Annotated in this window: 42 protein-coding genes and 1 pseudogene (2 of these 43 only partly in view); 16 read left to right on the top strand and 27 right to left on the bottom strand. The window is 72.9% G+C overall.

Annotated features, from left to right (window positions below; genetic code table 11):
• The 3 genes from OCT49_RS10510 to OCT49_RS10500 all read right to left on the bottom strand — a co-directional run.
• Positions 1-923: the beginning of an FtsX-like permease family protein gene (locus tag OCT49_RS10510; protein WP_283851618.1), read on the bottom strand. Its footprint begins 1879 nt before the window's first position; the window shows 923 of its 2802 coding nt (coding positions 1-923); it begins with the start codon at positions 921-923; its stop codon lies beyond the left edge, outside the window.
• A gap of 1 nt (position 924) precedes the next feature.
• Positions 925-4218, bottom strand: a complete 3294-nt coding sequence (locus OCT49_RS10505; protein ID WP_283851617.1) for an FtsX-like permease family protein — start codon at positions 4216-4218, stop codon at positions 925-927.
• A 188-nt stretch (positions 4219-4406) separates the two neighbouring features.
• Positions 4407-4811, bottom strand: coding sequence for a globin (locus OCT49_RS10500; RefSeq protein WP_283851616.1), 405 nt, complete (start codon positions 4809-4811; stop codon positions 4407-4409).
• 199 nt (positions 4812-5010) lie between these two features.
• Here OCT49_RS10500 and OCT49_RS10495 point away from each other — a divergent pair, with 199 nt between their 5' ends.
• Positions 5011-5991 (top strand): methyltransferase domain-containing protein, encoded by a 981-nt coding sequence (locus tag OCT49_RS10495; RefSeq protein WP_283851615.1) that lies wholly within the window; start codon positions 5011-5013, stop codon positions 5989-5991.
• 84 nt (positions 5992-6075) lie between these two features.
• Here OCT49_RS10495 and OCT49_RS10490 read toward each other — a convergent pair whose 3' ends face one another.
• The 14 genes and pseudogenes from OCT49_RS10490 to OCT49_RS10425 form a co-directional block, all read right to left on the bottom strand.
• Positions 6076-7362: an FHA domain-containing protein gene (locus OCT49_RS10490; RefSeq protein WP_283851614.1), complete on the bottom strand. Its 1287-nt coding sequence runs from the start codon at positions 7360-7362 to the stop codon at positions 6076-6078.
• A gap of 120 nt (positions 7363-7482) precedes the next feature.
• Positions 7483-8841, bottom strand: coding sequence for a vWA domain-containing protein (locus OCT49_RS10485; protein WP_283851613.1), 1359 nt, complete (start codon positions 8839-8841; stop codon positions 7483-7485).
• 156 nt (positions 8842-8997) lie between these two features.
• Positions 8998-10329, bottom strand: coding sequence for a protein phosphatase 2C domain-containing protein (locus OCT49_RS10480; protein ID WP_283851612.1), 1332 nt, complete (start codon positions 10327-10329; stop codon positions 8998-9000).
• Positions 10330-10331: 2 nt separating this feature from the next.
• Positions 10332-12880, bottom strand: a pseudogene (locus OCT49_RS10475) (serine/threonine-protein kinase).
• A 61-nt stretch (positions 12881-12941) separates the two neighbouring features.
• Positions 12942-14267: a hypothetical protein gene (locus OCT49_RS10470; protein ID WP_283851611.1), complete on the bottom strand. Its 1326-nt coding sequence runs from the start codon at positions 14265-14267 to the stop codon at positions 12942-12944.
• A 161-nt stretch (positions 14268-14428) separates the two neighbouring features.
• On the bottom strand, positions 14429-15445 hold the full coding sequence (locus OCT49_RS10465) for a glutamate ABC transporter substrate-binding protein (RefSeq protein ID WP_283851610.1): 1017 nt from the start codon (positions 15443-15445) through the stop codon (positions 14429-14431).
• Between the two features lie 11 nt (positions 15446-15456).
• Positions 15457-16836: a GlnX family signal transduction membrane protein gene (locus OCT49_RS10460; RefSeq protein WP_502963354.1), complete on the bottom strand. Its 1380-nt coding sequence runs from the start codon at positions 16834-16836 to the stop codon at positions 15457-15459.
• A gap of 315 nt (positions 16837-17151) precedes the next feature.
• Positions 17152-18126: an N-acetylglucosamine kinase gene (locus OCT49_RS10455; protein ID WP_283851609.1), complete on the bottom strand. Its 975-nt coding sequence runs from the start codon at positions 18124-18126 to the stop codon at positions 17152-17154.
• Positions 18117-19382 (bottom strand): 6-phospho-beta-glucosidase, encoded by a 1266-nt coding sequence (locus tag OCT49_RS10450; protein WP_283851608.1) that lies wholly within the window; start codon positions 19380-19382, stop codon positions 18117-18119. Before OCT49_RS10450 ends, OCT49_RS10455 begins: the two co-directional genes overlap by 10 nt.
• A gap of 2 nt (positions 19383-19384) precedes the next feature.
• The gene (locus OCT49_RS10445) at positions 19385-20287 is read right to left on the bottom strand and encodes a carbohydrate ABC transporter permease (RefSeq protein WP_283851607.1); all 903 of its coding nucleotides are present in this window, start codon (positions 20285-20287) and stop codon (positions 19385-19387) included.
• A 1-nt stretch (position 20288) separates the two neighbouring features.
• A complete protein-coding gene (locus OCT49_RS10440; RefSeq protein WP_283851606.1) occupies positions 20289-21257 on the bottom strand; it encodes a carbohydrate ABC transporter permease in 969 nt (322 codons plus the stop codon).
• A gap of 7 nt (positions 21258-21264) precedes the next feature.
• Entirely contained in the window at positions 21265-22602 is a 1338-nt protein-coding gene (locus tag OCT49_RS10435; RefSeq protein ID WP_283851605.1) for an ABC transporter substrate-binding protein, read from the bottom strand.
• A 78-nt stretch (positions 22603-22680) separates the two neighbouring features.
• Positions 22681-23904 (bottom strand): ROK family transcriptional regulator, encoded by a 1224-nt coding sequence (locus OCT49_RS10430; RefSeq protein WP_283851604.1) that lies wholly within the window; start codon positions 23902-23904, stop codon positions 22681-22683.
• A gap of 308 nt (positions 23905-24212) precedes the next feature.
• On the bottom strand, positions 24213-25280 hold the full coding sequence (locus OCT49_RS10425) for a mechanosensitive ion channel family protein (protein WP_283851603.1): 1068 nt from the start codon (positions 25278-25280) through the stop codon (positions 24213-24215).
• Between the two features lie 377 nt (positions 25281-25657).
• On the opposite strand from OCT49_RS10425, the gene OCT49_RS10420 reads away from it, so the two are divergent.
• A complete protein-coding gene (locus OCT49_RS10420) occupies positions 25658-26194 on the top strand; it encodes an HNH endonuclease (RefSeq protein ID WP_283851602.1) in 537 nt (178 codons plus the stop codon).
• Positions 26195-26533: 339 nt separating this feature from the next.
• On the opposite strand, the gene OCT49_RS10415 is transcribed toward OCT49_RS10420, so the two are convergent.
• Entirely contained in the window at positions 26534-29560 is a 3027-nt protein-coding gene (locus OCT49_RS10415) for a beta-N-acetylglucosaminidase domain-containing protein (protein ID WP_283851601.1), read from the bottom strand.
• 312 nt (positions 29561-29872) lie between these two features.
• Here OCT49_RS10415 and OCT49_RS10410 point away from each other — a divergent pair, with 312 nt between their 5' ends.
• From OCT49_RS10410 to alc, 5 genes are all read left to right on the top strand, one after another.
• Entirely contained in the window at positions 29873-30127 is a 255-nt protein-coding gene (locus OCT49_RS10410) for a hypothetical protein (RefSeq protein ID WP_283851600.1), read from the top strand.
• 15 nt (positions 30128-30142) lie between these two features.
• Positions 30143-32410 (top strand): 4-alpha-glucanotransferase, encoded by a 2268-nt coding sequence (gene malQ, locus OCT49_RS10405; protein WP_283851599.1) that lies wholly within the window; start codon positions 30143-30145, stop codon positions 32408-32410.
• A gap of 99 nt (positions 32411-32509) precedes the next feature.
• Positions 32510-32740, top strand: coding sequence for a hypothetical protein (locus OCT49_RS10400; RefSeq protein WP_148835232.1), 231 nt, complete (start codon positions 32510-32512; stop codon positions 32738-32740).
• A 202-nt stretch (positions 32741-32942) separates the two neighbouring features.
• Entirely contained in the window at positions 32943-33866 is a 924-nt protein-coding gene (locus tag OCT49_RS10395; protein WP_283851598.1) for a LysR family transcriptional regulator, read from the top strand.
• Between the two features lie 55 nt (positions 33867-33921).
• Complete coding sequence (gene alc, locus OCT49_RS10390; RefSeq protein ID WP_283851597.1) at positions 33922-35061, top strand: allantoicase; 1140 nt, start codon at positions 33922-33924, stop codon at positions 35059-35061.
• Between the two features lie 225 nt (positions 35062-35286).
• Here alc and pepN (OCT49_RS10385) read toward each other — a convergent pair whose 3' ends face one another.
• Entirely contained in the window at positions 35287-37863 is a 2577-nt protein-coding gene (gene pepN / locus OCT49_RS10385) for an aminopeptidase N (RefSeq protein WP_283851596.1), read from the bottom strand.
• Positions 37864-37963: 100 nt separating this feature from the next.
• On the opposite strand from pepN (OCT49_RS10385), the gene OCT49_RS10380 reads away from it, so the two are divergent.
• Positions 37964-38188, top strand: coding sequence for a ribbon-helix-helix domain-containing protein (locus OCT49_RS10380; RefSeq protein WP_283851595.1), 225 nt, complete (start codon positions 37964-37966; stop codon positions 38186-38188).
• Positions 38181-38549, top strand: a complete 369-nt coding sequence (locus tag OCT49_RS10375) for a type II toxin-antitoxin system PemK/MazF family toxin (RefSeq protein ID WP_283851594.1) — start codon at positions 38181-38183, stop codon at positions 38547-38549. The genes OCT49_RS10380 and OCT49_RS10375 overlap by 8 nt, the downstream gene beginning before the upstream one ends.
• A 73-nt stretch (positions 38550-38622) precedes the next feature.
• Here OCT49_RS10375 and OCT49_RS10370 read toward each other — a convergent pair whose 3' ends face one another.
• The 3 genes from OCT49_RS10370 to pepN (OCT49_RS10360) all read right to left on the bottom strand — a co-directional run bounded on the left by OCT49_RS10370 (position 38623) and on the right by pepN (OCT49_RS10360) (position 46514).
• Complete coding sequence (locus OCT49_RS10370) at positions 38623-39651, bottom strand: aspartate-semialdehyde dehydrogenase (protein WP_283851593.1); 1029 nt, start codon at positions 39649-39651, stop codon at positions 38623-38625.
• Between the two features lie 193 nt (positions 39652-39844).
• Positions 39845-43156, bottom strand: a complete 3312-nt coding sequence (locus OCT49_RS10365; protein WP_283851592.1) for a S8 family serine peptidase — start codon at positions 43154-43156, stop codon at positions 39845-39847.
• A gap of 736 nt (positions 43157-43892) precedes the next feature.
• Positions 43893-46514: an aminopeptidase N gene (gene pepN / locus OCT49_RS10360; protein WP_283851591.1), complete on the bottom strand. Its 2622-nt coding sequence runs from the start codon at positions 46512-46514 to the stop codon at positions 43893-43895.
• 132 nt (positions 46515-46646) lie between these two features.
• On the opposite strand from pepN (OCT49_RS10360), the gene OCT49_RS10355 reads away from it, so the two are divergent.
• The gene (locus OCT49_RS10355) at positions 46647-47297 is read left to right on the top strand and encodes a mycothiol-dependent nitroreductase Rv2466c family protein (protein ID WP_283851590.1); all 651 of its coding nucleotides are present in this window, start codon (positions 46647-46649) and stop codon (positions 47295-47297) included.
• A 76-nt stretch (positions 47298-47373) separates the two neighbouring features.
• Positions 47374-47832 (top strand): GNAT family N-acetyltransferase, encoded by a 459-nt coding sequence (locus tag OCT49_RS10350; RefSeq protein WP_283851589.1) that lies wholly within the window; start codon positions 47374-47376, stop codon positions 47830-47832.
• On the opposite strand, the gene OCT49_RS10345 is transcribed toward OCT49_RS10350, so the two are convergent.
• Positions 47819-49027 carry an MFS transporter gene (locus OCT49_RS10345; protein WP_283851588.1) on the bottom strand — a complete coding sequence of 403 codons (1209 nt, stop codon included), beginning with the start codon at positions 49025-49027 and terminating at the stop codon, positions 47819-47821. The genes OCT49_RS10350 and OCT49_RS10345 overlap by 14 nt on opposite strands.
• Before the next feature lie 113 nt (positions 49028-49140).
• Here OCT49_RS10345 and OCT49_RS10340 point away from each other — a divergent pair, with 113 nt between their 5' ends.
• Positions 49141-50118 (top strand): ArsR/SmtB family transcription factor, encoded by a 978-nt coding sequence (locus OCT49_RS10340; RefSeq protein WP_283851587.1) that lies wholly within the window; start codon positions 49141-49143, stop codon positions 50116-50118.
• A gap of 188 nt (positions 50119-50306) precedes the next feature.
• Positions 50307-52400, top strand: a complete 2094-nt coding sequence (locus OCT49_RS10335; protein ID WP_283855744.1) for a LamG-like jellyroll fold domain-containing protein — start codon at positions 50307-50309, stop codon at positions 52398-52400.
• 108 nt (positions 52401-52508) lie between these two features.
• Here the strand turns inward: OCT49_RS10335 and OCT49_RS10330 are convergent, their stop codons facing one another.
• Together OCT49_RS10330 and OCT49_RS10325 are read right to left on the bottom strand one after the other, a co-directional pair.
• Positions 52509-53348: an MOSC domain-containing protein gene (locus tag OCT49_RS10330; protein WP_283851586.1), complete on the bottom strand. Its 840-nt coding sequence runs from the start codon at positions 53346-53348 to the stop codon at positions 52509-52511.
• Positions 53345-53470 carry a hypothetical protein gene (locus OCT49_RS10325; protein WP_283851585.1) on the bottom strand — a complete coding sequence of 42 codons (126 nt, stop codon included), beginning with the start codon at positions 53468-53470 and terminating at the stop codon, positions 53345-53347. Before OCT49_RS10325 ends, OCT49_RS10330 begins: the two co-directional genes overlap by 4 nt.
• A 153-nt stretch (positions 53471-53623) precedes the next feature.
• Between OCT49_RS10325 and OCT49_RS10320 the strand changes: the two genes are divergently transcribed.
• The 3 genes from OCT49_RS10320 (at position 53624) to OCT49_RS10310 (ending at position 56334) form a co-directional block, all read left to right on the top strand.
• A complete protein-coding gene (locus OCT49_RS10320; RefSeq protein WP_283851584.1) occupies positions 53624-54469 on the top strand; it encodes an SCO4651 family lipoprotein in 846 nt (281 codons plus the stop codon).
• Between the two features lie 233 nt (positions 54470-54702).
• Entirely contained in the window at positions 54703-55377 is a 675-nt protein-coding gene (locus OCT49_RS10315) for a hypothetical protein (protein ID WP_283851583.1), read from the top strand.
• 84 nt (positions 55378-55461) lie between these two features.
• On the top strand, positions 55462-56334 hold the full coding sequence (locus OCT49_RS10310) for an alpha/beta fold hydrolase (RefSeq protein WP_283851582.1): 873 nt from the start codon (positions 55462-55464) through the stop codon (positions 56332-56334).
• Positions 56335-56457: 123 nt separating this feature from the next.
• On the opposite strand, the gene OCT49_RS10305 is transcribed toward OCT49_RS10310, so the two are convergent.
• Positions 56458-57099 (bottom strand): superoxide dismutase, encoded by a 642-nt coding sequence (locus tag OCT49_RS10305; protein WP_283851581.1) that lies wholly within the window; start codon positions 57097-57099, stop codon positions 56458-56460.
• Positions 57100-57264: 165 nt separating this feature from the next.
• On the bottom strand, positions 57265-57671 hold the final stretch of the coding sequence (locus OCT49_RS10300; RefSeq protein WP_283851580.1) for an FGGY-family carbohydrate kinase. It continues 1012 nt past the right edge of the window; 407 of the gene's 1419 nt are visible here — the last part of the coding sequence; the start codon falls outside the window, past its right edge; it ends in the stop codon at positions 57265-57267.

The raw sequence follows: 57671 nt of genomic DNA, 5'->3' as shown, positions 1-57671 counted from the left end.
CCGCCCTCCAGCGAGGCGAGCGCCGAGCGCACCCCCGGCACGTCGGCGGCGGTCAGCCCGGAGGCGTCCGGCGCGAACCGCCAGAACATCTCCGCCTCGCCGGTCGAGCCGAGCAGGGCGGGCCCGGCGTCCGGCGCGAGCAGCACGGTCGCGGTCCAGTAGTGGCGGGGCGGGGTCAGCGGGGGTGGGAACGGGGTCGGCTCGGGCACCAGGGCCGGGGTCCGCAACAGCGGATCGACCGACCAGTAGGTGCTCCGGGGCTCCCTGGGGGTGATGACGCCGGTGATCCGTACGGTCAGGTGCTCCCCGGCCCGGGTCGGTACGGAGAGCGTCGAGCCGGGCTTCGCCCCCAGCGCCTTCGCCGTCTCCTCGGTGATCACGCCCTCCACCTCGTCGGTTTCCTCGGTGACCGTGCCGCGCACGGTGGGCCAGGCCCCGGAGCGCAGTGCGGCGTGGCGGGGGAGGTCCGACAGGGTGGTGTAGTCCAGCTGCGGGTCGAGCCCGTCGGGCCGGGGCAGCCAGGTCTCCTGCGCGGGCGTCGACTTGCTGGTGCCGAAGCCGTACGAGGACTCCTCGGCACCGGGCCGCACCTCGGCGGGCAGCGCGTCGCGGGTCTTCTCGCGGACGGTTTGCAGCGCCGCGCCGCGCACCGTGGCCTCGCGCTCGGACTGGATCATCTGGAGGCTGGGCAGCGGGCTGATCAGCTCCAGGGCGCTGTACCCGGGGTCGGCGGCGGCGATGTCGTGGCGCAGCCCGTCGCTCCCCTGGCGCTCCACCGCACGCGGGAAGAGGGCCGCGAGGAACGACGTGACCAGCACCAGCAGCGCCAGCGCCCAGGCGGTGCCGGGCGCGGTGCGCAGCCGGGTACGGACCCAGGGGGCGCAGGGGGCGGCGGTGCCGCCCCGGACGGAACGAGTGGTCATGTCAGTCGTCCCCCTGGGTACGCAGCGAGGTCGAGGGATCGGAGCGGCGCACGGCGAGCGCCACGACGACCACCAGCGGCAGTGCGGCGACACCCGCCAGCAGTGCCGCGATCTGTCCGGCGGGCAGCTGCACCAGCACGTCGGGCACCGGTGCGGTGGCCTGGCCGGTCAGCACGACGAGCGGCACGACGGCCCGGTTGAGCACGGTCCCGAGCACGGCCCCGACCAGCAGCGCGATGGCGATCAGCACCCCCTGTTCGGCGGCGATCATCCTGGTCAGCCTGCGGCGCGGGGCGCCCAGCGCCCGCAGGACGGCGAACTCGCCGGTCCGCTCCCGCTGCGCACCGATCGCGTTCACCGCGAAACCGACCGCGGCCAGGGCCGCGGCGACCACCGCCACGGCGGGCAGTGCGGACTGCGGCCCGGCCCCCAGCGGGTCGCCGACCAGGTCCCGCGCGATCTCGTCGCGCACCAGGACCTGGGCCGGGTCGGTGTCGGGCCGGGCCCGCAGCGCGGCGGCGACCTCGCCGGCCCCGCCCGGGGCGGTGCTCAGCCACCACTCGTCGGCGGTGAACGCGGCGGCCGGGCGCAGGGCGAGGACCCGGCTCACGGCCCCGAGGTCCAGCAGCATCGCCCCGCCGTCCCGCTCCGGGACCCGGCCGGAGTCGTCCGGGCCGGAGCCGGGGCCCGTGGTCGGCAGCCGCCGCACCACGTCCGCGATCCGCACCCGGACCTTCTCGCCGGCCAGGGTGACGTCGACGTGCTGGCCCTTCTTCGCCCCGGTGGCCTTCAGGTACGCGTCGGTGACGAGGGCGTTCGGCACGGGTGCCTTCGGGCGGGGCGCGGTGGCCCGTACGGAGTAGGCGGGCGCGCCCCACGCGTCGTAGGACCCCATGAGGTCGTAGCGGAAGGACAGCGGGGTGCGCGCGGAGGCCGTCGCCTCCACCGCTGTCTCGTCCGTCTCCTCCCCGGCGAAGGCGTAGCCCAGCGCGGCGTTCCAGCGGAGGCCGTCGGGGACCGGGACCGGCCGCTCGGTGCCGTCGGCCGTCACGGTCCGCAGCGGGCCGATCTCCACCCGGTACGAACGGTCCGCCTCGGGCAGCTGGTTGCTGCCCAGTTCGAACCCGCTCACGGTGAAGTCGCCCCCGGCCGCCACCGCGAAGACCACCGGATGCGGCTTGCCGTCCGCGGGCACGGCCCCGGCCGACACCCGGTAGGGCAGGCCGTAACGGTCCTCCAGCAGCACGGACAGCAGCGGCGCGTCCTTCGTCGCCGGGCGGCCGGACGTCCCGCTCGCCGCGATCCGTATGCCGAACCGGACCTGCTCGCTGTTCTTCGGCAGCGGCAGCCCCACCCGGACGGGCCGCGGCGCGTCGAGCGGGTCGAACAGCCGCTCCCGGGGCCGGTCGCCCAGGTCGTCGCGGATCAGCAGGCGCTCGTCGGCGTGCGCGGTGTCCAGGACGAGGACCTCGGCGGTGCGCTCGCCGGAGAGCTCCGCGGTCGTGCGGAACGCGGGCGCCGCCTCCCGCACCCCCGGCAGCCGGGCGTACGTGCCGGCCCTCGCCGGATCGTCGACGGCACCGGTCGTCACGCGTAGCGAGGCGCCCGCCCGGAAGTCCGCCTGCTCGTCCTGCGAACGGTCCCAGGACGCGCGCTGCCCGATCGCCAGCATGCCCATCGCCGAGGCGAGGACCAGCAGCAGCACGGGTCCGGCGTTGCGCATCGGGCGGCGGCTGAACTGCCAGCCGGCCAGGGCCGCGGTCAGTCCCCGGCCGCCCGCCGCCCGGCGCTCGGCGAGCCGGGCCACGGGCGGCAGCAGCCGCAGCGTCAGCAAGGTGCCCGCGAGCAGCATCAGCGCGGGGGCGGCGACCAGCAGCGGATCGATGCCGAGGTTCCCCTGCCGGTCCCCGCTCAGCGCACCGCCGCCGGATTCCGTGCTCCGGCTGTTCAGCTGCCAGTACGCCACCGCCGCGATCACCAGCAGGCCGATGTCGGCGCCCGCCCGCAGCGGACCGGGCAGCGCGGCGGGACGACCGCCGCGGCGCTCCTGGGCCCCGGCCGCGAGCACGGGCGCCACCACGGCCACCGCGCAGGTGAGCGCGGTGACACCGGCGACCAGCCAGACGGTGCCGGTGAGACCGGTGTCCAGCCGCAGCCCGATCCGGGACAACGCCCCCCGGTCCGCGAGCAGCCGGGTCAGCGGCCCGGCGAGCAGCGGGGCGACGAGCACGGCGGGCAGCGCCAGCAGCAGCGCCTCGATCGCGGCGAGTGCGGTGATCCGGCCGCGCGAGGCGCCCCGGGCCCGCAGCAGCCGGGTCTCCCCGGCGCGCTCGCTGCTCAGCAGCCGGGCCACCAGCAGCAGCGCGTAACCGGCGAGCATCACCAGCTGCACGGCGACGATCATCAGCGTGGAGCGGGAGACCAGCAGGGCCTGGTCGATCTGTTCCAGCACCCGGGGGAGCGAGGTCCGCGCGGTGGCGCCGCTCTTGAACGCCGGGTCGGCCAGGAGCTTCTTCGGGGCCGCCGTCGCCGCCTCGTGCAGGGCGTCCGTGCGCCCGGCGGTGACGGTGCGGAAGTCGGCGGTGGCCAGCCATGCCAGCCGGCCGGGGCTCGTCCGCCCGGCAGCGAGGACGGCGGGGTCGGCGAGCAGCGGGCCGTACGTCGTGAAGGAGACCCGGCGGACGCCGCGCCCGCCGAGCTCGTCCAGCTGCCAGTACGGATCGGTCCGGTCGACGGCCTCGTACGTGCCGGTGACCAGGACCCGCAGCGGCTTCTCGGTCACCCGGTCGGTGAGGGTGAGCGACGAACCGGGCTTCAGCCTCAGCGCCTCGGCGGCGGCGCGCGGCAGGGCGATCTCGACGGGCACGCCGGGCTTCCCGGCGCCGACGGCGGGCGGGCGGCCCGCGACGACCCGGATCCGGCTGCGGTCGAGCGAGGCGAGGTGGGTGAGATCGGGCTCGTCGCCCCGGCCGCCGGTGGTCCGCGGCAGTGAGTACGACCCCGACGCCTCCAGCGTCCGGACGGTCACCGGAAGGCCGGGAAAGGTGTCGCGGGCCGTGCGTCGGGCCAGTGCGTCGGCCGCGTCCCGCCGCTCGGACGGCACCTGCGCGGACATCACCAGGGAGGCGGCGGTCGCCGACCGGTGGGTGAGCGCGTGCCGGATCGAGGCGTCACCGACGGAGCCGGAGAAGGCGGTGAGCGCGGCCAGCACCGAAGTGGTCAGCAGTACGGCGAGAACGGCCGCAGTGAGCAGCAGCCGATGAGCCCTCACCCGAAGAAAGACTAACCCCGTCACACGCGCCCCCTTGGGCCCTCATGCCACTCACGCCCCCCGGCGTTCCGTGCATGCTTTCAAGGTCTGCGTGCTCTTGGAAACCGCTTGCATACGTACTTGATGCGATTGTGATCGTTAATCGGTGAAGGACGACCGAAATGCGCACATGATGCTGGTGAAGAGGGGCGGGACGGCGGCCGGGGGAGCGCTCAGCCCTCGGTGTTCACCATCGAGGCGGCGGCGTAGGTCAGGTAGTCCCACAGCTTCCGGTCGTGCTCCGGCGCCAGCGCGAGCTCGTCGAGCGCCACCCGCATGTGGCCCAGCCAGGCGTCGTGCGCCGCCCGGTCCACCCGGAAGGGGAAGTGCCGCATCCGCAGCCGGGGGTGGCCGCGCCGCTCGTTGTAGGTGCGGGGACCGCCCCAGTACTGCATCAGGAACAGCGCGAACCGGTCCTCGGCCGGCCCCAGGTCCTCCTCCGGGTACATCGGCCGGAGCAGCGGGTCCTCGGCCACCCCCCGGTAGAAGAGGTGTACGAGGCGCCGGAAGGTCGCCTCGCCACCGACCTGCTCGTAGAAGGTCTGCTCCTGAAGAGTGTCGCGCGGAATCTCTGTCACCCGTCCATCGTCGCAGACGCACCGGCCGAGTACCGGGGGCCTAGGACCGTCAGGGCCGCTCCCCGGTACGGCCCTGCCCTGTCCGCCCCCGGTCCGGTCCGGTTCGCTTCTCCGTCCGGCCCGGTTCGGCCCGTTCCCGGCGGGACGCCCCGGGCCCGGGCTCCTGGCCCCCGGGGCCCCGGCGCAGGAAGGTGGAGGTATGGACGTGCGCCCCGACCCGTTCGCCGCGGCCGCCGCCGAGGAGCGGCGGGCGATGGTGCGCGCGATCGTGGCCGGCGGGGCGCTGACGGACCCGGCCTGGCGGGACGCGTTCGAGCAGGTGCCCAGGCACCTGTTCGTGCCGTACTACTTCGTCGACGGCGGCCGGGAACGTCTGTGGTGCGAGGACCCCGACCCGGACCGGCGGGCCCGCTGGCTGCGCGGGGCGTACGAGGACGGGCCGCTGGCCACCCGCATCCGGGACGGCGCACTGATCTCGTCGAGCAGCCAGCCCTCACTGATGGCCCGGATGCTGGAGGAACTGGACGTGCGCGAGGGGCAGCGGGTCCTGGAGATCGGCGCGGGCAGCGGCTACAACGCGGCCCTGCTCGCCCACCGGCTCGGCGACGACGCCGTGACCACCGTCGACCTCGACCCGGAGATCACCGAGTCGGCCCGCCGGCACCTGGCCGCCGCCGGACACCACCCGGCGGTGATCACCGGGGACGGCGCCCGGGGCTGCCCCGGGCGCGGCCCGTACGACCGGATCATCGCGACCTGCACCCTGCCGTGCGTGCCGGGGGCGTGGCTGGAGCAGTGCGTGCCGGGCGCCCGGATCCTGGCCCCGTTCGCCACCGGGCTGATCGCGCTGCGGGTGCGGGAGACCGGGCACGGCAGATGTGCCGAGGGCCGGTTCCTGCACACGGCCGCCTACTTCGTACCGCTGCGCGGCGCGGCAACGGCCCCGGACCGGCGCCCGCGCACCGGCACGGTGCCCAGGCACGTCGGAGGGAACGACCTCTTCCGGTTCCTGCTGGCGCTGACCGGGGACACCCTCGACCCGCGTGAGGCCCTCTCCCTCTGGGAGCGCGAGCGGCACCCCGGGCGGGAGAGGTTCGGCATCACGGTCGAGCACGGGCGGCAGTGGGCCTGGCTGGACGACCCCGAAGGACCGTACGCCTGGCCCCTGCCCACCGCGTGACGGGGGCCGGCCCCCACCTCATGCCTCATGACGGGACCGGCCCCGACGTGCGACGGGACCGGTCCCCGGGACCGGCGGGACGGATCAGTCCCGGCGGATCGTGATCGTCGTCCACGCCCCGATGTGCACCCGGTCGCCGTCCTTGAGCGGGACGGGGACATAGGGCTGGATCGGGTCCTCGGCGCCGTTGAGCGTGGTGCCGTTGGTGGAGTTCTGGTCGACCACGGCCCAGCCGCCGTCGGGCTGCTGCACCAGCACCGCGTGCTGGTGCGAGACGCCCGGGTCCTCCGGCGGCACGGACAGGTCGATGTCGGGGGACTCGCCGGTGCTGTGCCGGCGGCGGCCCACGGTGACCTGTTTGCCGGACAGCGGAAGCTGCTGCTCCGGGGAGTACGCGGGCAGGTTCAGCCCGCTCGCCTCGGGGCCGCTGCGCTGCATCATCGCCAGGAAGTACTCACGGTCCGGGGCGATGACCGCGGTCCAGCTCGCGGACGGCCGGTCCTGGTCGGCGCCCGGGAACGGCGACTGCTCCTGCTGCGGCGCGGGCGGCTGCTGCGGGCCCTGGGGCCGGGACGGCGGCGACAGCATCCAGTCGTCGTCGCTCTTCTCCGGCGTCTGCGGCGGGGCGGGCACCGGAGGGGCCGACGGACCGGGCCGGTCGAAGCCGGGCGGCGCCGACTGCTGCTGGAACGACGGCGAGGACTGCTGGAACGGCGGGGGCGGCGGGCCCTGCTGGAAGGGCGGCGGAGGCGGCGGACCCTGCTGCTGGAACGGCTGCGGAGGCAGGGGCGACTGCGGACCGGGGCCCGGAGGCGGCGGGGACGACTGGGGGCCGGGGCCCGCCGGGGACGGCGACTGCGGACCGGGGCCGGGCGGCGGGGACGACTGCGGACCCGGGCCCGGCGCCGGGGCACCGGGGGGACCGCTCTGCTCGGACAGCGGCTCGGCCGGACGGTTCATCTGCGAGGGCCGCGAACCCGGGAACGGATCGTGCTGCTGCGGGGGCCCGGGCGGCTGCTGCGCCTGGAAGCCGGGCGGCAGGTTGAGACCCGGCGGCGGGCCGGTGACGCCCTGCGGGGCCAGCGGCGTGTACGACGTCGCGGTGTTCGTGAGGAAGTTCCAGCGGCACTCCTCGCAGAACGGCGCCATCGCCTCACGGGGCGTGCGGCACTGCGGGCAGAGCTCCGCCTGCTGGGTCGCGTCGGAACCGGACCCCGGGGGAGGGAAGCCGTAACCGGGGGCGGGCGGCGGAGGCGGCGGCGGGGGCACCGCGCCCGCGGGCGCGCCGGAGGGCGCGCCGGTCATGCGGTGGCCGCAGACCTCGCACCAGTCGTCGGAACCCGACTGGTGTCCGTTCGGGCAGGTCGGCATGTCGGCGCTTCCCCCTCTCCTTGGCCGGCCCCGGGGCCGGCGTATTCCTTGCTCTTAGCCACCCGGCGGATCGCTCCGGCCGGGCGGCTCGGTCGTATGGCTGTGCGGTTGTCCCCGCGCCTACTTCTTGACGCGGACGGTCTTGGTCGAGCGCGTTTCGAGGGTCATCTCGTCGGCATCCGCGACCTTTGCCTTCAGTCGCACAGTACCGGTCGCGGCGTCCACGACGTCCACCACCTTCGAAAGCAGTTTCGCAGTGTCCTCGTTGCCGGAGGCCGACGCCAGCTGCACCGCGCGGCCGAGTTTCGCCGTCGCGCCGTCGTAGTCGCCCGACTTGCGGGCGTCGAGTCCCTGCTGGATGACCTGGGCCAGTTCCGCCTGGCCCGTGTAGTGCGCGACCTGCGGATTGATCGAGGTGGACGCCGCCATGTCCTCGGTCCACACCGCCCGGACCAGGCCCTGGGAGAGCGTCTGCGGCACCCCGCCCGACGGGTCGGGAAGGACCAGCGAGACCCGGGAGGCCAGCATCTCCTGTCCGATCCCGGCCTGGGGCACCCGTACGCACACGTGGTAGTCGCGGGACTCGTCGCCCCAGGAACCCGTGGGGTAGTCCCCGGCGCGGGGGCCCGCCTCGGTGCGCCGGTCGGTCAGGTCGACGACCGCCGGTGCGACCTGCTTCACGAACTGGATCTCGACCCCGACGGGCGTCCACAGGCGCAGCGCGACGTCCGCGACCTCCTTGCCCATCGCGTTCTCCATCATCTGCGTGAAGTCCGCGGCCAGCCCCGCCGGGTCGGCGACGATGTCGGCCGTGCCGAGCAGCGCGGAGGCGATGGACTTGACCTCTTTCACCTCCCAGTCGGTGCCGACCCCGCGGGCGTCACAGGTGAAGCGGCCCGCGCAGGCGTCGAGCGCGGCCCGCAGGTCCTGCGGCGACTCGTGCTCGTTGCGGCCGTCGGTGAGCAGGATGCCGTGCCGGATGGCCACGTCGGCCGCGCCGAGCAGCCGGTCGGCCAGCTTCAGCCAGGTGCCGATCGCCGTGCCGCCGCCGGCGCTGAGCGCGCGCAGCGCCCCCTTCGCCTGCTCCCGGGTCCGCGCGTCGGCCACGGCGAGCCTCCCGTTGCCCGGGTAGACCTCCTTGGCGACGTGCGTCCCGCCGATCACCGCGAACGAGGTGCCGTCGCGCAGGGTGTCGATGGCCGCGGCCGTCGCGTCGCGGGCGTTGCGCATCTTCGTCGGCGGGTAGTCCATCGACCCCGAGCAGTCGACCATGATCACCACGGCGGCGCCCGAGGGCTGCCCCGGAACGCGCGGGGACGGAATGGCGCCACCGGACAGCGGGACCCCGCCGGTGGTGCCGCCCCCGGTCGAGGTCACCGTGACGATCGCGTTGACCTCACGACCGCCCTCCGGCAGATATTCGTTCTGGTACACCTCGACGGAGAACTGCGGCACGTTCGACTTGGAGAAGTTGGCCATCTGTTCGGCTCCTCGGTACTCCAGGCATCGGATGAGGACGGCTGGGAGAGGGAAAACGGGCGGAAACGTCGGTGGGGCAAGGGACGGGCGGAATCGGAGTCAGGAGTTGAACCGAAATCAAGAGTTGAACCGGAATCAAGAGTTACGGAACAGGGCTCATGTGGTGTCGCAGGCCGATCCTGCCCCTCGGGGCCGTACGGCGAACGGCAGCAGAGCCACTGTTACGTTGTCGTGGCCCCCGCCGTCGAGGGCGTGGCCGACCAGCACCTGGGCGCCGTGCAGCGGACGCCGTCCCGCGTCGGCCGGCACCGCCGCGGACATCTCGTCGGCTGACTCCGCGTAGTTCCACAGGCCGTCCGTGCACACCACCACGAGGCCGGACCGGTCGGGCTTGAACGCCGCGGTGTGCGGCTCCAGTTCGTACGCGTCGGCGCCGAGCCACCCCGTGATGGCGTGGGCGCGCTCGTCCGCGTACGCCTCGGCCTCGTTCATCAGGCCGGCCGCCACCATCTGCGCGGCCCAGGAGTCGTCCTCGGTCAGCCGGGCCGCCCGGTGGGAGCGGTCGTCCGGCACCCAGTAGGCGCGGCTGTCGCCGATCCAGCCGACGATCAGCAGCTCGCCCACCACGACCGCGCCGACCAGGGTGCACGCCGGGGCGTTCTGGTGGCGGTGCTGCCCCTGCTCCCGAACCGGCTGCTGGGCCAGGGCGTTGACCGCCTCGGCGGCCGCGACGATCGCCTCGTGCATCGCCTGCTGCGGGTGGACGCCGCGCGGCAGCGACTCCAGGAGCGCCTCGTTGGCGGCGCTCGCCGCGGCGGCCGACGCCTCGTCGGGGCGGCTGGCCGACGAGACGCCGTCGCAGACGATCGCGACGACGGCGGGCGAGCCGTCGGGCAGGGCGGTGGTCGAGATCGCGAACGAGTCCTCGTTGCGGTGGTGGCGGAGCCCCCGGTCGCTGACGGCGGCCACCGAACCGAGCTCCTGCTCCATGTGGTCGCGCTCGCGGGGCTGGGCGTGGCCGCAGTTCTCGCAGTATCCGTCGGCGTCGACCCCGCCGACCCGGCAGGCCACGCACAGCCGGCCCCCGGCCGCCGGCGCGGGCACCGGGCCCGCGACGACGGTACGGGGATCGGGCGCACCGGCGACCGGGGCGGGCGCGGGGGCGGCCAGCTCGAAGTCGCCCGAATCGGCCGGGGACCCGGCGGGACGGGCCTCCGGGGCGTCCGGGGCCTCCTGGGTGCCCGCACCGGACGCACTGGCCGCACCGGCCGCACCGTTCCCCGGCGCACCGCCGTCCGCCGCACCGTTCTCCGTCACCGGTACGGCCAGGGCGACCGTCGGGTGGTCCGACGGGGCGGCGGAGACGGCCGACAGGTCGTACCCGCACGCACCGCAGAACAGGTCCCCCGGCTCCACCGGCTCGGTGCAGCCGGGGCACGGTGCCAGGGCCGTCTCCTGGGGCTTCTGGGGCTGGGGCTTCTGCGACATTTTCACACCCACGTCCGGGGGCGGAAACGGTTGGCCCGTTCCACCAGTTCGATCCTCTCGTCGCCGGGCTCCGCGAGCCGGGCGAGCATCCGGTACGAGCGTTCCAGCCCGAAACGCAGGCCGCGCTCGTCCAGTTCACTGCCGAGCAGTGTCCCCGGCCCGGCCCCCCGGGCGGCGGGGCCGCCGGAGAGCACCCAGTCCAGCGCCGTGCCCAGGACCTCGACCGTCAACTGCTCCCGGCGCATCGCGTCCAGACCGAGCCCGGCCAGCCCCGACACCTGGTCCGCCGCGGCCGTCAGGTCGGCGAGCAGCGGTTCGTCCGGGGACCGGCCGCGCAACCGGGCGCGCACCGCGGCGACCCGGGCGGCCGTGCAGTGGATCGACGCCTCCGGCACGGACTCCAGCGCCTCGACGGCCCCGGTCCGGTTCCCGGCGGCGAGCCGCACCCGCGCCAGGCCGAACGCCGCGCTCACGAAGCCCGGGTCGGCCGTCCACACCAGCCGGTAGTACTCGGCGGCGTTGTCCAGCTGGCCCAGGACCTCCGCACAGACCCCCAGCGCCAGCTTGGGCGCCGGCTCGCCGGGGAACGCGTCGTACACCGCGTCGAAGGAGAGCGCCGCGTTCCCGTGGTCACCGGTCACCAGCGAGGTGACGCCGCGGTACCACACGACCCGCCAGTCGTCCGGGTGCTGTCTCTCCAGCTCCGCCAGCATCCGCCCCGCCGAGTCGAGTTCACCCAGCTCCAGACGGGCGCGCAGTTCGCGCAGCCGGGTCTCCAGCGAGGCCGCGGGCACGGACCGCAGCGCACCGATCAGGTCGGCGGGGGCGGTGGCCAGCAGACCGGCGAGGAAACCCGCGTTGGGGTCGCTCGCGTCGACCCGGGGCACGGGCAGTGCCAGCGAGGCGGACCGCACGTCGAGCCCGGCCGTGAGGGAGCCGTCCGGGGTGTGCGCCGGCGCCGCGCCGGGAGCCGCGGCAGCCGGGTTCCGGGGGACGGAATCGCGGCCGGTGCGCCGCCGGCCGACGGCCCGGCGGGCGGCAGCTGCGCCGCGCCCCGGCCGGAGCGCGCGAGGGCGGCGGGCCGGGCGCCGAGCCGCGACACGTCTTCCGTCTGCTCGGGGAACAACTGCGTGTCCGTGACCCGCACTTCTGTGCCGAACAGCGTCGACAGCGCCGGGCGCGGGCGCCCCGACTGCAACGCCACCACCTCGCGCAGCACACCCGTCAGCTGCTCCGCCATCTCCGCCGCCGAGGCGAACCGCCGCGCCGGATCCGGGTCGGTGGCCCGCACCAGCAGCCGGTGGAACGACTCGTAGGTCCGGAACACCTCGATGTTCTCCGGCTCCGGCAACGAGTCCACGAAGACACTGGTGTAGCCCTGGAAGTCGAAGCTGAGCACCGCGAGCGTCCGGGCGACCGTGTACAGGTCGGAGGCGACCGACGGGCCGACCTCCGCGACCTCCGGCGCCTGGTACCCCACCGTGCCGTAGATGGCCGACTCCTCGTCGTCCATCCTGCGCACCGCGCCCATGTCGATCAGCTTCAGCTGGTCCTCGGTCTGGATCGCGTTGTCGACCTTGAAGTCGCAGTACAGCAGGTTGCGGCTGTGCAGGTGGCCGAGCGCCTCCAGCGCCTCGATGCCGTACGCGCACGCCTGCTCGACCGGCAGCGGGTCGCGCTTCCCGGCGGCGGTGCGGCGCTCGTTCGCGATGTCCTTGAGCGACTTGCCGCCGACGTACTCCATCACGATGTAGCCGTCGAGCGAACCGGTGCGCTGGTCGAGGTGCTCGACGAAGTTGTAGATCCGGACGATGTTGGAGTGCTCGATCTCGGCGAGGAAGCGGCGCTCGGAGATCGCGACCTCCATGGCGTCCTGGTCACCGGTGTCGAGCAGGCCCTTGAGCACCACCCAGCGGTCGGACACCGCGCGGTCCACCGCGAGGTAGACCCAGCCGAGCCCGCCGTGCGCCAGACAGCCCGCCACCTCGTACTGGCCGTGCACGATGTCGCCCGCACGGAGCTTGGGCACGAAGGAGTACGGATGGCCGCACTTGGTGCAGAACCCCTCCGTACGCCCCACCCGGTCGCCGCGGAACCGGCCCACCGGCGCCCCGCAGTCGGAGCGCGAGCAGAACCGCTTCCGTTCCGGCACCTCCGGGTTCTCCATCACCGCGGAGCGCGGGTCGGGGCGCGGCACGTCCGGCACCTCGACCAGGCCCACGCCCAGCCGGCCCCGGGAGGACGCGCCCGACGACGCGCCGGAGGCGCGCACCGACACCGACGGGGACGTGCCGCTGCCGGACAGCCCGTGCGAGAGCCGCCCCGACACCGAACGCCGCGAGGACGACGAACGGGACGAGCGGGAGGACCGCGAGGACGCCGCGGACGAGGACCGCGAACCGGAACCGTGCGTGATCCCGGTGGCCGGCGAACTCACCATCCCGTCGGGCGAGACGACCGGGGCCAGACCGCAGGTGTCGCAGTACAGCTCACCGCCGCCCATGTCCTCGTAACTGCCCTCGCACGCGGGGCGCTGGCACTTCGTACTCATCGTCGGTCCCCCTGCTCGCCCCGCCGCCGCGACGGCTCCTGCGTCCTGTGCACACCAGCGTTCATCGCCGGTCCTCCGATCCCGGTGTCCCGCCCTGGGACAGCAGCTCGGCCGCCGCCTCCTGGTAGCGCAGCACCGCCTGCCCGGCCACCCGCAGATCGCACGGCGCGCTCCACAGCATCCGGCGCGCCGCGTCGTACCGCTCGATCAGCAGCGGGTCCTCGGCCAGCCCGTGCCGGGCCACCTTCGCCTTGTACGCGTCGAGTCTGCCGCGCAGCTCCGCCCGCACGGCCAGCGGGGCGGTGACCGCGGTCAGCGACTCCCGGGCCCGCAACAACTCCTCCTCGGCCTCGCGCTCCAGCGTCTCCAGCAGCGGCGAGAGCCGGTGCCACTGGGCGCGCCTGCGGTACTCCGACGCGGCGACCAGCCGCTCCTGGAGCGCGGTCGGCGGGCCGCTGACCGCGGGCACCTCGGTGGCGGCGATCTTCGCCAGCACTTCGCCGCGCGCCGTCCGGGCCTCGGCCAGGGTGCGGTCCGCGCGGGAGAGGACGTCGCGCAGCTGGACCAGCCGCTGCTCGGCGTCCTGCCGGACCGCGAGCACCGCCTCGATCTCGCGGCGCACGTCCTCCAGGGCCCGGGCCGCCCGGTCGTAGCGCGCCGTGTCGGGACGGCCGCCGCCGGGCGCCGCGCTGCCCGGCCCCGACAGCCAGAACGCGAGCGGGTCGGAGACCACCTGCACCCGGAGCGTGGCCAGCTCCTGGGTGATCGCCTCCAGCTCGTCGCCCGCCGGATGCTCACCGGGCCGCACCCCCACGGAGTGCGCCAGCGAACGGGTGCGGTGCAACTCGGCGGCGAGCAGGTCTATCCGGGCGGGCAGCGCGGACCACACGGAGTCGGAGGCGACGACCATGTCCAGCGAACGGGCGTACAGCTCGTTCATCCGGGCGACCAGCTCCTCCAGCGTGAACCGCTCGGAGAGCCTGGCCGGGCCGGCGATCGACGGATCGGGGCGGGCCGCCGCGTGCGCGACGGTGACGCTCTGGCCGCGCAGCAGATCGGTGAGGGCCACCAGGTCGTCCCGGTTGGGGTGGCGACGGCGGGCCCGCACCTCGCGGGCCCGGGAGAGCGCCCCCGTGTACGCGTCGAAGTACCCCCACAGCAGGGTGATCGCCTGTTCGGTGGAGATCCAGCGCTCCCTGGTGACACCGCTCAGTTCGGCGCCCTCCAGGAGCCGGCGGCCCGCATGGTCCTGCAGGGCCAGGAGCGAGGTCTCGATCGCCTCGTGCTCCGCGCCGAGCCGGGCCAGCGCACGGTCCGCCTCGTCCCGGTCCAGGACCGGGACGGGGGGCCTGGCCGCGTAGTCGGGGAAGGGGCCCGCGACGCCCATCGATCACCTCTCCGCTCCTCCTGCCGGGACGGGCCCGGCAGGTTCAGTACCATCGCCCCGTCGTTCCGGGCCGCGGCTTCGCACACGGGCCGGAACCCCGGCGCCGGTGCCCTCCTCGATAACGTCTGCCCCCTCGTGCCGCCCGGCACCGGGCCGTGCGGTCAGTTGCTGCCGGACGCGGGCTTCACGGGCGGTTTCTTGCCGGGCAGCCTCTCCTTCAGCCACTTCTTGTACGAGTCCGTCCAGCGGCCGTCCCTGCTGTAGTCGGCCAGCACCCGGTTGACGCGGGCCACCAGGTCGCTCGCGCCCTGCTTCCGGGCCGCCACGCCGTAGTACTCCTCGGTGAACGGGGCGCCCTTGAACTCGATCGCCGGGTCCTGGGCGACCTGCGCGGCCGCGAGGGTGTCGTCCGTGACCACGGCGTCGACCTCGCCGAGCTGCAGCCGCGCCAGACAGTCCAGCTGGTTGGGGACGTGGACCTGGTCCTTCTCCGCCACCTTCGCCCGCACCGCCGTGCGGGCGCTGGAGCCGTCGGCGGTGCACACCCGCTTGCCGGTCAGGGAGTCGAGTCCGTCGATCCCCTTGGTGTCCTTCGCGGCGATGATCTGCTGGGCGGCCTCGAAGTAGGGGTGGGAGAAGGAGACGTTCTTCTCGCAGTTGATCGACATCGTCCGGACCACGAGGTCGATGTCGCCGCTCTCCAGCATCTTCTCCCGGTCGGCGGTGGAGATGACCCGGAAGACCACCCTCTCCTCCTCGGCCACGTCGGGCAGGAGGTCCGCGGCGATGGCCCTGGCCAGATCGATGTCGAAGCCCACGATCTCGTTCTCTTCGCTCTCCGGGTCGCGGGAGGCCCAGAAGAGGCTGTTCTGGTCGACGCCCACGATCAGTTGGCCGCGGGCCCGGATCTCCCCGACCTTGTCGTCGGCGGCGTCGGCCGGGGAGACGCTCGCCCACGGGTCCGTCGTGCAGTCGGCGGCCCGGGCCTGCGTCACGTGCGTCGTCGCCGTCGTCCCGGGGACACCGGCGGAGGCGTCGGCGGCCGCGCCGGGACCGCCGAGGAGGAGCGGCAGCAGCGTGAACGAGGCCGTCACCGCGCAGGCCGCGGCCATGCCCGTCACACCGCCCCAGCCGCGCAGCCTGCCGACGGCGTTGCCCGTCGTGCGTTTCCTGGTCATCGCGCCCCCTCTCACCGGTACTCCGAGACCCTGCGGTTGACACCGGCGATCGCGGCACCCGCCCCCAGCAGGGCGAGCAGGGCGGCCCCGAACGGCAGTGGCGACAGGGCCCCGCGCCCGCTCCTCGCGGCCGCCAGGAACTGCCCCTCCTCGTTCTCGCGCGCGTCCCCCAGCTCGAGGCCCACCCGCTTGTACGACGACTTCTTCGACTGGCTGATCTTCTCCCGCGCTTCCTTGTAGCGGCCGCTGTTCTCGCTCTCGCGAGCGGCGTCGTGGCTCCGCTGCCATTCCTCGGTGGCGGCGAGCGCCCCCTTCACCGGGCTTTTCCCCGTCGTGTCCTCGGCAAGCTTTTCGGCCTTCTCCAGCTGCTGACGGAGTTCTTTCATCTCGGTGGTGAAACCGGTCTCGTACTTGTCCTTGCCCTCCGGGGTGAGGACCGAGCCCCGGGCGACCAGTGCGAGGTTCTCGTTGGCGCGGGCCTTCAGGGAGCCGATCCGTGCGGTGTTGAGCACGTCGAGGGACCGCTGCCCGTGCACGTCGGCGTCGCGCAGCTCGGCCCTGGCCACCGTGTGCCCCACGGCCAGCCACAGCAGGACGACGGTGGACGCGGCGGTCGCGAGGAGCAGGCCGCGGTTGAAGACCCGGTTCGTCCTGCGGTAGTCGCGGCGCTGCGCCCAGTACAGCGCGCCCAGGGTCACCAGGCCCAGCCCGGTGGAGAGGAACGGCCAGGTCCGGGCGTCGTCGCGGTCCCGGCCGAGCCGCTCGGTCTCCGCCCCGTACAGGTCCTCGGCGGCCGGCAGCAGGTCCTCGGTCATCTTCTCGTTCGCGTAACGGAGGTATGCGCCGCCCAGCGGGAAGCCCTGGCGGTTGTTGGCGCGGGCCCGCTCGACCAGTTGCACGTACCGGGGGAGTCCCTCGTAGAGCTCGGCGATCCGGTCCTTGGACTCCTGCGACGCGCTCGTGTCGCTCGCCGCGGCCTGCAGCGACTTGTACGTGCTGCCGATGGCCTCGTCGTACTCCTTGCGGGTACCGGCGGGTTCCTTCCTCCCGGCCAGGAAGCCCTCGGTCACCGCGGCGTCGGCGGCGGCCAGGGACTGGAAGATGTCGGCCGCGTGGCTGCTCAGCGGCTGGCTGTGCTCCACCACGTCGTTGGCGGACTCCGCCCGGTCCTGGACCTCCAGCGCCGTCACGCCCCCGAACGCGACGACGAGCAGGGCCAGTACGGCCCCGATGACCCGGAGCCTGCCCGGCTCGGTCGTGGCGGCGGCCCGCATCCGGTCGGTCGTCGCGGACCACGGGGTGCGCCGCTCCGGGCCGGGGGCGGGCACGGGGACGGGTGGTTGCACCCGTGTCTCCTCCGGCGCGGTGCGCGCGGTCGGCGGGTGTGTCACCTGACCTCCCCCTCGGTCCTCGACGTGGCCCGGCCCGCCCGGTCCGGGAGCCGTCGCCCGGCCAGAAGTATGGCCGCAGGGACCGCATCCGCACCAGGAACGTCCTGGATCCCGCACCGGTCCGTGACACGATCACAGCATTCGATCAAGGCGTGCGCCGTCGGGCAAGCCCGACCGGCGGTCCGGTACGCGGAACGGACCCTTCTCCCCCACCCATGAACACGTGCGGGGAGCCCGGACGGTTCCCATGCGCGAGGGGCGTCCCGCGACGTCGTACGTCGTGGAACGCCCCTCGGGGAGACCGCAGTTGCGGATTCAGGAGTACTGCGCGCGCAAGCTCTCGTGCACCTCGGCGCTCGCGCCCACGCGGTCCAGGCCCAGCAGCGCGGCCCCCAGGACCGGAGGCTCCGTCACCACCCGGATGTGTGCCCTCGGGGCGCGCGCCGCGAGACGTTCGGCGATCCCCCCGTCCAGCCGCGGGTGACGGGCCGCCAGCACACTGCCGCCCAGCACCACCGGCGCCTCCTCGTCCAGCAGGCCGAGCCGCTCCAGCGCGACCGAGGCCATCGCGACGACCTCCTCCGCCATCCGGTCCACCAGCGCGACCGCCGCCGGATCGCCGTCCGCCGCGGTCGCGAAGAGCACCGGGGCCAGCTCGTGCCGGCGCCCGGGCTCGATCCGGCCCAGGTGCAGGGCCTCGATCAGCGCGTACATCGAGTCCAGCCCGAAGTGACCGGGCAGCGTGCGGGCCAGCTCGGTCGGCCCGCCCCGGCCGTCCTCGGCCCGCGCGGCGACCCACATCGCCTCCTCGGCCAGGCCGCCGCCACCGCCCCAGTCGCCGGAGATCCGGCCTATGGCGGGAAACCGCGCGGTCCGGCCGTCCGGCACCATGCCGACGCAGTTGATCCCCGCGCCGCAGACGACGGCCACGCCCCGCGGCTCGTCCACCCCCGCGCGCAGGATCGCGAAGGTGTCGTTGCGCACCTCGACCGAGGAACTCCAGCCGCGGGCGCGCAGCGCCGCCGCCAACTGCTCCTCCTCCACCGGGAGATCGGCGTTGGCGAGGCAGGCCGAGACGTGCGCGACGGCCCCGGCCGGCACCCCGGCCGACGCCAGCGCGCGGTCGACGATCGCGCCGAGACCGTCCACGGCCACGTCCACACCCACGACCGGTGGCTGGAAACCACCGCCGCGGGCCGTCGACAGAATCGTTCCGTCAGCGGCGATCAGCGCCACGTCGGTCTTGCTGTTCCCCGCGTCGATCGCGAGGACCGAAGCGTTCACGCCCACGCCAGGTGCTCCCGGTTGTGCGCGATCAGCTTGTCGGTGAGCGCCTCGGCGTAGGCGAACTGACCGATCAGCGGATGCGCGAGCAGTGCCTTGAACACCCGGTCCCGGCCGCCGCGCAGGGCCGCCTCCAGGGCCAGGTCCTCGTACGCCGTCACATCGGCGATCAGCCCGGCGTACAGCGGGTCCAGCTCCGGCACGGCGAGCGGGGCGGCGCCCGTGCCGTCGACCCGGGCCTGCACCTCGATCACCGCGTCGTCCGGCAGGAACGGCAGCGTCCCCCGGTTGTAGGTGTTGACCACCTGCACCGCGGAGCCGCCCGAGCCCAGCAGCGAGGACGCCAGGTCCACGGCGGCCTCCGAGTAGAAGGCGCCGCCGCGCTTGGCGAGCAGCGCGGGCTTCTCGTCCAGCGCCGGATCGCCGTACATGGCCAGGAGTTCCTTCTCCATCGCGGCGACCTCGGCCGCCCTGGACGGCTTGGTGCCGAGCTCCTTGACGACCTCGTCGTGCGCGTAGAAGTAACGCAGGTAGTACGAGGGGACGACGCCGAGCCGGTCGACGAGCGCCCGGGGCATGCGCAGGTCGCCCGCGATGGTGTCGCCGTGCTCGGCGAGCAGCCCCGGCAGGACGTTCTCGCCGTCCGGGCCGCCCAGGCGCACCCCGAGCTCCCACGTCAGGTGGTTGAGCCCGACGTGGTCGAGGTGCACCTCGGCGGGGGTGACGTCGAGGAGCCGGGCGAACTTCCGCTGGAAGCCGATCGCCACGTTGCACAGGCCGACGGCCTTGTGGCCGGCCTGGAGCAGCGCCCGGGTGACGATGCCGACCGGGTTGGTGAAGTCGATGATCCAGGCGTTCGGGTTGGTGCGGCGGACCCGTTCGGCGATGTCCAGGACGACCGGCACGGTGCGCATCGCCTTGGCGAGGCCGCCGGCGCCGGTGGTCTCCTGGCCGACGCAGCCGCACTCCAGCGGCCAGGTCTCGTCCTGGTTGCGGGCGGCCTGGCCGCCGACGCGCAACTGGAGCAGGACCGCGTCGGCGTCGGCGACGCCCGCGTCCAGGTCCGAGGTCGTGACGATCCGCCCCGGGTGGCCCTGCTTGGCGAAGATCCGCCGGGCGAGGCCGCCGACGAGTTCCAGCCGGTCGGCCGCCGGGTCGACGAGCACCAGCTCCTCGATCGGCAGCGTGTCCCGCAGCCGTGCGAAACCGTCGATCAGTTCAGGGGTGTAGGTGGACCCGCCACCAACTACTGCGAGCTTCATGGTCAGCCCTTTACTCCGGTCAGTGTGACGCCCTCGACAAACGCCTTCTGGGCGAAGAAGAAGACGAGGATCACGGGGGCCATGACCAGTACGGTCGCGGCCATGGTCAGGTTCCAGTCGGTCTGGTGCGCGCCCTTGAAGGAATCCAGCCCGTAGCTGAGAGTCCAGGCGGCGGGGTTCTCCGAGGCGTAGATCTGCGGCCCGAAGTAGTCGTTCCAGGCGTAGAAGAACTGGAAGAGCGCGACGGCGGCGATGCCCGGTTTGGCCATCGGCACCACGACCCTGAGCAGGGTGCGCAGTTCGCCGCAGCCGTCGACCTTCGCGGCGTCCAGGTACTCGTCCGGGATGGTCAGCAGGAACTGCCGCAGCAGGAAGATGGAGAACGCGTCGCCGAACGCCATCGGGATGATCAGCGGCCAGAGCGTGCCGGACAGGTCCAGCTGCTTCGCCCAGAACAGGTACATCGGGATGACGACGACCTGCGGCGGCAGCATCATCATCGAGATGACCAGCATCAGCGACAGGTGCCGGCCCCGGAAGCGGAACTTGGCGAGCGCGTACGCCACGGGCAGCGAGGAGACGACCGTGAGGACGGTGCCGAGCCCCGCGTACAGCAGGGTGTTGCGCCACCAGAGCAGGAAGCCGTCGGCCTCGAAGACCTTCCGGTAGTTGCCCCACTCGAAGGGGTGCGGCCACAGGTCGCGGGTCAGTGCCTGCTGGTCGCTCATCAGCGAGGTGAGCAGCAGGAAGACGAACGGCAGCACGAAGAAGAGCGCGGCCGCGACGCCGAGCGCGTGCACGGCGATCCAGTTCAGCAGCGCCCTGCGGCGCGCGGTGCGTTCGGGCGGGGTGGCCGGGCCGGGCGCCGGTACGGTCGTCTTCACGGGGTCGAGAACCTGTGCCACGTCACCCACCTGCCTGGATCAGCCCGCTGCGGCGCCGCATCAGCAGTGCGGTGAACGCCATGGCGAGGACGAAGAGAATGAGTGCGACCACGCAGGCGGAACCGTAGTCGAAGCGCTGGAAGCCGAGGTTGTAGACCACCTGCGGCAGCGTCAGTGTCGACTTGTCGGGATAGCCGGGCTCGAACTGCTGCCCGGAGCCGCCGATCACGCCGGAGGCGACCTTCCCCGCCACGAACGGCTGGGTGTAGTACTGCATCGTCTGGATGATCCCGGTGACCACCGCGAACAGGATGATCGGCGAGATGTTCGGCAGCGTGACGAAGCGGAAGCGCTGGAACGAGGACGCCCCGTCCAGCTCCGCCGCCTCGTACTGCTCCTTCGGCACGTCGAGCAGCGCGGCCATGAAGATCACCATCAGGTCGCCCACCCCCCACACCGCGAGCGCGGTCAGGGCCGGCTTGGACCAGGTGGCGTCGGTGAACCAGCCCGGCGTGGGCAGCCCCAGCTCGCCGAGGAACGAGTTGACCGGCCCGGTGCCGGGGTTGAGCAGGAAGGCGAAGCAGAGGGTCGCCGCCACGGGCGGGGCCAGGTAGGGCAGGTAGAACAGGGTGCGGAAGACCCCGGTGCCGGTCTTGATCTTCGTGATCAGCAGTCCGATGCCGAGACCGAACACCACCCGGCAGCTGACCATGACCACGACCAGCCAGAGCGTGTTGCGCAGCGCCGGCCAGAACAGCGGGTAGTCGTTGAGGACGAACGACCAGTTCTTCAGCCCGCTGAACTCGGGGGGCGTGAAACCGTCGTAGCTGGTGAAGGAGAAGTAGACCGTGGAGATCAGCGGGTAGGCGAAGAAGACGCAGAACCCGATCAGCCACGGCGACATGAAGGCCGCGGTCCTCAGCGCCGAGCGGCGGCGCCTGGCGGCGAGCGTCGGGTGACGGCGCCCCGGACGGAGCGTGTGGGTGCTCATCGCGGTACTACTTCGCCTGCTCGATCGCCGCGTCGATCTCCGCGGCGGTCTTCTTCAGGCCCGCCGCGATGTCCTTCTGCCTGCCCTTCTCGATGTCGAACCCGAGGTTCTGCAGGGACACCAGGTACGCGCCGCCGTTCACCGAGGGCGGGGTGGTGGTGCTGTCCGGGTGCGCGGCGATGTCCAGGAAGGTCTTGAAGCGCGGGTCGTACTTCAGCTTCGGCGACTTCAGCGCCGCCAGGGTGGAGGGCACGTTGTGGATGGCGTTGGCGAAGTTCACCACCGCGTCGGTGTCGGTGGTCATGAACTTCACCAGCTCCCAGGCCGCGTTCTGCTTCTCGGAGGTGGCGGCGATGCCGGCGATGGTGCCGGTCAGGTAGCCCTTGCCGTAGGTGTCGGCCTGGTCGTCGGCGACGGGCATCGGGGCGACGCCGATCTCGAAGTCCGGCTTCGCCTCCTCGGCCATCCCCAGCCGCCACTCGCCGTCCAGCTGCATGGCCACCTGGCCGGTGTGGAACGGGTGCTTGGCGCCCCACTCGTCGCCGAGCGAGGTGCGGAACCTCTCCAGCTTCTCGTACCCGCCCAGGCCGTCGACCAGCTTCTTCTGGGTGCTCAGCATGTCGGCGAACGACGGGTCCTTCGCGATGTTCGACTTGCCGTCCGCGTCGAAGTACTCCGGGTCCCAGCCGCCGAGGTAGTGCTCGGTCGTCGTCTCGTAGCCGTGGTAGTTCGGCATGAAGCCGAGCCGCTCGTACGAGTCGCCCCTGGTCTTCGTCAGCTTCTTGGCGACCTCGGCCAGCTGCGACCAGGTCCGGGGCGGTTCGGTGATGCCGGCCTCCTCGAACGCGTCCTTGTTGTAGTAGAGGCCGTAGGCGTCGCCGAGCAGCGGCACGGTGCACCGCACGCCGTCGAACTGCGTGTACTCGTTCATCGCCTTCGGGAAGGTCTTCTCCGGGTCGATGCCGTCCTTCTTCAGGAACGGGTTCAGGTCGACGAACGCCTTCGACGAACAGAACTTGCCGACGTTGTTCGTGGTGAACGAGGAGACGACGTCCGGGGCCTTCGAACCGCCCGCCCGCAGCGCCTGGTTGATCTTGTCGTCGGTCATGTTGCCGACGACCTTCACGTGGATGTTGGGGTGCGCCTTCCGGAAGGCGTCGACCGTCGCCCGGATCGCCTTCACCTCGCTCGGGTTGATCCAGCCGTGCCAGAAGGTGATGGTCGTCTCCTTGGACGGATCATCGCCGGCACCGGAGCTGCTCTGGCCGGTACAGGCCGAGGCGAACAGAGAGAGGGCGGCGGTCGCGGCGAGCGCGACGGCCGACTTCCGGCGGTTTCCGGACATGGAGGTGCCTCCCGATGAGGATGAGGGCGGGGAAAGGACGGGCGGGGGGAAGGGACGGGCGGTTCGGCGGGACGTGTCTCAGCGGGACGTGTCGAAGACCTCGTCGCGCGTGGTGACGAGGGCGCTCTCCAGCGCGCCGCGCAGCACGGGACGGTGCGTCACCTCACCGGCGATCAGCCGGGGCCGGGAGGCGGCCAGTTCGGACAGCTCGGACTCCACCCGGCCGCGCAGCGGTTCCCCGCCGGCCGCGATCACCTCGCCGGACAGCACGACGACCTCCGGGTCCAGCACGGCGGTCATCGAGGCGAGCCCGGTCGCGATCCCGGTGGCGAACAGATCGAGCAGCCGGGGGTACGGGCCGTCCTCGCCGGCCTGCGCGGCTTCGGCGGCGCGCGCCAGCAGCCGGGCCGCGACCTCGTGGTGGGTGCCGGGGGCGCGGATCAGCTCGTCGTCGATGCCCAGCTCCCGGCCCAGCCGGGCCAGCACCTGCGCCCCCGCCAGCTCCTGGAAGCCGCCCGCGTTCACCTTGGTGACCTGACGGACCAGCGGGGCGCCCGGCACCGGCAGGAAACCGACCTCGCCCGCGCCGCCGGTGAAGCCGCGGTGCAGCCGTCCGTTGATGACGAGGGCGGCGCCGAGCCCCTCCTCGTTCCACAGCAGGACGAAGTCCTCGTGCCCGCGCGCGGCACCGAGGCGCTGCTCGGCCACCGCGACCAGGTTCACGTCGTTCTCGTACTCCACCGGCATCGGCAGGAAGGCGGCCAGCTCCTCCAGCAGCGTGGGGGAGTGCCAGCCCGGCAGGTGCGAGGCGTACCGCAGCCGGCCGGTGCCGGGGTCGAAGGCGCCGGGGGTGCCGATGACGATCCGGTGCACGTCGGACCGGGTGAGCCCGGCGTCCTTGACCGCCCCGTCCAGCGCCTCCGCCACCTGCCGCACCACGCTGTCGGCGCGCCGCCCGGGGGTGCGCAGCTCGAACTGCCCGACGGTCTGCCCGGTCACGTCGGCGACGGCGGCGACGATCCGGCGGGCGGTCACGTCCAGCCCCGCGACATGGGCGGCCCGCGCGTTCACCCCGTACAGCTGGGCGTTGGGCCCCGGACGCCCGGCCACGGTCCCGGTCGCGACCACCAGCCCGGCTGCCTCCAGCCGCGCCAGCAACTGCGAGGCGGTGGGCTTGGACAGCCCGGTCAGCTTCCCGATCCGGGTCCGCGAGAGCGGCCCGTGCTCCAGCAGCAGGTCGAGGGCGGCCCGGTCGTTCATGGCGCGCAGAACGCGGGGGGTTCCCGGTGTGGTTCCGGCCATGCGTACGGCACCTGCCCTCTGTTAGGAAAGTTTCCTATTTGGTGAGAGGACCGTATGCGCGCGTAACCGGGCCGTCAATGGGGGGAGCCGCGGTGGCAACCAAAGCGTTACCCGGGACACTTCCGGAACACACGGGTCCAGGAGGGCGCGCTCTTCACTGCATTGTGCGTCGACGCAGTTGAGGGGACCGGGCGTGCCCTCCGCACGGTGCCCCGTGCCTCTCGTCCCTGACGCACCGTGTCCCCGGCCGGTGGTGACCGGGCGGGGACACGGGACGAGCGGTACGGGCCGGACGATTCGGGGCGCTGCTACTTCCCCTTGTTCAGCGGCGGGGTGATCGGGGCCGTGGCCAGGGACTGGGGGGAGGTGGCCGAGGCGTAGGCGGACGGGGCGGCGACGGAGGCCGCGGGGTCGGGGGCGGCGGATTCCTCGGCCTGGGCCGGGACGCCGCCGACGATGCGGATGCCCGCCTCGTCGAAGGCCCGCTTGATCCGCCAGCGCAACTCGCGCTCCACGCCCAGCGACTTGCCGGGCATCGTCTTCGCGGAGACCCGGACCGTCATCGAGTCCAGGAGCACGGAGTCCAGACCCAGCACCTCCACCGGGCCCCAGAGCCGCTCGGACCAGGGCTCCTCCTTGGCCATGGCCTCGGCGGCCTCGGTGATGACCGCACGGACCCGGTCCAGGTCCTCGGTGGGACGCACCATCACATCGACGCCGGCCGTGGACCAGCCCTGGCTGAGGTTGCCGATCCGCTTCACCTCGCCGTTGCGGACGTACCAGATCTCGCCGTCGGCGCCGCGCAGCTTCGTGACCCGCAGGCCGACCTCGATGACCTCGCCGGAGGCGACGCCCGCGTCGATGGTGTCGCCCACCCCGTACTGGTCCTCCAGGATCATGAAGACGCCGGACAGGAAGTCGGTGACCAGGTTGCGCGCGCCGAAACCGATCGCCACACCGGCCACACCGGCGGAGGCCAGCAACGGGGCCAGGTTGATCTGGAACGCGCCCAGGATCATCAGGACGGCCGTGCCGAGGATCAGGAACGACGCGACCGAGCGGAGTACCGAACCGATCGCCTCCGAGCGCTGGCGGCGGCGTTCCGCGTTGACCAGCAGCCCGCCCAGCGTGGTGCCCTCGACCGCCTGGGCACTGCGGTTCATCCGTTCTATGAGCTTGGTGAGAGCGCGCCGGACCGCGATGCGCAGCATGATCGCGATCGCCGCGATGAGCACGATGCGCAGACCTGTGCTCAGCCAGGTGGACCAGTTCTCCTCCACCCAGCTCGCGGCGTGGCCGGCCTGTTCGGCGGCTTCGCCCAACGAACCGACGGGCTCGGGTGACGGGGCTGCGGCCGCCAGGGCGGACAGGGACACGGCGGAACCTCCAGATGGACTACGGCAGACCAACCACACTAACGGGGCATCGCACGCGGTCCAGGGGCGCGCCCGGGGCGGGAGAAGCACCCCGGGAGCGGAAACGGAGGACGGAACGAGGCAGAGGGGCACAGCCCGCCGGGGCGGCGTGTGGCCGATCGCACACCACGCGCGCCCCCCACCGGGGCCGGACCGGAAGCTCCCGCTCCGGCGTGCGCCCGGGGCGCGGGCGGGGGCCTGCGGGGGGCCGGCGGCGGAAAAATCCTTCCGGCCCGTTACCTGCACGTGGTGGCGCTCCGACCAGGCAGGAGTAGAAACTGAGATCGGATCGTCCCGGCGCGAGCCACGCGCCGCCGGCGTACAAGGAGGCATCCACCGTGCCGCATGTCCTGGTTCTCAACGCGTCGTACGAACCACTCGGCGTCGTACCGCTCCGCCGCGCGCTCGTTCTCGTCCTCGAAAACAAGGCGATCTGCCTGGAAGAGTCCGGCGCCTTCATGCACAGTGCCACCCGGGCCGTCCCGGCCCCCAGCGTCGTCCGCCTGAAGCGGTTCGTACGCGTCCCCTACCGGGGGCCCGTACCGCTGACCCGCAGGGCGCTCTTCGCCAGGGACGGGGGACGCTGCATGTACTGCGGTGCCGCCGCGTCCAGTATCGACCACGTGATTCCGCGCAGCCGCGGCGGACAGCACTCCTGGGACAACGTGGTGGCGGCCTGCCGCCGCTGCAACCACGTCAAGGCGGACCGGCACCTGCCGGAGCTCGGCTGGCGGCTGCACCAGCAACCCGCCCCGCCCACGGGGCTCGCCTGGCGGATCATCGGCACGGGGCATCGCGACCCGCGCTGGTTGCCGTACTTGCAACCGTTCGGCGCGGACGACGCGATGGCCCGGATCGACGGCATATCGGCCTGAGATCCGGGCCATCGTCGTCCCCGGGGCCGGGCAGGGGGCCCGGGGAGGTCAGGGATCTCGGAGCGGTCAAGGATGCCCCGAACCCGGGCGCGTGCCGGGTCCTGCGGAGTGCGGGTGCGCCGGGCATCCCCGGGGCGCAGGGGGCGGTGTGGCGGGCAGGCCGTGGTGCCGGGTGTGGTGCGCGGGGCAGGCCGTGGCCGCCGGGGGCGGTGTGGCGGGCATCTCTCGCGGTGCGGAGCGCGTGCCGGACGCCCCGTGACGTCTGTGCGTGCGGTGTCCCGCGGCCGGAGGGTGTGCCGGGGCCCGTGAGGCCGGTCCGGCCTGCTCCGGCCGGGAGTCCTACCCCTCGTCGGCGACGGCGTACGCCTCCACGGACCACAGCGAGTAGCCGAACTCGGTGCCCCGGGCATCGCCCTGGACCCTGAGGAAGCGGGTGTCCTTCGCGTCCATCCGGACCGACTCGTGCCCGCCCCCGCCCTCCCGGACGGTGGCCGCCGTGCGCCAGTTGCGGCCGTCGGAGGAGACCTGGACGCGGTAGCGGGAGGCGTACGCGTCCTGCCAGTGCAGCACCACCTTGCCGACCCGGGTGGTTCGGGGCAGCTCCGCCTGCCACCAGGCGCCGTCCTCGACGGGCGAGGACCAGCGGGTCCCCGGATCGCCGTCCGTGGCGGCCGACGCCGGGAAGTCGGGCGTCTCGTCGCCGGACGAGGACGCGGTGGCGGTGCGCAGCAGGTCGGGGCCGCCGGTGGGCGGGAACGCCCGGACGGTGAGCGTGCTGCGCTCGTCGCCGAAGCCGATCGGCACCTCGTACTCGCCGGCCGGGGTGCCCGCCGGGACCGTGATCTCGACGGGAACGGCGGTGTGCGAACCGCGCGGCACCCTCGTTTGCTTGGGGACGCTCACCTCGATGCCCTCGGGCGCCTTCGCGGTGAGCTCGCCCCGCACCTCGGCGGGGCGCCGGGCGGCCAGGTGCGCCTCGACCCGCTGCGGACCGCCGCCGATCACGGCGTCCGTCTCGCCGCGCACGAGATCGAGCCGGGCGGCGGGCTCGTCCCCGAACCAGGGCACGAGCGCCCGCACGTCCAGGGGCCGCGACGGCGTGCTCCCGCCGGCCCCGTCGCCCGCCCGGCTCCCGGGCACGAACGGCGGCAGGGAGCCCGTGACGACGGAGGGCGTCACCGGGACCTCCGCGGGACGGCTGATCCGGATCGCGTCGGCCCGCAGCCCCTTGGCCGCCCTCTGGGTCCAGCCGGTCTCCGACAGCGTGCCGAGCGTGCGCCAGCCCTCGCCGGGCACATGGGCCTCCAGCGTCGCCCCCGCCACCGAGCCGCTGCCCGGCGCGGTCATCGCCGTCACCGTCTCCACCGGGCGGGGCCGGTTCAGCCGGACCGTGTAGCCGTCCGGCGTCCTCGAGACCGTACCGGCGTCGCGGTCCGCGCCCGTCCAGGCGTCCGCCTCCCGGCGCACCCGGTCCAGGAACGGCCCGAGGACCCCCTTGCCGACCGTCGCACCGCCCGCCTTCACGGCCTTGTGCACCGGCTCCAGCGCCAGCGACGCCCGCCACGCGGCGGCGCCGTCACCGCGCGCCTGGGCGCCCAGCAGATCGACGGCCAGTTCGCCCGCCCGGCCGTACCGGGACAACTGCTCGCTCCACGGCCGCACTTCCTCGCCCAGCCGCCCCTCCGCCACGCCCGCCAGCCGCTCCGGGGCCCGGCGCATCACGGTGAACGCAGCCCGCAGCTCGCGGGCCGCCTCGTCCCGCGCCGCGGCGTCCTCGCCGGTGCGGGACTTCCAGAACGCGGCCAGCAGCGGCCGCAGGTACGCCGACTCGTCACCGCCCAGCACGGACGCGGCGCTGTTCCCGGCCAGCGCGCGCAGCGCGTCCCCGGTGCGCGCGTCGCCGCCCGCCAGGTCGTCGATCGCCGCCCGCCAGGACTCCTGCGGCCGGTAGCCCCGCGGGTTCCAGGCGAAGTCGGCAGCGGTGAACAGCGGGATGCGGGATGCGGAGGACTGCTCCATCGCGTTGGCGAGCAGCGCCGCGGAACCGCTCGCCACCGCCGGGTCCCGGCCGGTGTACGGGCCGAGGAAGAGCCGGTCCTGGGCGTAGTCGTTGACCGGGTAGTTGTCCAGCGTGACCAGCGGGTGCCGGAACGCGGCGCGGGCCCCGGCCAGTTCCCCGCCGGTGATGGTCCGCGGCACGACCCCGACCCCGGTCCAGGCCACATGGACCCGGTCGTCCAGCTCCTCGGCGAGCGCCGTGCGGTACTCGGTCGCCCCGTCCTGGTAGAACTCCGTCGGCATCACCGACAGCGGCGGCGCGTCCGGGTGACGGTCCGCGAGGTGCCGGGCCACCGCGCTCGCCACCCGCGCCTGCGCCCGGGCCGCGGCCTCGGGGCCCCGGCCGAAGGCGTCGGCGTCGGCGTCGCAGTGCCACTCGCTGTAGCTGACGTCCTGGAACTGGAGCTGGAAGGCCCGCACCCCCAGCGCCCACATCGCATCGAGCTTCTTCGTCAGCGCCCGCACGTCGTCGTCCGACGACATGCACATGGCCTGACCGGGCGAGACGGCCCAGCCGAGCGTCACGTGCGCCGCCCGCGCCCGCTCGGCCAGCGCCCGGAAGTCGGCGCGCCGGTCGGCCGGGTACGGGTCGCGCCAGCGGGCCTGCCGGTACGGGTCGTCGCCCGCCGCGTACAGGTACCTGTTCTGCTTCGTGCGCCCCATGAAGTCGATCTGCGCCAGCCGCTCCTCGCGGGACCACGGCTGCCCGTAGAAGCCCTCGGCCATGCCGCGCACGGCGGTGGCGGGCCAGTCCCGGACGGTCACCCCGGCGACCTCGCCGCCCCGGATCAGCTGACGCAGCGTCTGCACGCCGTGGAAGAGGCCGTCCTCGCCGACGCCGTCGAGGGCGACGGTGTCCCGGCCCCCGGCCCGGCCGACCGCGATCCGGTAGCCGCCGGAGGGCAGATCGCCGCGGGCGGGGGCGCGCAGGGCGCGCAGCGCGTCCCGGGCGCCGTCGCCGCCGAGCCGGACGACCGGGCCGCGGCCGGGCAGGGACTCGTGGACGGTCCGCACGCCCGCGTCCCGCAGCACCCGGCGCAGCGCGTCGACCGCGTACGGATCGGCGTGCGCGTCGGCGACGAGGGTGGCCTCGGAGGTGAGCGGCACGGACCGGCCCGAGGTCTCGACGGACTGCGGCCGGGGCCACACCGCGGGCGGCGTCCCGCCCGCGCGGTCGGGCGTGGTGGCGGCGGGGGAGGAGCCGGGCCCCGGAGGGGCCGCGACGGCGGCCGGGGCCTGGGCGGAGAACAGTCCGCCGAACACGGCCACCGCGATGGCCGCCGCCTGCCCCCTGCGTGTGAGCCGCATTGCTCTCCTCACCTCGTGCCCGCCATGGGCTCCGAGCCCACCACCCGCGTGCGAGGGTGTCAATGCGCGTGGTTGTTGTGCCGGAAATGCCCGGTACGACGGGTGGGGTGAGGGGTGGTCGGCCGGAGGCGGGCGGCCTCAAGGATGACGCCGGATGGCCGAAAACGGCGAACAACTTACGGAGAAACGGCCCCGGGGGAACGGAATGTGACCCGGAGCACGTTGAACTCGTTGTGGTAACGCCTACGTCTGTGGCAGGGCCCACGGGGTAGGCCTGCCGTGTCCTGCTTCCCCCACGGCCAGGAGGCCGCCATGCCCGCAGCCGCGCAGCTTCTGCTCTCCGCCCTCTCCGGACAGGTCCCTTCCCCCGCCGCCCCGCCGGCCGATCCGGTCCCGGACGCCGGCCCCGGACCGCTGACCAGCGAGCCGCCGCTCGGTGACGCGATACCCCTGACCAGCGAGCCGCCGCTCGCCGACGTCACCCCCCTGACCAGCGAACCCCCGCTCGCCGTCAACGCTCCGCTGACCAGCGAGCCGGCCACCTCCGGCGGCGTGTGGGGCCCGTAGTCCCCAGGAGTCCGCATGGGCTTGACCCGGCTCGCCGCACTGCACGGCGTCGCCACCTCCCACTCCCCGTCCGCCGATCCGGCGGTCCCCGTCCCCGACGACACGGTCGTCGCCGTGCTCGCCGCGCTCGGCGTGGACGCCACCACGCCCGAAGCGGTACGGGAATCGCTCGCCGCCGCCGAGTCGGCGGCCCGTTCCCGGCTGCTCCCGCCGACCGTGGTGGTGTGGGCCGGGGAGCCGCTGCCGCCCGCCCTGACCGGCCTGCCGCCCGGCACCACGCTCGACATCCGGCTGGAGGACCCCGGCGCGCCACCGGTCCCGCGCACCCGCGTCCCGGCCGGGCGGATGGAGTCGGCCGGGCGAACGGATCCGGCCGGACGGATGGAGTCGGCCGTTTCGCGACCGGCCGCTCCGCAGGCGGCCGTTCCGCAACCGGCCGCCGGGGCGCGCGACGTGGGGGCGGGCGACGCCGGGGCGGGCCCACCGGTGACCCCCGCCTGGTGGCCGGAGCCGCCGTTCGGGGTGCACCGGCTGACCGTGCGCGCGCCGGGCGGCCCGGCCGCCGCCTGCACGCTCGTCGTCGCCCCGCCCCGGGCGCCCGCCCCGCCCGCCCGCGCCCACGGCTTCCTGGTCCAGCTCTACTCCCTGCTCTCCGCCCGCTCCTGGGGCATGGGCGACCTCGGGGACCTCGCCGACCTCGCCACCTGGTCCGGGCGGGCCCTCGGCGCCGGCTTCGTCCAGGTCAACCCGCTGCACGCCGCCGTGCCCGGCGACCCCACCGACCCGTCCCCGTACCGCCCCTCGTCACGGCGCTTCCCCGACCCCGTCCACCTGCGTGTCGAGGACATCCCCGAGTACGGGTACGTGACCGACCGCGGCGCCCTCGACGACCTGCGTCGGAGAGCCGCCTCGCTCACCGGCACGGTCCTGGACAAGGGCGCCCTGATCGACCGTGACGCCGTCTGGGAACTCAAGCGCCGAGCACTCGAACTGGTACGGGAGGTGCCCCTCACCCCGGGCCGCCGCGCCGCGTACTGCGACTTCCTGGCCGCACAGGGACGGGCCCTGGAGGACCACGCCCTGTGGTGCGCCCTCGCCGAGGTGCACGGCCCCGACTGGCACACCTGGCCCGCCGCCCTCCGCGACCCCCGCTCCCGGGAGACCGCCCGTGCCCGCGGCGAACTCCTGGACCGGGTCGACTTCCACTGCCGGCTCGCCTGGCTGACCGACGGCCAGCTCGCCGGGGCCCAGCGCGCCGCCCTGGACGCGGGCATGCCCGTCGGCATCGTCCACGACCTCGCCGTCGGCGTGCACCCCGGCGGCGCCGACAGCTGGGCCCAGCAGGACGCCCTCGCGCCCGGCATGTCCGTCGGCGCACCCCCGGACGCCTTCAACGCCCGGGGCCAGGACTGGGGCCTGCCGCCCTGGCGCCCCGACGCCCTCGCCGCCTCCGGCTACGCCCCGTACCGCGGACTGCTGCGCGGACTCCTCGCCCACGCGGGCGCGCTGCGCATCGACCACGTCATGGGCCTGTTCCGGCTCTGGTGGGTGCCCGAGGGCCGTCCGCCCACCGAGGGCACCTACGTCGGTTACGACGCGGAGGCGATGCTCGCCGTTCTCGTCCTGGAGGCGCACCGGGCCGGCGCGGTCGTGCTGGGGGAGGACCTCGGCACCGTCGAACCGGGGGTCCGCGAGGCCCTGGCCCGGCGCGGCGTCCTCGGCACCTCCGTGCTCTGGTTCGAGCGGGACTGGACGGGCACACGCCGCCCCCTGGCCCCCGAGCGGTGGCGCGCGGACTGCCTGGCCACGGTCACCACCCACGACCTGCCGTCCACCGCCGCCCGGCTGACCGGCGACCACGTGACGCTGCGCCACCGCCTCGGCCTGCTCACCCGCCCCCTGGCGGTGGAGGCGGCGGCGGACGCGACCGAGACCGCCGAATGGACCGGGCACCTCTCCCGCCTCGGCCTGCTGCCCGAGGGCGAGGGCGACGAGGAGGGCACCGTCCGCGCCCTCCACCGCTTCCTGCTGCGCACCCCCGCCCGGCTGGTCGGCGTCTGGCTCCCCGACGCGCTGGGCGACCGCCGCCCGCAGAACCTCCCCGGAACCTGGGACCAGTACCCCAACTGGCGTCTGCCCGTCGCCGACGCGGAGGGCAACCCGGTCACCCTGGAGGAACTGGCCGCCGCGCCCCGGCTGCACCGGCTGATGGAGGTCCTCGCGCCCCTGCGGAACCGGCCGCGTCCCCTCCGCGGACCCGCCCCCGAACGGGGCCGCGAATGAACCCGTACCGGACCCCGCACCGGGCCCGGTGTCGGGTCCGCGACCCCGTACGGCACCCCCGGGCGCGCGCCCGTCCAGGGCGTTCGCTACGTTTGCACCGTGGACAAGAAGAACGCTATGCGCGCCGGTGCCGTCGCGGCCGGAACGACGCTGATGATGCTGCTCATGTCGTCCCCCGCGCTCGCGCTCACCCGCGACGACGGTGACGACCCGGGACCCGGCCTGAGCGCGATGGAGACCATCGGCCTCTACGTCGTGGCACCCATCGTGCTGTTCCTGGTCATCACGGGCCTGGTCATGGTCCTCGACAAGTCCAGGAAGCAGGCCTAGGACCCCGCAGGTCCGGGCCGCCCGGACGCCGACGGACGACCCCGTACGGCGGACAACGGCCCGGCGGCCGGACCCGGCCCCGCTCCTTCCGCGTGCGCCGCGGGTACTCGTACCGCGCGGCGCCCACGCATGTCCGGAACACGGCACGCCCCCGGCCGATCGGGCACGGGGCCGCCCGTGGGACTGCGGGTAGGTTTCGGCCATGACCGAGTGGGACCTCAAGAAGCTCCGCATCCTGCGCACCCTGCGCGACCGGGGCACGGTCACCGCCACCGCGGAGGCCCTGCTGATGACCCCGTCCGCGGTCTCGCAGCAACTGTCCAACCTGTCCAGGCAGCTCGGCGTACCGCTCCTGGAGGCCCGGGGCCGACGGGTCCGGCTCACCGACGCCGCCCACCTCGTCCTGCGTCACGCCGAGGCCGTCTTCGCCCAACTGGAGCGCGCCGACGCCGAACTGACCGGCTATCTGCGCGGTGAGGCCGGCGAGGTGCGGATCGCGGCGTTCTCCACGGCGGTGCCCGCCCTCGTGGTCCCCGCCGTCCGGCGGCTGCGCGCCGAGGACCGCCCGGGGCCCGGCGTCCGGGTCCGGGAGGCGGAGGCCGCGCAGGCGTACGAGCTCCTGGCGGCCGGCGAGGTGGACCTCGCGCTGTCCCTCGCCGCGCACGCCCCGACCGCCCGCGACCCCCGGTTCACCGTGCTGCCCCTGCTCGCGGACCGCCTGGACGTGGCGCTGCCCGCGGACCACCGCCTCGCCGCCGCGCCCGCCCTCCGCCTGGCCGACCTCTCCGGCGACCCGTGGATCTTCGGCGGCTCGGGCCCCTGGTCGCAGATCACCACCACCGCGTGCGAGGCCGCCGGTTTCGTGCCCGAACAGGCGCACAGCGCCTCCGGCTGGACGGCGATCCTGGCCATGGTCGAGGCGGGCATGGGCGTCGCGCTGGTCCCGCGCATGGCCTCGGCGCAACGGTGCGTCCGGGACGGCGTGGTGATGCGCGCGCTCGACGCCGACCAGCCGCGCCGCCACGTGGTGGCGGCGGTGCGGCACGGCGCCGAACGGGGCCCCGCGGTGGTCCGGGTCCTGGCGGCGCTCACCGCGGTCGCCGAATCGTTCACTTCAACTGAATAGACGATGCAAAAACATTCGATGGACCTGACGGTTCGTTCGCCGCGACAGTGTGCGCATGACCTTCGACCAGGATGAGAACCACCACGACGATCCCCACGCCAACGACGCGGCCCCGTACGGCGGCGGCGACCCGTACGCCGACTACCGCACCACCGACCTCCCCTTCACCGAGCTCGTCGACCTCGCCGACCGCCGGCTCGGCGCGGGTGTGATCGCCGCCAATGACGAGTTCTTCGCCCAGCGGGAGAACCTCCTGCTCCGGGAACGCGCGGTCTTCGACCCCGAGCACTTCGGCCACAAGGGCAAGATCATGGACGGCTGGGAGACCCGCCGCCGACGCGGCGCCGACGCCGACCACCCGTTCCCCGCCCCGGACGAGCACGACTGGGCCCTGATCCGGCTCGGCGCCCCGGGCATCATCCGCGGCATCGTCGTCGACACCGCCCACTTCCGCGGCAACTACCCGCAGCGCGTGTCGGTCCAGGCGACCTCGGTCGAGGGCACCCCCGGCCCCGGGGAACTCCTCGCCGACGACGTGAAGTGGGAGGAGATCGTCCCGCCGACCCCCGTGCGCGGCCACGCCGCCAACGGCTTCGAGATCACCGGCGGACGCCGCTGCACCCATGTCCGGCTGTGCCAGCACCCCGACGGCGGCATAGCCCGCCTCCGCGTCCACGGCGAGGTCGTCCCCGACCCGGCCTGGCTCGCCGCGCTCGGCACGTTCGACCTGATCTCGGTCCTGAACGGCGGAAGTTACGAGGACGCCTCGGACCGCTTCTACTCCTCGCCGACCCAGATCATCCTGCCCGGCACCTCGCGCAAGATGGACGACGGCTGGGAGAACCGCCGCCGCCGGGTCCGCGGCACCAACGACTGGGTCCGCTTCCGCCTCCCCGCCCAGGGAGCGGTCCGCGCGGTCGAGATCGACACGGCCTGCCTCAAGGGCAACGCGGCCGGCTGGATCGCCCTCCAGGGCCGCAACGGCGAGACCGGCGAATGGTTCGAGATCATCCCCCGCACCCGGCTCCAGCCCGACGCCCTGCACCGCTTCCCGCTCCGGGCCCGGGCGATCGTCACCCACGTCCGGCTCGACGCCTTCCCGGACGGCGGCGTCGCCCGGATGCGCCTGCACGGCAGCCTGACGGAGACCGGCGCGGCCGAACTGGCCCGCCGCCACGAGGAGTCGAGCGCCTGACCCGTCGCCCGGGGAGTCGAGTGCCTGACCCGGCCCCGTACCCCCCGCTCCCGCCCGTCGGACGGCTGCGCGACGGCGCCCCTCCGACGGGCGGGTCTCCACACCGGAGGCACCCGGCCGGGCTCCACGGGGGAGGACCGGGCCGGGTGTCACGGACCGACCGGGTGCCCCGGACCGCACGGGCGGTCCGGGGCAGACGGTCTCCGGGCGGTCTCCGGGCGGCCGTTACACCGTGGCCGCAGCCGCGTCCGCCGCCCGGGCCCTGAGCGCGCGCTCCACGCCCGCACGGGACTCCGACATCAGCCGGCGCAGGGCCGCGCCCGGCTCGGCCGAGGCCAGCCAGGCGTCCGTGGCGTCCAGGGTCTCCTGCGAGACCTGGAAGGACGGGTAGAGGCCGATCGCGATCTGCTGCGCCATCTCATGGCTGCGCGAGTCCCAGACGCCCTTGACCGACGCGAAGAACTTCTCCGTGTACGGGGCCAGCAGTTCGCGCTGGTCGGACTGGACGAGGCCGGCGATGACCGCCTCCTGGAGGGAGTTCGGCAGCTTGTCGGACTCGACGACCGAGGCCCACGCCTCCGCCTTCGCCTCCTCGGTGGGGCGGGCCGCACGGGCGGTCGCCGCGTGGCGCTCGCCCGCCGCCGTCCTGTCCCGCTCGTACTCGGCGGCGATCCCGTCCTCCTCCATGAGGCCGGTCGCGGCGAGCCGCTCGACGAACGCCCAGCGCAGCTCCGCGTCGACGGCCAGGCCCTCGATCACCTCCCGTCCGTCCAGCAGCGCCTGCAGCAGATCCGTCTGCTGCGGGGTGCGGGCGGTCGCCGCGAAGGCACGGGCCCAGGCCAGCTGGTGGTCGCTGCCCGGCTCCGCCGCGCGCAGGTGCGCCAGCGTCGCCTCGGTCCACCGGCTCAGCCCGGCCTCGCGCCACTCCGGTGCCGCGTACAGGTCCAGCGCCAGCTTCACCTGACGGTGCAGCGACTGGACGACGCCGATGTCCGACTCCTTGCCGATCCCGGAGAGCACCAGCTCCAGGTAGTCCCGGGTCGCCAGCTCGCCGTCCCGGGTCATGTCCCAGGCGGAGGCCCAGCACAGGGCCCGGGGCAGGGACTCGGTGAAGTCGCCCAGGTGCTCGGTGACCACGCGCAGCGACTCCTCGTCGAGCCGGACCTTCGCGTACGACAGGTCGTCGTCGTTGAGCAGGATCACGGCGGGACGGGCGGTGCCGGCCGGGAACGGCACGACGGTGCGCGGGCCGTCGACGTCCAGCTCGATCCGGTCGGTGCGGACCAGCTTGCCGCCGGCGTCGAGGTCGTAGCAGCCGATGGCGATGCGGTGCGGGCGCAGCGTCGGCTCGCCCTTGGCACCGGCGGGGAGGGCCGGGGCCTCCTGAAGGACTGCGAAGGACGTGACGTGGCCGTTCCCGTCCGTCTCGATCTCCGGGCGCAGGATGTTGATGCCCGCGGTCTCCAGCCACGCCTTCGACCAGGTCTTCAGGTCGCGGCCGGAGGTCTCCTCCAGCGCGCCCAGCAGGTCCGACAGCCGGGTGTTGCCGAACGCGTGCGCCTTGAAGTACGCCTGGACGCCCTTGAAGAACTCCTCCATGCCGACGTACGCCACCAGCTGCTTCAGGACCGAGGCGCCCTTGGCGTACGTGATGCCGTCGAAGTTGACCAGCACGTCGTCCAGGTCACGGATGTCGGCCATGATCGGGTGCGTGGACGGCAGCTGGTCCTGGCGGTAGGCCCAGGTCTTCATGGAGTTGGCGAACGTGGTCCAGGAGTGCGGCCACTTCGAGCCCTCGGCGTACGCCTGGCAGGCGATCGAGGTGTACGTGGCGAACGACTCGTTCAGCCACAGGTCGTTCCACCACTCCATGGTCACGAGGTCGCCGAACCACATGTGGGCCAGCTCGTGCAGGATGGTCTCGGCCCGCGTCTCGTACGCCGCGTCCGTCACCTTCGACCGGAACACGTACTGGTCGCGGATGGTGACCGCGCCCGCGTTCTCCATCGCGCCCGCGTTGAACTCCGGGACGAAGAGCTGGTCGTACTTGGCGAACGGGTAGGCGTAGTCGAACTTCTCCTGGAACCAGTCGAAGCCCTGCCGCGTGACGTCGAAGACCGCGTCCGCGTCGAGGAACTCGGCCAGCGACGGACGGCAGTAGATGCCGAGCGGCACGGACTGGCCGTCCTTCTCGTAGCTGCTGTGCACCGAGTGGTACGGGCCGACGATCAGGGCCGTGATGTACGTCGAGATGCGCGGCGTCGGCTCGAAGGACCAGACGTCGTCCTTCGGCTCGGGCGTCGGCGAGTTCGAGATCACGGTCCAGCCGGACGGGGCCTTCACGGTGAACCGGAAGGTCGCCTTCAGGTCGGGCTGCTCGAAGCTCGCGAAGACCCGGCGGGCGTCCGGCACCTCGAACTGGGTGTAGAGGTACGCCTGCTGGTCCACCGGGTCGACGAAGCGGTGCAGGCCCTCACCGGTGTTGGTGTACGCGCAGTCGGCGACGACCCGCAGCTCGTTGGAGCCCGCGACCAGGTGCGGCAGCGTGATGCGGGAGTCGCGGAACACGGCCGCGACGTCGAGCGATTTCCCGTTCAGCTCGACCTCGTGCACGGCGGGCGCGACCAGGTCGATGAACGTCTCCGCACCGGCTTCGGCGGAGTCGAAGCGCACGGTGGTCACGGACCGGTAGGTGCCGCCCTCCTGCGCTCCGGAGAGGTCGAGATCGATCTCGTACGCGTCCACGGTCAGCAGGCGCGCCCGCTCCTGTGCCTCTTCGCGGGTCAGATTCGTGCCAGGCACGCGGTCATCTCCTTGGGATGTGACGTTTTCGGTCATCCTTCCACGTCGCGGGGCTCGGTGGGGTGGCCATACGGGTGCCACCGTCAGTAGCATCGAAGGTATGAAGATCAGTGTGAGTCTGCCGCAGGAGGATGTCGCCTTCCTCGACGAGTACGCCGCGAAGACCGACGCCGATTCCCGGTCCGCGGTGGTGCACGCCGCGATCGAGCTGCTGCGCGCCTCGAATCTGGAGGCCGACTACGAGGCGGCGTTCGCGGAATGGGACGCGAGCGAGGACGCCGAACTCTGGGACCGCACGGTCGGGGACGGAATCGCGGATGCGTAGGGGAGACATCCACCTGGTCGATCTGGAGCCGGCCGGGGGGAGCGGGGCCAACGCCGGGGGGAGCGGGGCCGACAAGATCGGGCCGGCCGTGATCGTGTCCAACAACGCCGCCAACCAGGCGGTCGAGCTCAACGGCAGGGGCGTGGTCACCGTGGTGCCGCTGACGTCGAACACCTCCCGGGTCTACCCCTTCCAGGTGCTGCTCCCCGCAGCGGAGTGCGGCCTGCCGGAGGACTCGAAGGCCCGGTGCGAGCAGATTCGGGACGTCACCCCGGAGCGTGTGCTGAAGCGGATCGGCACCGTCCCCCGCCGGCGCATGACCGAGATCGACGCCGCCCTGCGACGCCACCTCGCCCTCTGAGCACACCCGGAGGAACGCATGCGAAGGGGCGGCCACCCGGTGGCCGCCCCTTTCACGTTTCGCGCGTTCGGCGTCAGCCCTTCAGCTCCGCCGCGACCAGCTCCGCGATCTGCACCGCGTTCAGCGCGGCGCCCTTGCGCAGGTTGTCGTTGGAGACGAAGAGCGCGAGGCCGTTCTCGGTGGTCTCGTCGACCCGGATGCGGCCGACGAAGGAGGCGTCCTTGCCGGCCGCCTGGAGCGGGGTGGGGATCTCGGAGAGCTCGACGCCGGGCGCGTCCTTCAGCAGCTCGTAGGCGCGCTCCACCCCGATCGGGCGGGCGAAGCGGGCGTTGATCTGGAGGGAGTGGCCGGAGAAGACCGGCACCCGGACGCAGGTGCCGGACACCTTCAGCTCCGGGATCTCCAGGATCTTGCGGGACTCGTTGCGGAGCTTCTGCTCCTCGTCGGTCTCGAAGGAGCCGTCGTCGACGATCGAGCCGGCCAGCGGCAGCACGTTGAAGGCGATCGGGCGCTTGTAGACGCCCGGCTCGGGGAACTTCACGGCCTCGCCGTCGTGGGTGAGCGCGTCGGCCTCGGCGGCGACCTCGGTCACCTGGCCGTGCAGCTCGGCGACGCCGGCCAGGCCGGAGCCGGACACGGCCTGGTAGGTGGCGACGGTCAGCGCCTGGAGGCCGGCCTCGTCGTGCAGCGGGCGCAGCACGGGCATGGCGGCCATCGTGGTGCAGTTCGGGTTGGCGATGATGCCCTTGGGGCGGTTCGCGACGGCGTGCGGGTTGACCTCGGAGACCACCAGCGGGACCTCGGGGTCCCGGCGCCAGGCGGAGGAGTTGTCGATCACCACGGCGCCCTGCGAGGCGACCTTTTCGGCGAGCGCCTTCGAGGTCGCTCCACCGGCCGAGAACAGCACGATGTCCAGCCCGGTGTAGTCGGCCGTGGCGGCGTCCTCGACGGTGATCTCCCGCCCCTGCCACTCGATGGTGGAGCCCGCGGAACGGGCGGAGGCGAAGAGTCGCAGCTCGTCGGCCGGGAACTCGCGCTCGGCCAGGATCCTGCGCATGACTGTGCCGACCTGACCGGTGGCGCCGACGATTCCGACCTTCACGGGGACTCCTTCGAACGTACGAACTGGCAAGGTTGCCGCATTCATGAAGCGTATGTCCACGACCTCCCTGTTCAATCCATTGTCCGGGGTTCGGACAGCGACCGTCCGGCCGGGCGGACACGGCAGTGGGGCGGGAGCCCGGATGAGCGCCCGCCCCACTGCCGTGCGTGTCGCACGGATCACACGGTGACCGTTACTGCGTGACCTTCTCGATCACGACGCTGCCGGTGCCCGCGGCGGTGCCGCGGCCGTTCACCAGGCTGACCTCGCCGAAGAACTGCCGGCCCTCGGGGGCGGCCCCGCCGACCAGGACCTCGGCGTCGATCTGCGCCGAGGCGCCGTTGGCCAGGTTCACGGCCTTCGACTCGTCGACCTCGATCGTGCCGAGCGACGCCGAGTAGTACACGTCGCGGTAGTCGTACGTGGTGGTGCCGGCCGGGACACTGTAGCCGTCGATCACGACGGTGTACGTGCCCGCGGCGGGCTTCACCAGGCTGACCGCCTCCTCGGAGCCGGCCGTGGTGGAGGCGCCGACCTCCTCGTCGCCCTGGTAGACGTACAGGTCCAGGTCGGCGTTGGCGTCGGAGGTGCCGCCGATGGCGACGTCCAGCTTCTCGACGCCCTCACCGATGGTGACCGTGTACTCCTGGGAGTCACCCGTCCTGATCGACGGCTTGTCGACCTTGGCCGAGCCCAGCGAACCGCCCTTCAGACGGCCCTCCAGGTCGCCCGACTCGTTGGTGACCTTCCAGTTCACCGCGGCCGGCGTGCCGACCTTCGCCTCGGCGATGGTCCGCACCGCGGGGTCGAAGGTCGCACCGAGCAGCGAGACATCCAGCTTGTACGGGTTGTCCAGCAGCGGCGACGTGCGCCGTGCCTCGACCTCGATCTCCCAGACGCCCGGCTGCGGGTCCTTGTACGAGCGCACGTCCGGACGGCAGGTGTTGGCCGGGTTCTCGTAGTTCGGGTAGCAGAAGATCGTGGAGCTGTCCTCCACCGCCACTCCGTACGGGTGGATGGAGATGAAGCGGGTCTGGCTGCCCGAGCGCAGCGCGCCCAGCGAGACCTCGAGGGTCTTGGCCCCCTCGGGCACGGTCACGAAGTACGAGTCGCTGCTGTTGCGCTGCACCGAGTCGGACGCCTTGAACGTGTAGGCGGGCTTCACGAGCTCCTTGGAGACGACCACCGTGGTGAGGATCTGCTGGTCCACACCGACGGTCCTGGCGTCGTCCACCTTCAGGATCGCGCTGTGCACGCCCGCGCTGCCCGGCTTCGCCTGGACCTTGACGGTCACGGGCTCGTCGAGCGGCAGGGAGACGGTCTTCGAGCCGAGCAGCTTGAAGGTGCCGTCGTTGTTCTTCCAGGCCAGCTTGTGCTTGACGTTCTTGTCCGGGCCCGTGGTGCGGGTGATCGTGACGTCGTACGTCTTCTTCTGGCCGGTCTTCAGGCCGCCCTCGCGGTCGTACAGGCCGGTGCCGAAGCCGGGGGTCTTCAGCGCGAAGTCGATCGCGGTGTCGACCGGGGCCTTCACCGCGTACTCGTGCGCCGGGGAGCCCTGCTTCACGATCTGCTTCCAGGCGCCGACGATGTTGATCAGACCGGAGCCCTGGGCGTGCGCGGGCACACCCTTGATGTGGGTGGCGGTGCTGGTCAGCGCGGTCCGCAGGTCGGCCGGCGGCAGCTCGATGCCCTGCTGCTTCGCGGCGGACAGCAGCAGCGCGGCCGCGCCCGCGGCCTGCGGCGAGGACATCGAGGTGCCCTGCAGCATGGAGTAGCCCGCGGGGAGCGAGTAGCCCGCCTCCTTGACCGGGCCGCCGGGCAGCCAGGTCTGGGTGGTGTTGATGGACGCGCCGGGGGCCGTCAGGATCGGCGCGAAGCCGCCGTCCTCACGCGGACCGCGCGAGGAGAAGGGCAGCATGTCGTACTTCTTGGTGACGTTCGAGCCGTAGTTGGCGGCCCACGTCTCCTTGGAGATCGACGCACCGACGGAGATGACGTGGTCGGCGAGACCGGGGTCACCGATGGTGTTGACGCCCGGACCGTCGTTGCCGGCCGAGATGACCAGCTGGACGCCGTAGATGTCGATGAGCCGCTTGTACAGCTCCGCGCGGGCGTTGTTGCCGTCGTTGAGCGGCGGCAGGCCGCCGATCGACATGTTGACGATGTCGACGCCGCGGTTCACGACGAGGTCGATCATGCCCTCGGTGAGCGCGATGTTGGTGCAGCCGCCGGACCAGGTGCAGGCCCGCGAGGAGACGATCTTCGCGCCGGGCGCGGCACCGTTCATCTCGCCGCCGAACAGGCCGTTCGCGGCGGTGATGCCCGCGACGTGGGTGCCGTGCTCGCCCTCGATGACACCGATGTTGACGAAGTCGGAGGTGTCGCCGGCGGCGTTGTACACGACGTCCTGGCGCGTCTCGATGACGAACGGGATGCGCTCGGCGACCTCGGTCCGCGGGTCGTCCTTGCCGAAGTAGGAGATCTGGTGCTTCTCCTTGTACGGCTTCAGGGCGGTGTCGTCGGAGAAGTCGGCGTTGCTGTTCAGGTCGACGCGGGTGGTGCCGGTGACCGGGTCGTAGAGCACGGCCCAGACGTCGGTGGTGTCGCCGTCGCGGTTCAGGTCGCCCGCCATGTCGCCGCCCTTGGTGGCGGCCTCGGCGAACAGCTTGATCCGGTAGTCCCCCTTGGGGGCCTTGTACGTGAGGCCCTTGTAGGTGAACGTCGGGCCGGACACCGCGTCCGTCATCCGCAGCCAGGTGCCGTCGCCGTCGCTCACCGGGTCGGTGGCGGTCACCCAGTCGACGATCTTGCGCTCGCCGGTGGTGGTCTTCTGCAGCGCCGGGTGGCCGACGTCGACGCCCGAGTCGATGACACCGATGGTGATCCCGCGGCCGTCGGCCTTCGGGTGCTGCTCGACGAAGTCGACCGCGCCGGTCTCGAAGGACGGGTTGTACGGGTTCTTCGCCGGGGTCTTCTTGCCGGGCGCCGGGTAGGAACCGGACGCCTTGACCCGGGACTTGACGCCGGCCGCACGGTCGGCGGCGGGCGTCGGGTCGTCCAGCTCGATCTCCTGCTTGAGATCGATGCCGTGGACGGACGACAGCTTGGCCGCCGCCCGGATGGTCGCGTCGGCGGACGCGGTGGGCACCGTGGCCCGCACGTAGCCGAGCTTGTCGTACGCACGTCCCAGCACGGACCCCTTGACGGAGTCGAGCTGCTTGGTGACCTGCTCGGTCGCACCGGGAGCGGTGGCGATCATCATCGTGACGTTCTTCTGACCCTTGGCCTTGGCCTTGGCCAGAACGTCGGCGTCCGCCGTGCCGAGCTTCTCGGCGGTGGTGCTCTCGGCGGCGGCCTTGACGGGCGCGGGGTCAGGTGCATCGGCGGCGAAGACGGGGGTGACGCCGGTGGCGGCCAGCGCGGCCACCAGGCCGGCTGCGGCCGCCACTCGGGCCGCACGTCTCGCCCCGGGTATGTAACTGGGGGACTCGGTGGTCATCAGCATCCCTGCATAGGAAAGAGAGAGTCCGGAATTCGGTACCGGATGACCGCTCACCCTTTCGTAAATGACAGGGGTTTGTGGAGAGTTGAGGGGGACGAGATGTGTACATGGCAGAATCCCGCCACTGGTGCTGATGTGCCATCAGGGACGAAGCGGTGAATAAGTGGTGCCCGAGAGTCGTGTTTCCGCCAGGTACGGTTCCGCTCCCGGCCACCCGGTGGGCCCCCGGTGCGGCAGGACTTCCCCCTGCGCCGTCGGCTTCCGGTGCCCGGCCCGCCGTGGCCCGGGGCCCCGGGGGGCGAGCTCCACGGCGACCGCCTGCCCGGGCCGGTGGGTGCGGCCACGGTCCCGAGGCGCGGACCACCGGGCAGGCGGAGAGACGCGCTCCGCGGGGCTGCGGCGGATCGCGGTCCGTCGCCAAGTCGTAAAGTCGACTTTCGGCCATGGCGTGGCCGTCGGCGAGGAACGCCTCCACGGCCCGCGCTGCGGGAGGACGGCCCGGCGGCCCGGCCCCAACTCGCCCCCGCGCCCACCGCTTCCCGGCACCCGTCGGCCGGCCCCGCACCGCCCCCGTCTCGCGCCCACCGCTTCCCGGCACCCGTCGGCCGGACCCGCACCGCCCCCGTCTCCCGCCCACCCCTCCGGACGGCCCGGGAAACCTTCCGTCCCGTCCGGAGGGCGCGGGAACGAGGACGGGGGCCGGACCGGATGTCCCGGCCCGGCCCCCGTCACCCGTCCGTCAGACGCCGGTACCGGCCGCGGCCTCCGCGCCCGCGTCGCACTCCTGCGCCCGCAGCGCCCGCGCCAGGTCGTCCCGGGACTCCAGCACCAGCCTGCGCAGGGCCGGCGCCGCGTCCTCGTGCGCGGCCAGCCAGGCGTCCGTCGCCGCCAGCGTGGCCGGGTCGTCCTGGAGCGCCGGGAACAGGCCCTTGACCACGATCACCCCGATCTGGATCGACCGCTCGGCCCAGACCCGCTCGATCGCCTCGAAGTACTTGTCCGTGTACGGCGCCAGCAGCTCCCGCTGCGAGGGCTGGGCGAAGCCCGAGATCGTCGCCTCCACCAGCGCGTTGGACAGCGTGTCCGACTCCACGACGTCCGCCCACGCCTGTGCCTTGACCGCGGCGGAGGGCCGCGACGCCAGGCACCGCACATGGTGCCGCTTGCCGGACGCCGTGTCGTCACGGGCCAGTTCGGCGTCGATCACCGACTCGTCCGCCACCCCGTGCGCGGCCAGCGGGGACAGGAACGCCCACCGCAGCTCCTGGTCCACGTCGAGCCCGTCGATCCGGGCCGACCCGTCGAGCAGCCCCGACAGCAGCTGGAAGTCCGTCTCCGAGCCGGCCACCGACGCGAAGAACCGCGCCCACGCCAACTGGTGCTCGCTGCCCGGCTCGGCGACCCGCAGCTCCCGCAGCGCGCCCGCGGCCAGCGCCCGGCCGCCCTCCTCGCGCCACCCGGGCGCCGCGTACTGCGTGAGCACGGTCCGGGTCCAGGTGTGCAGCATCTGGAGCACGCCGATGTCGGACTCCCGGCCGGCATCGGCCAGCACCAGCGCGGCGAAGTCGCGGGCCGGCATCAGCCCGTCCCGGGTCATGTTCCACAGCGCCGACCAGCACAGCGCCCGCGCGAGCGGGTCCGTGATGTCGCCCAGGTGCTTCCGCAGCGCGGCCAGGGACACCTCGTCGAAGCGGACCTTGCAGTACGTGAGGTCGTCGTCGTTGACCAGGATCAGCTCGGGCCGCTCCGCCCCCACGAGCTCCTCGACCACCGTGCGCGCACCGGCCACGTCCACCTCGGCGCGGGCGTAGCGCACCAGGTCGCCGCCGGGGGTGTGCCGGTACAGGCCGACCGCGACCCGGTGCGGCCGCAGCTCCGGGTGGGACTCGGCCGCCTCCTGGAGGACCGCCAGCTCCGTGATCCGGCCCGCCGCGTCGTACGTCGCCACCGGCGTCAGCGAGTTGACGCCCGCGGTCTGCAGCCACGACCGCGACCAGGCGGTCATGTCGCGCCCGGACGTCTCGGCCAGCACGGACAGCAGGTCGCCCAGCCGGGTGTTGCCGTAGGCGTGCTTCTTGAAGTAGCGCCGGGCGCCCTCCAGGAACGCGTCCCGGCCCACGTACGCCACCAGCTGCTTCAGCACCGAGGCGCCCTTGGCGTACGTGATGCCGTCGAAGTTGAGCTTGGCGTCCTCCAGGTCACGGATGTCGGCCGTGATCGGGTGGGTGGACGGCAGCTGGTCGGCGCGGTACGCCCAGGACTTGCGGTTGTTGGCGAAGGTGATCCACCCGTTCTTGAAGCGGGTCGACTCCACCATGGAGAACGCGCCCATGAAGTCGGCGAACGACTCCTTCAGCCACAGGTCGTCCCACCACTGCATGGTGACGAGGTCGCCGAACCACATGTGCGCCATCTCGTGCAGGATGACGTTGGCCCGGCTCTCGTACGCCGCCTGCGTCACCTTGCCGCGGAAGATGTACTCCTCGCGGAACGTGACGCAGCCGGGGTTCTCCATCGCGCCGAGGTTGTACTCGGGCACGAACGCCTGGTCGTACTTCCCGAACGGGTACGGGTAGTCGAAGTTGTCGTGGAAGAAGTCCAGGCCCTGCTTGGTGATCAGGAAGACGTCGTCCGCGTCGAAGTGCCGGGCGAGCCCCTTGCGGCACATCGCGCCGAGCGGGATCTCCAGCGTCGTGCCGTCGTCGAACGTGCGGCGGTAGGAGTCCGTCACGCAGTGGTACGGGCCGGCGACGACCGCCGTGATGTACGTGGAGATCGGCTTCGTCTCGGCGAACCGCCAGACCCCGCCCTCCCGCGACTCCTCGGCCCCGTTGCTCCGGACCGTCCAGCCCTCGGGGGCCCTCACGGTGAAACGGAAGGGGGCCTTCAGGTCGGGCTGCTCGAAGTTCGCGAAGACGCGCCGCGCGTCGGCCGGCTCGTACTGCGTGTAGAGGTAGACCTCGCCGTCCTCCGGGTCGACGAACCGGTGCATGCCCTCGCCGGTCCGGCTGTACGCGCACTGCGCGTCGACCACCAGGACGTTCTCGCCCTCTGGCAGGTTCTCCAGCGCCACCCGCGTGCCGTCGAAGACCACGGCGGGGTCGAGCGGGCCGCCGTTCAGCGTCACCGCGTTCACACCCGGCGCCACCAGGTCCGCGAAGGTCGACGCACCGGCCCGCGCGTTGCGGAACCGGATGGTCGTCACCGAGCGGAAGGTGCGCGGACCGGAGGCGTCGGCCGCCTCGTCCCCGTCGGGTCCCCCGAGGGCGGAGCGCAGATCGAGATCGACCTCGTAGCCGTCGACGCTCAGCAGCTCGGCCCGCTCGCGGGCCTCGTCGCGGGACAGGTTCTCACCGGGCACGGGCGCACTCCTTTGTGTCACGTTCGAATACTTTGATCCTCCCATGCCGCCACTCGGCCCGGCGGGCGGGAATGACCAGTGCGCCCGAAGGTGTTCTCGCGCACAGGTGCGCACGTTCTTACGAGGAGAGACATGTCTGACAACAGCACGGCGACGACCGGAAAGACCCCCGCCGACTTCTGGTTCGACCCGCTCTGCCCGTGGGCCTGGATGACCTCCCGCTGGATGCTGGAGGTGGAGAAGGTCCGTGACATCGAGGTCCGCTGGCACGTGATGAGCCTCGCCGTGCTCAACGAGGACCGGCTCGACGAGCTGCCGGAGGAGTACCGCGAGCTGCTGTCCAAGGCGTGGGGCCCGGTCCGGGTCGTCATCGCCGCCCAGCAGAAGCACGGCGACGAGGTCGTCGGCCCCCTCTACACCGCGCTCGGCACCCGCTTCCACAACCGGGGCGAGGGCCCCACCCGCGAGGCGGTCCTGGGCGCGCTCCAGGACGTCGGCCTGCCCGCCGAGCTGGCGGACTTCGCGGACTCGGAGGAGTACGACGCCGAGCTGCGCGCCTCCCACAAGGAGGGCATCGACAAGGTCGGCCAGGACGTCGGCACGCCGGTCATCGCCGTGCCGGGCGCGGACGGCGAGCAGATCGCCTTCTTCGGCCCGGTCGTCACCCCCGCCCCGAAGGGCGAGGAGGCGGCGAAGCTGTGGGACGGCACGCTGATGGTGGCGTCCATCCCCGGCTTCTACGAGATCAAGCGGACCCGGACGCAGGGCCCGATCTTCGACTGATCCGTACGGTGGGCCGGGCGGGGCGTGCGGAGCAGTGCGCCCGACAAGCCGAGCCGAACGAGGGGAACGGACGGACATGGACGTACGACCGGCACGCGATGACGAGGCCGGGGAGCTGACCGAACTGGCCCTGGCGTCGAAGGGGCACTGGGGTTACGACGAGGCGTTCCTCGCCGCCTGCCGCGAGGAACTCACCATGCGCCCCGCCGACATCGGGCGGCTGCGGACGACGGTCGCGGAGGAGGACGGGCGGATCCTCGGCTTCACCACCCTGGAGGGCGCCCCGCCCGAGGGCGTCCTCGGGATGATGTTCGTCGCCCCGGACGCGCTGGGCCGGGGCATCGGCCGGCTCCTCTTCGAGGACACCGCGGCCCGGGCCCGCAGCCTGGGCTTCGCGCGCTTCACCATCGACGCGGACCCGAACGCGGAGCCGTTCTACCTCGCGATGGGTGCGGTACGGGTCGGGGCGACCCCGTCCGGCTCGATCCCCGGACGGGTGCTGCCGCTGCTGGAGTACGACCTCACGACGGGCTGACCCCCGGCCGGTCGACGGCCTCCTTCCTCGTGGGCCCGGCGGCCCGGCGGCCCGCCGCCGTCAGGGCCAGGGTGACCGCGAGGGAGGCGGCCGCCATCGCGGTCATCGCCGTCCCCGGCGACGTCCACTGGGCGAGGGAGCCCGCGAGCGCGGCGGACACGCCCTGCATGGTGAGCATGCCGGAGGAGTGCAGCCCCAGCGCCTGCCCGGTGATCCCGTCCGGTGTCAGGGCCATCAGCCGTTCCTGGAACAGCAGGCTCGCCGAGAAACCGACCGAGGCGAGCAGCACCAGGACGAACGCCAGGGGCAGCGCCGGGCGTGCGGCGAAGAGCAGGTACGGGGCGGCCAGGAGCAGTTGCAGCGGCGTGGCCAGCCGCCCCCGCCGGGCCTGCGGGACGAACCGGCCCGTCACCACGTCCCCGACGAGCATCCCCAGCGCGGCGAAGGCGAAGAGGAGCCCCGCGTGCCCGGGGGCGTACGGGACGAACAGCGACTCGCAGCCGACGACCAGCCCGTTCGGCACCCAGAGCGCGAGGTAGGTCCGGCGGCGCGGGCCCGAGGACCACAGCACGGCGTTGATCCGCCAGGTCTCGGCCGCCGAGGGCCGGCCGGCGGCGCGCGGCGGCCGACGGGCCAGTCCGAACCGGGCGACGGCCGCCCCGGCCAGATACAGGGCGGCGGCGACCAGCAGCGTGCCGCGCGCGGACAGCGTCGCCACCAGGAGCCCGCCGAGCGCGTACCCGCCGATCTGCATCAGGCCGGCGCACATGTTCAGCACCGAACGCCCCAGCAGATAGCCGTCCTTGGGCAGCACCTCGTTGAGCAGCCCGTACCGCACGCCACCGCCCACCGCGGCGATCATGCCCTTCACCAGGATGATCGCGAAGACGGCCGGCAGCGGCAGCCCGGGGACGGCGAGGAGGGCGGTGACCGCCCCGAAGGCGAGCGCCATGCCGGTCGTCGCGGCCCGCGGCGGCAGCCGGTCCGCCGCCGACATCAGCACGGTCGCCCCGATGACCTGGGCGAGCGAGGGGCCGAACATGGACAGGGCGGCGAGCAGCGGCGATTCGGTCGTGGCGTAGACGAGGGAGCCGAGGGCCAGCCCGCTCGTCGTGGATCCGGCGACGTGCGCGGCGCCCGTCGCGAAGAGCGGCGTGAACTGCGGCGTGCGGAAGAGTTCCCGGTAGGTGCGCATGCGGGGGAGTCTCGGAGGGGGCGCGCGGCGACCGTTACTGTTTCGCACGACGGCGAAACGCGGCGGCGAAACATGGCGGCGGGACGCGGGGCGGGACGTGGGGGCGTGACGGCATGGGCCTGTGGCGGATCAGTACGGACACGCTGGCCGGGAGCCGGTTCGTCGTGTCGCCGCTCGCCGAGACCGTCGCCGCCCTGAAGGCCCTGGAGCGGGGCCGCCCCGACCACCCCGGCGAACGCGCCTGGCTCGACGCCCACCTGCCCGCCCACCGCGCCCGGCGGGCCGCCGACCCGGTCACCGCGCTGCTGGTGGCGGCGGCGCTCGGCGGCAGCTGGAACGCGGACTTCGTCACGCCCACGCCGACGGGCGAGGGCGACCCGTCCTTCGAGGAGGAGCTGGCCCCCGTCCGGGCGACCCCACCCGAACGCGCCCGGGCCGACCTCGTGGTCTCGCTCGGCGGTGGCCCCCTCCCGCCCCTCCTGGACCGCGACGACCTGGCCCGGCGCGCCGCCGACGTCCTGGAGTGGGTCTGGCACCGCACCGTGCTGCCCGACTGGCCGCGCCGCCGCCGGATCATCGAGGCGGACGTCGTCGCACGGACCGGGGAACTGGGCCGGGGCGGCTGGGCCGCCGCCCTGAGCGGCCTGCGCCCGGGGATGCGGTGGCTGGGCGACGGCCTGCTCCGGATCAACGCGTACGACTACCCGCCGAAGCAACTGACCGGCGTGCGGCTGCTGTTCGTCCCGGTCACCCGGCGTTCGGGCTGGGTCTCCTGGGACGACGACGCCGAACGGTACGCGATCGTCTACCCGTGCTCCGGCGTCCTGGCCGACGTGGGCCGGGCCCGGGTGCCGGACAGCCTGTCGCGCCTCCTCGGCCCCGCCCGGGCGACCGTTCTCGTCCTGCTCGCCGCCCCGAAGAGCACCACCCAGCTCGTGGCCCTGACCGGCCAGGGCCTGGGCTCGGTCGGCCGCCACCTCAAGGTCCTCCTGGAGGCGGGCCTGGTGGACCGCCGCCGCACCGGCCGCTCGGTCCTGTACTTCCGCACGGCCGCGGGCGACGTGTTGACGGAGGCCCGGCGGGACGGCTGAGGAGAGGTTCCCCCGGGCCGGGCACGTTCCGTCGTTTCCGCACGGGCGCGGGCGAGGGGAAAACCCCTCCGGCGTTGTCGGTGACCTCTGTTAGCTTCGGGCAGCCCGTGCGTTCCACGGGCCTCGAAACGTTCACAGGGGAGGGCCAGTTGACCAGATCAAGGAGAACGGGCAGATGCAGACGGACAGTGGTGGCCGGCTGCACGGTGGCATTGCTGACCACGGCCGTCGGCCCGGCGCAGGCGTTGGACAACCTGCCGCCCAAGCAGCCGTTGGTCCAGGATCTCCGGACGGAGAACGGCCCCTGCGCGACCGGGGACGACCCGACGTACGTTGCGCAGCCGCCCAGGCTCACCGCCGCGCTGTACGACCCGGAGGAGGACAACCAGCCCGCCGAGGCCAACCGGGTCAAGGGCGAGTTCGAGGCGTGGTGGACGGACGGGGCGGGGGTGGAGCAGCGCCGTACCCACACCACCCTCATGTCGCTGTCGGGGACTCCCCAGTACTGGACGGTGCCGGACGACATCCCGGCGAACACGGTCGTCTCCTGGCACGTCCGCGCCGACGACGGCGAGGCGACCTCCGCGTGGAGCGACGAGGGCGACGGTTCGGCCTGCTCGTTCGTGTACGACGACGTGAGCCCCGAGAAGCCGACGATCAGCTCCCCCGAATACCCCGATGACGACTCCTGGACGGACGGGGTCGGCGTCTACGGTCACTTCACCATGGACTCGCCCTCCGACGACGTGGTGGCGTACAGGTACGAATTCCCGGGCGGCTCTCCCCAGAAGGTCTTTGCCGAGCAGCCCGGCGCGGCCGTCACCATTGCGTACCTGCCGCTCGACAGCGGGCCCGATCGGCTGAAGGTGCGCGCGATCGACCGGTCCGGCCGAAGCAGTGGGGACTCGTACTACGAATTCCTGGTGACGTCCGGGCGAGCCCCCGTCGCCCGCTGGAAGCTGGACGACCCGGCGGGCTCCCGCTCGGCAGCCGCAGAGACGGGCACCGCCGCCCGGGCCGGCACCGGTGTGACCTTCGGCGGCCCGGCGCCCTCCGGCACCGGCACCACCACCACGGTCGGCCTCGACGGCAGCGGCCACGGCTTCCTCACCACCGACGCCCCGGCCACCGACATCCGCAAGTCCTTCGCCGTCAGCGGCTGGGCGCGGCCCGCCGAGACCGGTCGGAACATGACCGTCGCCAGCCAGGACGCGGACGGGGGGCCCGGCTTCGCCCTCGGCCTGCGCAACCGGGAGACCGGCCCCGCCTGGTCGTTCGCGATCGGGGACGCGACGGTGTCCGGCGGCGCGCCCGAGACGGGTGAGTGGGCTCATCTGCTGGGGCTGTACGACGCGGAGACGGGCCGCGCCCGGTTGTACGTCAACGGCCACGAGGTCGGCACCGAGGTGGCGGCGACTCCCGCCGAGGCGGCCGGCGCGTTCCAGATCGGCCGCGCCCGCGGGGCCGTCGGCTACCGCGACCGGTGGCACGGCGACATTGGCGACGTACGGGTCCACGACCGGGTCGTGGTGCCGGGCGAGGTGACCGAACTGGCGTTGCGCAAGCCGAAGTCGCTCGGCCGCTGGTCGTTGGAGAACGCGACGGATGGCACGAGCCCCGAGCAGTCGGGCGGCGCCCCGCTGCGGCTCGGCGCGGGAGCCTCGATCTACCGGGACTCCGACGGCCCCTGCCGTCCGGAGGAGGACCCCGAATGCCCCTACGTGCCGCCGGCACTGGTCGGCCACGGGCATCTCAGTCTGGATGGCGAGACCGGGTACGCCGCCGCCGACGGGCCCCTCGTGGACACCACGGAGAGTTTCACCCTCGGTGTCGTGGTGCGGCTGCCGGACTCCGTCCCGGACCGCCCGATGACCGTGCTCTCGCAGGCCGGTGAGCACACCGACGTGCTCAAGGTTCGCTACGAGCCGTCCACGTACAACTGGCAAGTGGTGATGCCGGAGAAGGACGAGGCCGGGGCCCCCGAGAAGGTGGTGGCCCAGGTCCAGGGTTCGGCGGGTAGTCAGAAGTCTCATCTTGCCGTGGTCTACGACGACGGGACCGACACGATCACGCTCTTCCACGACAGTTCCAGGAAGGCGACCGCGAGCCTCCCGCACGGTCCGCGCAGTACCGGCGCCTTCCAGATCGGCCGGGCCGAGGTCGGTGACGGCTGGGGCGAGTACTTCCATGGGGACGTGGACGAGGTACAGGCCTACTCCGGCGCGCTGCGGGAGAGGGACGTGCCGTTCCTGGGCACGGGCGTGGATTACTGCCCTTGCTGATCCGTCAGTACTGAACTGAGCCGAGAGGCACGACGGCCTGCGGGAACCCCGGTTCCCGCAGGCCGTCGGGTCCCGGCCGGACACCGGAGCGGTGCCCGGCCGGGGCCTTCACGCGCTGAGCCACTCCGTCACCTCGGCCGCGTCCCCGACGCTCACGACGCCCTCGCGCACCACCGCGTTCTTCGCGCCGAAGCTGACCTTGTTGCCGTACTCCGGTTCGCGCCGGTACGTCGACAGGGTGCGGATCGGTTCCGGGCCCGCGCGGCGGCCGGTGGCCTGGTCGACCATGGGGACGGCGCACCGCGTCGCCCGTACGGAGTGGGCGAGTTCGACGGAGCCGACGGTCATCCGGCGCACCCGGTCCTCGAAGTGGGGGTCGTCGTCGCCGGTCAGGACGATGTTGGGGCGGAAGCGGTCCATGGGGACGGGGGAGGCGTCGCCGCCTGCGGTGATGCGGGCGTTGAGGCCGTCCAGCGAGGCCGTCGAGGCGATCAGCACGGCGTGCGCGTCCGCGAAGTTGACCTTGCCGGGGGTGTCGCCCCAGCCGTCCCGGTCGAAGCCGGGCGCCACCCGTACCAGGCGGGACTTCGCGCCGAGCGCGTCGGAGAACCACTCCGCGATCTCGTCCCCCTGGTCCACGGCCTCGCCGAGCGGGTTGCCGAACATGCTGACCTCGCGGCGCGGGCCGTCCCGGTCGACGTCCAGGCGCAACGGCTCGACGCCCTCGGCGGACAGGCTCAACACCGCGCCGCCGTCCAGCACCTCGACCCGGACCGCGGCCATGGCGGGGTGCGTGCGCTGGCTGCGGAACGCGCCGTCCGCCGCGTCCACCACCATGAACGTGCGGTCGTGTTCGAGGCCGGTCCCGAGGACGCGCGCGGAGTCGACCGTGGTCCCGGCACAGCCCTTGACCGGGTAATAGGTGAGGCGGTGAACGGTGATGGTCACAAGACACTCTCCCGGGCGGTCGCTTCGAGCTCGTCGATGCCGCCTGATGCGATGGTGCGGGTGTGGCGGGTGGGATCTCCGGCCCGGAAGCCGTCCATGGAGGCGGCGGGAGCGGGGTTCATGGTGCCCATCATCGCATCCACCCCGTGCGGGGTGAGTTCCTTTTGGGGACTTGATGGCGCCGGCCGGCGGAGGGGCTCAGAACCGCGTTGGTACGATCGCGCGTTCGATGCCGAGGGCGCTCCGGTGCCCGGCCATCACCTTGTGGAGAGACCATGCAGCGTCCCCTCGTCCCCCTCGTCCCGCTCGTCGTCGCCGCGGCACTGCTGTGCGCCGGATGCGCCGGGGAATCGGGATCGGGGGGCGGGTCGGGGTCCGGCTCGGGGAAGGGCGCGAAAGTCTCCGGGGCCGACTCGGCGGCGGACCATGGCGCGGCGGTACGGTCCGCGGTGAACGCGACGAAGCGGAGCAGCGCCCGGATCGACGAGCGGATCGAGATAGGGGACGGCACCACCAACTACGTCATCTCGATCAAGGGCGACTTCGACTGGGCGGGCGACAGGGGGCGCCTCGCGGTCGACCTCCGCGACCCGGCGACTCCCGGGAAGACGTCGCCCCGCATGGACGAGATCTTCGACGGCGACACCGTCTACTTCGGCGGGTTCGCCGAGATGGAGGGCTCCTGGGGATCGATCCGCCGGGACAAGGCGAAGGCTCACTACGTGCTGCGGGCACCGATGAACGACCCCGAACACGTCCTGCGTCAGGTGGCGCAGATGCGCCGGGTCTCGAAGGTCGGCAAGGAGACGCTGAACGGTATGCCCACGGCCCACTACCGCGGTGTGCTCGCCGAGGAGACGGTCACGCTGCGGATGGCGAAGAACATGAAGGCCAAGGTTGCCACCATGAGGAAACAGATCGGCGGGATCACCGTGTACGCGGACGCCTGGATCGACCGGAACGGGCGGATCGTGCGCACTCGCCTCGACTGGCCGATGGGACCGGCGGGCGTCAAGGCGACGATGGACCTGACGGACCACGGAAAGCCGGTACGGGCGAAGGCCCCGGCCCCCGGCAAGGTCGTGCCCATGCCGGAGGGCGGCGGCCCCCTGCCGGGCTGACCCGCCCCCCTGGCACGCGACATGACGGAAGGACCTCGGTCGAAGTCCTGCTGACATGCTTACGGCGATCACGGCAAGTGGACAGGCAGTTGAAGGGGTGGGGAATGTCCGGGGTGGGGATCGGGAGAAGGACGTCGGCGCTGCTGTGTGCCGTCGTGCTGATGAGCGGGGTGGCCGGATGTGGTGGGTCCAATGGTGGGCCTGGGGGCGGTGAACCGTCCGGTGCGCCCGCCATGAGCGCCACACAGCGGATGAACGAGTCGCTCAAATTGTTCAAGGGCTACCACTCCTTCCGGATGAAGGGTGAATTCAGGTCCAAAATGTCGGTGAGGGTCGACCTGCGCGCCGATCGGCAGGGAAACTGCGTCGGCACGTACGCGCAGATTCAGGTGCCTGATGAGGTCACCATCATTCGTGACCGTGGCTGGGTGCGCTACGACGACAAAAATCTCCAGGAGACGCGCAAGTTCGCGAAGACTTACATGCCGGAAAGGCTGACCGCTGTCGACGAAGCGATCAAGAAGTCCCGTGGAAAGTACACTGAATACCCGGCCCGCGATCTCTTGGACAACCCGGGGATGTTCCTCTGCGCGTTCCACCTGGCGTTCGCGAAAGTTCCGGGAAAGGTGAGCAGCGCCAAGGAAGTGGGCAACCCGCGAACTGCGGGCGGTGAGCGAACCATTCAGCTCACACACGGTTCCGGTGAGAACGAAGTGTCGGTGCACGTGCCGGAGAAGGGCGGAAACGCGCCCCGGCGCATCGAATTCAATCTCGGTGATACGCCGGTACTGCTCGAACTCGACGAATACGACAAGCCGGTGACCGTGAAACTGCCCGCGCCCGCGGACATCGTGCAGGAGAAGGAGGTACGGGCGCTGGATTTGACCTCGGATCTGCCCGGCGACTGAGCGAGGTCGGTGAGCCCCGGCCGGTTCCGGACCCCGGCGGTAAATCCTTCGACGCAGGCGATGGATCCGGCCATGATCGGGTGCATGAGTTCGTATGTGAGTGACCCGGTTCGTGTCGGTGCGGAGCAGCTGCCGGGAGGGCGGTTGCTGGGGTGGGCCGAGTGGGGGCCGGGGGACGGGGTGCCGGTGCTGTTGTCGCCCGGTGCGGCCACCAGCCGGCACCTCGGGTTCGGGGCCGGTGCGGTGGCCGGGCTCGGGGTGCGGCTGATCTCCGTCGACCGCCCCGGGCTGGGGGCCTCCACGCCCCTGCCGGGCCGTACGTTCGACGATTTCGCCGATGACATCCGCACGTTCGCCGAGCTGCGCGGTCTGGGCCGGCCCCTGATGGTCGGCAACTCGCAGGGCGCGCCCTTCGCGCTGGCGTGCGCCGCCGCCGGGGCGGTCGGGGCGCTCGCGGTGGTCTCCGGCGCGGACGAGGTCGCCGAGCCGCGCTTCGCCGACGCGCTCCCGGAGGACCTGCGCCGCCTCGTCGACCTGGCCGTGTCCGACCCGGCCGCCGCCGAGCAGGTCTTCGCCGGGTTCACCGCGCAGGGCATGTGGGACATGGTCATGGCCCACAGCCCCGAGTGCGACCTCGCCGTGTACCGGCAGCCCGCGTTCGCCGCCGCCTACCGGCGCGCCCTCGACGAGGCCTTCGCGCAGGGCGCGGCCGGTTACGCCCGGGACACCGCCCTGGCCATGGGGCGCTGGGGGATCGACCTGGCGGACATCGCCGTACCCGTCGACCTCTGGTACGGGCAGGAGGACACCGGCCACTCGCCCGACCAGGGGGCCGGGCTGGCCTCGCGCATCCCGGGCGCGGTCCGGCACCTGGTGCCGGAGGCCGGCGGATCGGTCCTCTGGACCCACTCCGAGCAGGTGCTGCGCACGCTGCTGGCCCACGCCCCGGCCGCCTGAGCCCACGAGGGCGACAGAAGGGCCCTCGCCCGTCACGTCCGGGCGAGGGCCCTTCCCCCATCCGCCTGCCGGGTGAAGGTTGAGAAGACGATCACGAGGCAGGACGATTCGCGTGCCTCGCGGTCAGGGGGCGAGCAGCAGCACGTCGGCGCGTTCCTTGGCGGCCGCGTAACGCTTCGCCACGTCCTGCCAGTTGACGACGGCCCACATCGCGTCGATGAAGTCGACCTTCTGGTTCTTGTACTGGAGGTAGAAGGCGTGCTCCCAGGCGTCGAAGACCAGGATCGGGACGGAGCCCTGGCCGACGTTGCCCTGGTGGTCGTAGACCTGCTCGACGATCAGCCGGCCGCTGACCGGCTCGTACGCCAGGACGCCCCAGCCGGAGCCCTGCGTGGTGGCCGCGGCCTTCGTCAGCTGGGCCTTGAAGCCGGCGAACGAGCCGAACGACTCGGCGATCGCGTCCGCGAGGTCGCCGACGCCGTCCGCCGCGAGGGGCTCGCCGCCGCCGTCACCGGTCATGTTGTGCCAGTAGATCGAGTGCAGGATGTGGCCGGACAGGTGGAACGCGAGGTTCTTCTGGAGACCGTTGATCGTTCCCCAGGCACCCTTGTCGCGCGCCTCCTCCAACTGCTCCAGGGTGTCGTTCGCGCCCTTCACGTACGCGGCGTGGTGCTTGTCGTGGTGGAGCTCGATGATCTGCGGATTGATGACCGGTTCGAGCGCCGCGTAGTCGTACGGGAGTTCCGGAAGCGTGTACGTGGCCATGTGGTCGAACCCTTCAGCTGCTGTCCTGTTGTTATTGCAACCTATGTGCAAGAGCAGGCTAGCAGCAGGAAGGGGTCGGGGGTGATCAGTCCTTCGGCCTAGGACGTGGTCCGGTCCGCCTCCGCCCCGACAGGTCCGGTGGGGCGGACCCGTCGGGGCGGCCGGTCAGGCGCGGGCGCGGGTCCGGGCGGCTGCGAGGCGGGTCAGGTGGTCCTCGTACGCCTTCGCGTAGTGCGCCGCGTGTGCCGGGTCCGGCTCGACGATCCCGGTCGGGGCCGTCCACGCCGCCGTGTCCAGCTCCGTCCCGAAGCGCCGGGCCGCCGCCAGCACCGCGCCGCGCGCGCCGACCTCGCCCTCCACGATCCGGACCGGCCGCCCCAGCACGTCGGCGAACAGCCGCATCCACGCGGGCGAACGGGTGCCGCCGCCGCACAGGGCGAGGGTGCCGGTGAGGCCCGCGGCCTCCAGGCAGTGCCGGGCGGCGAAGCCGATGCCCTCGCAGACCGCCCGGATCAGGTCCGCCGGCGTGGTCTCCAGCGACACGCCGGTCAGTTCGGCGCGCAGCCTCGGCT

This window comes from Streptomyces sp. ML-6, assembly GCF_030116705.1.
Taxonomy (GTDB): domain Bacteria; phylum Actinomycetota; class Actinomycetes; order Streptomycetales; family Streptomycetaceae; genus Streptomyces.
The sequence above is the reverse complement of the archived record's forward strand: the minus strand, read 5'-3'. Positions and strand labels throughout refer to the sequence as shown.

Bases quoted from the DNA above. Each gene is read 5' to 3' on its own strand.
- OCT49_RS10495 (WP_283851615.1), top strand. From the start codon at position 5,011: ATGGACGTGCGCCCCGACCCGTTCGCCGCGGCCGCCGCCGAGGAGCGG.
- OCT49_RS10490 (WP_283851614.1), bottom strand. From the start codon at position 7,362: ATGCCGACCTGCCCGAACGGACACCAGTCGGGTTCCGACGACTGGTGC.
- OCT49_RS10485 (WP_283851613.1), bottom strand. From the start codon at position 8,841: ATGGCCAACTTCTCCAAGTCGAACGTGCCGCAGTTCTCCGTCGAGGTG.
- OCT49_RS10480 (WP_283851612.1), bottom strand. From the start codon at position 10,329: ATGTCGCAGAAGCCCCAGCCCCAGAAGCCCCAGGAGACGGCCCTGGCA.
- OCT49_RS10470 (WP_283851611.1), bottom strand. From the start codon at position 14,267: ATGGGCGTCGCGGGCCCCTTCCCCGACTACGCGGCCAGGCCCCCCGTC.
- OCT49_RS10465 (WP_283851610.1), bottom strand. From the start codon at position 15,445: ATGACCAGGAAACGCACGACGGGCAACGCCGTCGGCAGGCTGCGCGGC.
- OCT49_RS10450 (WP_283851608.1), bottom strand. From the start codon at position 19,382: ATGAAGCTCGCAGTAGTTGGTGGCGGGTCCACCTACACCCCTGAACTG.
- OCT49_RS10440 (WP_283851606.1), bottom strand. From the start codon at position 21,257: ATGAGCACCCACACGCTCCGTCCGGGGCGCCGTCACCCGACGCTCGCC.
- OCT49_RS10435 (WP_283851605.1), bottom strand. From the start codon at position 22,602: ATGTCCGGAAACCGCCGGAAGTCGGCCGTCGCGCTCGCCGCGACCGCC.
- OCT49_RS10430 (WP_283851604.1), bottom strand. From the start codon at position 23,904: ATGGCCGGAACCACACCGGGAACCCCCCGCGTTCTGCGCGCCATGAAC.
- OCT49_RS10415 (WP_283851601.1), bottom strand. From the start codon at position 29,560: ATGCGGCTCACACGCAGGGGGCAGGCGGCGGCCATCGCGGTGGCCGTG.
- OCT49_RS10410 (WP_283851600.1), top strand. From the start codon at position 29,873: ATGCCCGCAGCCGCGCAGCTTCTGCTCTCCGCCCTCTCCGGACAGGTC.
- malQ (WP_283851599.1), top strand. From the start codon at position 30,143: ATGGGCTTGACCCGGCTCGCCGCACTGCACGGCGTCGCCACCTCCCAC.
- OCT49_RS10395 (WP_283851598.1), top strand. From the start codon at position 32,943: ATGACCGAGTGGGACCTCAAGAAGCTCCGCATCCTGCGCACCCTGCGC.
- alc (WP_283851597.1), top strand. From the start codon at position 33,922: ATGACCTTCGACCAGGATGAGAACCACCACGACGATCCCCACGCCAAC.
- OCT49_RS10380 (WP_283851595.1), top strand. From the start codon at position 37,964: ATGAAGATCAGTGTGAGTCTGCCGCAGGAGGATGTCGCCTTCCTCGAC.
- OCT49_RS10375 (WP_283851594.1), top strand. From the start codon at position 38,181: ATGCGTAGGGGAGACATCCACCTGGTCGATCTGGAGCCGGCCGGGGGG.
- OCT49_RS10365 (WP_283851592.1), bottom strand. From the start codon at position 43,156: ATGCTGATGACCACCGAGTCCCCCAGTTACATACCCGGGGCGAGACGT.
- OCT49_RS10355 (WP_283851590.1), top strand. From the start codon at position 46,647: ATGTCTGACAACAGCACGGCGACGACCGGAAAGACCCCCGCCGACTTC.
- OCT49_RS10350 (WP_283851589.1), top strand. From the start codon at position 47,374: ATGGACGTACGACCGGCACGCGATGACGAGGCCGGGGAGCTGACCGAA.
- OCT49_RS10345 (WP_283851588.1), bottom strand. From the start codon at position 49,027: ATGCGCACCTACCGGGAACTCTTCCGCACGCCGCAGTTCACGCCGCTC.
- OCT49_RS10340 (WP_283851587.1), top strand. From the start codon at position 49,141: ATGGGCCTGTGGCGGATCAGTACGGACACGCTGGCCGGGAGCCGGTTC.
- OCT49_RS10325 (WP_283851585.1), bottom strand. From the start codon at position 53,470: ATGAACCCCGCTCCCGCCGCCTCCATGGACGGCTTCCGGGCCGGAGAT.
- OCT49_RS10320 (WP_283851584.1), top strand. From the start codon at position 53,624: ATGCAGCGTCCCCTCGTCCCCCTCGTCCCGCTCGTCGTCGCCGCGGCA.
- OCT49_RS10315 (WP_283851583.1), top strand. From the start codon at position 54,703: ATGAGCGCCACACAGCGGATGAACGAGTCGCTCAAATTGTTCAAGGGC.
- OCT49_RS10310 (WP_283851582.1), top strand. From the start codon at position 55,462: ATGAGTTCGTATGTGAGTGACCCGGTTCGTGTCGGTGCGGAGCAGCTG.
- OCT49_RS10305 (WP_283851581.1), bottom strand. From the start codon at position 57,099: ATGGCCACGTACACGCTTCCGGAACTCCCGTACGACTACGCGGCGCTC.